The following is a 57,671-nucleotide window of genomic DNA, read 5'->3' on the forward strand; positions in this document are numbered from 1 at the left end:
CCCAGGCATTTGGAAGTGAACCTGAAACGAGCATCATACCAAGAACGATACCAACGGCTGGGTTACCACCGAATACACGGAAAGTTGACCAAACAACCAAACCTGGCAAGATGATGAAGGCTGTGTCAGTCAAGATTTGAGTGTAAGTTGTCACATCTTCTGGAAGTGTCATTCCAAGAGCATTCAAGAGTCCACGAACACCCATGAAGAGACCAGTTGCTACGATAACTGGAATAATTGGTACAAAAACATCACCGAAAGTACGGATGGCACGTTGGAACCAATTTCCTTGTTTAGCAGCTTCTGCCTTCATCTCATCCTTAGATGTCGTTGGCAAACCAAGAGCTACGACTTCATCGTACATCTTGTTAACTGTACCTGTACCAAAAATGATTTGGTATTGACCTGAGTTAAAGAAAGCACCTTGAACTTTTTCCAAGTTCTCAATAGCATCTTTGTTAATTTTCGCTTCATCTTTAACCATAACGCGAAGACGAGTCGCACAGTGAGCTACACTATTAACGTTCTCACGTCCACCTAAGGCTTCGATGACTTTTTTTGCAATTTCTGTATTCGTCATTTGCAAAAATCTCCTTATAAAAAATTTGTAAAACGTTTGAAAGCGATTTTATCCGCCCTACGAATATTATTCTATCACGTTTAAAAAATATGTCAAGCGTTTTGCAGAAAAAATTTTGCTAATTTTTATTTTTTGATTGTTTTTGCTATTTTTTTCATCAACACAGCAATAAATACCCTATAAACTCAAGGTTTTTACTTTTAAATTTTCAAAAACTTTCATATTTTCATTATTTTTCATAAAATAGTGCTTCTACATTCTGTCAAACGTTTGACATTTTTTTCGTTAATTTAGTGTAAAAGACTTGCTTTTTTATAAGGAAACGTTTACTATAAAGATAGTAGAATTTTATGGAGGAAATAGAAATGGAATGGACTACTGAACGTCGTTACAGACGTTACGAAGATTGGACACAAGAAGAAAGAAAAGAAATCCAAGAAAAGATGGCGCAATCCCCATGGCATGTCAGCTATCACATTGAACCAAAGGAAGGACTCCTTAACGACCCGAACGGTTTTTCTTATTTTGATGGTAAGTGGATTGTCTTTTATCAGAACTTCCCTTTCGGTGCAGCTCATGGCTTGAAATCTTGGGTTCAGCTTGAAAGTGACGACTTGGTTCACTTTACTGAAACAGGTGTAAAAATCTTACCTGATACCCCACTTGATAGCCACGGCGCTTACTCTGGATCTGCTATGCAGTTTGGCGATCAATTGTTCCTATTCTATACAGGAAATGTCCGTGATGAAAACTGGGTTCGCCACCCTTATCAGATTAGTGCCTTAATGGATAAGGACGGTAAGATTGAAAAAATTGATAAAGTCTTGATTGATCAACCAGCTGATGCAACTGACCACTTCCGTGATCCACAGATTTTCAACTTTAAAGGACAATACTACGCAATCGTTGGTGGTCAAGACTTGAAGAAAAAAGGGTTTGTCCGTCTCTACAAAGCTGTCGAAAATGATTATACAAACTGGCAAGAAGTTGGTGATCTTGACTTCAATAATGACCGCACTGCCTATATGATGGAGTGCCCAAACCTAGTCTTTGTCGGAGAACAGCCTGTCCTTCTTTACTGCCCACAAGGTTTGGATAAAAAGGTCCTTGAATACGACAATATCTATCCAAACATGTATAAAATCGGCACTTCCTTTGACCCAGAAAATGCTCGTATGGTAGATGTGTCTGAACTACACAACCTCGATTATGGTTTTGAAGCCTATGCTACTCAAGCCTTCAATACCCCTGATGGACGTGCACTTGCTGTTAGTTGGCTTGGTCTACCAGATGTGTCTTATCCATCTGACCGTTTTGATCACCAAGGAACTTTCTCATTGGTCAAGGAACTTACCATTAAAGATGGAAAACTCTATCAGTATCCTGTAGCTGCTATCAAAGAACTCCGTGCTTCAGAAGAGGAATTTTCAAATCGTTCTAAAACTAAAAACACCTACGAGCTTGAGCTTAACTTAGAAGCTGATAGTCAAAGTGAAATCGTTCTTCTTGCAGATAAAGACGGTAAGGGACTCTCCATCAATTTTGACCTTGTCAATGGTCAAGTTACTGTTGACCGCAGTCAAGCAGGTGAGCAATATGCTCAAGAATTTGGAACTACTCGCTCATGTTCAATCGACAACCAAGCTACTACTGTAAATATCTTCATCGATAATTCAGTCTTTGAAATTTTCATCAATAAAGGAGAAAAAGTATTTTCTGGTCGTGTCTTCCCACATGAAGATCAAAATGGAATCCTCATTAAATCTGGAAACCCAACTGGAACATACTACGAATTGGAATATGGTCGCAAAACTAACTGATGTCGCAAAATTGGCTGGCGTCAGCCCTACTACCGTTTCACGTGTTATCAATAAAAAAGGTTATCTATCTGAAAAAACTATTCAAAAGGTCAATGAAGCTATGCGGGAGTTGGGTTATAAACCCAACAACCTAGCTCGTAGCCTCCAAGGGAAATCAGCCAAGTTAATTGGGTTGATTTTCCCAAAAATCAGCCATGTTTTCTATGCTGAATTGATTGACAAATTGGAACACGAACTCTTCAAAAACGGCTATAAGACCATCATCTGTAACAGTGAGCACGATTCGGAAAAAGAACGTGAATATCTTGAAATGCTAGAAGCTAATCAAGTGGATGGCATTATCTCTGGTAGCCATAACTTAGGGATTGAGGACTACAATCGCGTCACAGCACCAATCATCTCTTTCGACCGAAACCTATCGCCAGACATTCCTGTCGTTTCTTCTGATAACTATGCTGGTGGAGTCCTAGCAGCTCAAACTTTAGAGAAAACTGGAGCTAAGTCTGTTATTATGATTACAGGTAATGACAACTCCAATTCACCAACTGGACTTCGCCATGCAGGCTTTGCTTCTATCTTCCCCAAAGCTCCCATTATCAATATTTCCAGTGACTTTTCACCCCTCCGCAAGGAAATGGAAATCAAAAGTATCCTGACCAAACAAAAACCAGATGCTATTTTCGCATCGGATGATTTGACAGCCATCTTGGTGATGAAGATTGCTCAGGAACTTGGTATTTCTGTTCCAGAACAACTTAAGGTTATTGGCTACGATGGAACTTATTTTATCGAGAATTTCTACCCTCACCTCACTACCATTAAACAACCCTTGGAAGAAATTGCTCGCCTGACAGTTGATTTACTCCTTCAAAAAATCGAAGGAAAAGAAGTTGCCACAACCGGTTATTTCTTACCAGTCAGCCTCTTACCAGGTAAAAGTATTTAATACTCTTCGAAAATCTCTTCAAACCACGTCAGCTTCCATCTACAACCTCAAAACAGTGTTTTGAGCAGCCTGCGGCTAGCTTCCTAGTTTGTTCTTTGATTTTCATTGAGTATAAACAAAAAAACTCAGACTAGATTCGTCTGAGTTTTTCTTATGATCTTAAATGTTTCAATAGCGTTTGCGCTTTTTCTAGATTAAAGGTTTTTTCAGCAATCAAGTTTTCTACTAACTTGGGTACTTCTGCCTCAGTCGCACCTGCTAAAAGCGCTAAAGATTTCGCTTGAAGCTTCATGTGTCCATGCTGAATCCCTGTACTGACCAAAGCCTTAAGGGCTGCAAAATTCTGTGCAAGACCAATCGAAACGATAATTTGGGCCAATTCTTTGGCAGATGGATGACCTAGCAACTCATGACTGAGTACGACTCGAGGATTGAGACCAATAGATCCACCCTTGGTGGCAACTGGCATCGGCATGGTCATCTCTCCAATAAGCTCTTCGTTTTCCAAATCTATAGTCCAACGACTAAGTCCTCGATAGGCGCCATCATGACTTGCATAGGCATGCGCTCCCGCTTCTATAGCACGCCAATCATTTCCAGTAGCAATCAAGAGAGCATCGATTCCGTTAAAGATTCCCTTGTTATGAGTCGCTGCTCGATAAGGATCTGCCTGAGCAAACTGACTGGCTAAAACCATTTTTTCCGCTAGTTCACGCGCTTCATCCTTCTGGCGACTCAAATAACGAAAGGCGATGCGACAAGTTGCAGTTACTAGAGAATCTGTGGCATAGTTGGATAGGATCCCCATTAAACTTTGCCCTTGACTGAGAGCCTCTAGACTTGGTTTTAAAGCTTCAAGCATGGTATTGAGCATATTAGCTCCCATGGCTTCCTGAGTATCGACATGGAGATAAACTACTAAAAAGTCAGCCTCACCAGAAATTTTTTCAACTGTTAGCTCTCTCGCTCCACCACCACGTTTGACAATAGAGGGATAGGCTTGATTTGCCAGTTCCATCAGTTCCGACTTTTGACTCAGAATAGCCTGACGAGCTTGGTCACTATCTGGGACTTGATAGAGAGCCACTTGACCGATCATTTGACGTTGGTGAACCTGAGCAGTAAAACCTCCAGCACGCTTGATAATTTTGCTGGCAAAACTAGCTGCAGCAACAACAGATGGTTCTTCGGTCACATAGGGAACGGTATACTCCTGACCATTTACCAGAACTTCTGGAACTACTGAGTAAGGAAGCGAGAAGGTCCCCACCACATTTTCACTCAATTGGTCCGCAACTGCTAGACTGAGATTTTCATTCTGCTCAAGACTTTCTTGGGATTCAATAGTAGTAAGAGCCTGAGACTTAACTAGCTCGAGGCGCTCTTGAATTGATTTTTTAGCAAATCCATTCCAATTTTTTTTCATTATTTTTCAACCTTGCTGTAGCGACGTTGGTGTTCTACAATCTCAACAAGGGCATAGTCTTGCCCTTCATAACCTGACATCGTTGCAGATCCAGACTCATCTAAGTTGGCTTCCTCAAAGAAGATTCGTTCATAGTCAGCAACACTCAAAGCTTGACGTTGGTCTAGCAAGTCTAAGCGATTATGCTGCAATTGTTTTTCATAGCCTTCAACCAATTCCACACTAAAGAACTCAGATACAGCACCACTACCATAGCTGTAGAGTGCAATCTTATCTCCAGCTTTCAGGCTATCAGAATTTTCAAGAAGAGACAAGAGACCTAGGAAGAGTGAACCTGTATAGATGTTCCCAACTTTTTGGCTATAAATAATAGATTCATCAAAGTGCTTTTGAAGCAAGTCCTTCTTCTCTTGAGGCAAGGATTTGTCTAGAATTTTTTTCATTCCCTTGAGAGCTAGTTTTGGATATGGCAAGTGGAAACATACAGCTTCAAAATCGTCCAAGTTACAGTCATAACGCTTTTGACACTCTTCCCAAGTCGTTTTTAAACTATCAAGATATTGTTGCGTTGAGTAAACCCCATTTACAAATGGTGTTGTCGAATAGTTTGGACGCCAAAAGTCCATAATATCACGAGTTTGTGCAACATTATCATTGTTGAAAATCATCACACGTGGATTTTGGCTAATCAACATAGCAACACATCCTGCACCTTGAGTTGGTTCTCCAGGAGTTTCAACACCATACCTTGCAATATCACTGGCTAGTACCAAAACCTTTGATTTAGGAGAATTTTCTACATGTAACTTAGCATAGTGAAGGGCCGCTGTTGCACCATAGCAAGCTTCCTTGATTTCAAAACTACGAGCAAATGGTTGAATCCCAAGCAAACCGTGTACAAAGACAGCTGCAGCTTTACTCTGGTCAACCCCAGACTCTGTCGCTACGATAACCATATCAATCTCTTGCTTATCTTCTTCAGTCAGGATAGAATTTCCTGCACTGGCAGCCAAGGTAACGATATCCTCTGTTAAAGGAGCGATACTCAATTCTTTTAAAAGGAGTCCTTTACTCAATTTTTCAGGATCAATTCCTCGGGTTTCTGCTAAATCTTGTAATTTCAAAACGTATTGACTGGTTGCAAAACCAATCTTATCAATACCGATTGTCATATTTACCTCTATTTTTATCATTCATTGTAAAAAATCGTTCACCTCTATTTTATCACAATTGAGGTCAAATGAGCGAAAAAAGACTTGATTCACCAAATCAAGTTCATTTTAAAAACCTTATCTAATTTTTAGACTAGTCCAACAAACAGAACTTTAGGGCTACAAAAAATCGAGTCTTAGCTAGCTCGATTCTTTTTGAGATAATGATACAATTTCAACAAAACTGTCCCACTGGCCATTCCAATGGAGATAACGAGGGCCAACATCATAACTAACATGGCACTAGAAATGGCATGACCGTAGTCACCTGTAACGAAGAAGGAAGTGGTTCGATAGGACAGATAACCTGGCACTAGTGGCGCCAATATTGCCAGAGCAAAAACAACTGCTGGTGTCTTATAGAGGATACTCATAATCTGGCTGACACAAGAACCAATCACAGCAGCAATAAAGGTTGCCAAAATGACGTTAGTCGGATCTTTGAGTATCAGATAGAGTAGCCAGATAGACATTCCCAAAACTCCACCAGGGATGAGCATGGAACGCTGGACATTTAAGACGATTAAAAAGGTGATAATGACAAGCAAACTTGCCAGAGCTTGCAATAAAAATGTTGTTAGTGTCATATTAGTTCATGAGTACGAGGGCGACTGATGTTCCAGCCCCTAAGGCAAGGGTAATCAGCAAGGATTCAAACATCTTGCTCATACCAGAGTTAATGTGATTGGTCATAATATCTCGAACAGCATTGGTCAAGGCAATTCCAGGTACAAAAGGCATGACCGCACCAGCAATGACCAAATCAGCTGTCGATGGTAAACCAGAATAGCGCGCCCAAAATTGTGCAATCAAACCAAAGACAAGAGCTCCTGCGAAAGCTGTCATAAAAGGAATACGAATAAACTTTTCTACATAGAGAGAGAAAGTAAAAGCAAACAAGGTCGCCACTCCTGCTCCGATGGCATCGTAGACATTCCCACCAAACATGATTGAAAAGAAAGGAGCACTGAAGGTCGCTGCAGCAGTTAGTTGAATATTGGTGTAGGGAGATGCCTTGGCATTCAATTCCTTTAGTTGGATAAAGGCTGTCTCCAAATCCAGCTGTCCCGATACGATCTGCCGTGAAATCTGGTTGACATCACATACCTTCTCAATATTATAAGCAGAGGAGGTCACTCGCTTCATACGAGAGATATTTGTATTTTCAATGGAGAAAAAAATGGCGGCAGGCATGGCTAAAACATTACAATCCATAATACCCTGTGAATGAGCAATCCGAATCATGGTATCTTCAACACGATAAATCTCAGATCCATTTCTCAGTAGAATCGTTCCAGCTAGCATGATGACATCAATTACTGCATTCAGTTTTTTTGATTCGTCCATGTTTCCCTCCTTTTTCAAACTCCATTTTATTTTATCATAATTTCGGAGGAAAAAAAATCTTTGCCACAAAAACTGTGACAAAGATTGATTAATTATCTGTGTTATGTTCGTCTGTTTGATTATGTGTTGACGAAGATGGAGTCGATTGACTTTGTGATGGCACTGTACTATCTACTCTGTTAGTGTTACGCTGGCTCGAAGACGGAACCGAAGAAGATGATGGTGGGGTTTTTGGTTTATAAATAGAAATCTTTATACGTGTCGTACTTAGATCAATTTTCTCACCTAGTTTTGGACTTTGATCCACAACAGTTCCTTCAGCAGTGCCCTCAGGAGCTGTCGAAACCTCTACGACTTCGATATTAGCTTCTTTGACACCAACAATTTGAATTAAGTTATTCTTTGTAAATTCAAGACTTGAGCCAATATAACTTGGCATGGTCACGGTTGTCACCTTTTTAGCAACAGTCAAAACGATAGAAGTTGCCTTGCTAAGATCATAAGTCGTACCTTCTGCTAAGCTCTGTTTTAAAACCACACCTGGTTCTGATTCACTGGACTCTTCTTCTTCAATCTTAATCAGATTTTCAGGAACTTTTTTCCCTTTCAGCTCAGCAATGACATCTGTAGATTTACGACCAACATAATTTCCAAGCTTAAAGGATTGTTGACCTGAAGAAATAATGAGATTAACCTTAGTTCCTTCTTTGCGAGCTGAGCCAGCATCTGGATCTGTTCGGATGACCCGACCTTCTTCTACGGTATCACTCGCTTCGGTCTTCTCCTCACCAATCTCAAAATTCGCTTTTTTCAAGTTTTCCTTAGCTTCAGCAACAGTTTGACCTGCAACTTTTGGAATCTCAACAGTAGCTGGTGTTCTGGATAAAATCCACACCAGAGAAGCGGCAACCAGTACGAAACTTGCTAGTAGAACTAGATAACGTGCTTTAAAACGACGTTTTTTCACTGGTTTTTCCACAGATTTTTTAGCACTTACTTCTGGGCTAGCTTTAGTTGCCTGATGGCTTTCTGTCTGTGGTTGAACCTTAGGAATAGAGGTCAAGGTTGTCTGAGAAACTTTTGGCAATGTCTTTGTGTCCGCCTTAGTAGCATCATCAAAAACAAGTTTAGGTTCATTTCTGCGGTTATAAGATAGACTGCTAGATAAATCAACATACATCTCTGAAACCGACTGGTATCGATCTGTAAGCTTTTTAGCAGTTGCTTTGATGACCACATTCTCCAAAGCTTGGGGAACAGATGGGTTTTCAGCTATGACCGAAGGAAGAGGTTTTTGAAAATGCTGGAGGGCTATAGTCACTGCACTATCGCCATCATAAGGGATATGCCCTGTCAGCATCTCATAGAAAATAATCCCCATGGCATAGATGTCACTCTGCACAGTTGCCTTAGAGCCACGAGCCTGCTCAGGTGACAAGTAGTGAACAGAACCCAGCATAGAGTTGGTCTGAGTCAGACTGGTCTCTGCAAAGGCTACAGCAATCCCAAAGTCCGTCACCTTGGCCGTTCCATCAGGAGTTAAAAGAATATTTTGAGGCTTTAAGTCACGGTGGACAATACCTTTAGTGTGCGCCAAGCGCATCGCTAAGAGAATCTGACCCATGATACGGACAGCTTCTTCATTTGAGAGGGGATAGTGTTCTTTGATATAGCGCTTGAGATCAAGACCAGCTACATACTCCATAGCTAGGTACTGTTGACCGTCCTCTTCGCCGATATCTGTTATCCGAACGATATGGGGATGATCTAAGTCAGCCATTGCACGCGCTTCACGTTGAAAACGCGCAACAGCAATCGGGTCAGTCTGGTAGTTAGTCCTCAAGACCTTAACAGCTACCTCTTCCCCGTCTAAAATCAAATCCTTGGCCAGGTAGACATCTGCCATACCTCCACGGCCAATTTGTTTGATAATCCGATACCGCCCGGCAAAAATCTTGCCGATTTGGATCATTCTGCCGCCTCCTCCTTAATCGAAACAAGGGCAACTGTAATATTATCAAGCCCTCCGGCATTGTTGGCAAAGCGTACCAAAGTGGCTGCCTTATCATCAAGCGAAATATCGCTTGTCACAATATCATAAATCTCACTGCCTGAAATCATATTGGTTAGACCGTCGCTATTCATGACCAGATAGTCACCTGCTTCCAAGCTGACAATTCCAAAATCAGGTTGAATTTCGTCTTTTTGTCCGATAGATTGGGTGATGATATTCTTTTGTGGATGTGCTTCAGCTTCTTCAGGTGTCAATTGACCTGCCTTAAGCAATTCATTGACCAAAGAATGATCACTGGTCAATTGATGGTATTCTTCACCACGAATCAGACCGATACGAGAATCTCCAATATGAGCATAAATAGCTTGATGATCAACGATTGCAAGGGCTTCTAGAGTTGTCCCCATTCCCTTGTAGGCTTCATCACGTCCCATTTGATAAATCTTTTGATTTTCAACTTCTAGATGGTGGGCAAACCATTCGCGAACTTCATTAACGGTGTCAATCTGCGTATCAACCCATGCAACACCTAAATCAGTTACTGCCATTTCGCTAGCAATATTACCTGCACGGTGTCCTCCCATCCCATCAGCCAAGATGATCATTGTACGACCGGCACGGTTGACAAAAAGATTGACATAGTCTTGATTATTTGTACGTTTCTGACCCACATCTGTTAATAATGAAATCTCCATTGTGTCAGTTCCTTCCTACTTGGATATCTTGCGAAATTGGCTGATAAAGAATCCATCACTTCCGTATAATTCCGGAGTAATGAGGATACAGCCATTTTTCACGATATCCTTACATTCGTGTTCTAGTTTAACCTGCTCGAACTCTGGATGACTTTCTAAAAATGCTTGAACAACTTGAAAGTTCTCTTCAGAGACAATAGTGCAGGTACTATAAGTTATTATACCACCTTTACGTAGCGTTTGACAAACACTACCTAATATTTCCAACTGAATTTCCTGTAATGACGCGAAATATGCTGTCTCTTTATTATATTTGATATCTGGTTTTCGACGCAATAGACCAATCCCTGAACAAGGGGCATCAACAAGAATCTTATCAAATTGATCCTTACCAAAAAATTCATGCACTTTTCGAGCATCCAGTTTTTGCGTTTGGACACGGTCCGCTACACCTAGTCGCTCTGCATTCTCTTGAATCAAAGTGAGTTTATGGTCGTAGAGATCTAGAGCCGTTACCTGACCTGTCGTCAGATAGGATGCCATATGGGCGGTTTTTCCACCAGGAGCTGCACAAGCATCTAAAACCTGCTCGTCACCTTGTAGCTCTAGTGTCGGTGCAACCAGTTGACTTGACTCATCCTGGATAGTAATAGACCCTTCAGCAAACAAATCATGGCCTGCAAAATGCCCCTGTTCCTTAACCAGACCAGCAAGAGATAAAAGAGAATCACTTGCACCAAGCAGAGCTTTGATTTCCTCTTTTCGGCTCAAATCTGTTACGCGAATACTGGCTTTATTCCGTTGCAATAGACTTTCAAAAATCGCTTGCGCTCTCTCTTCTCCATACTCTTCCTTGAGTTTCGAAATCAACCAAACTGGTAAAGAGTAGGCAATGGAATCACGCTTATTTTTACGTTTGATACTGGTAATATCTGGCAAACCTTCTCGCAAAATACGGCGAAGAACTGCATTGACCAGTTTTTCACTACCCTTCTTACGAGATTTTGCAATTTCCACTGCCTCATTGACCACTGCATGGTCAGGAAGCTTATTCAAGTATTGGAGTTGATAGACGCTCATGAGAAGCAGAACATAGAGCCAGCTATCTAGCTTATCTCTATCCTCAATAAAGTGAGAAATGTACCACTCTAGTGTGAGTTTTCGAGCTACAGTTCCATAGACCAGCTCTGTCACCAAACCTTTGTCTGCAGCTGACAGTTGACTTCCCTTGAGGTGTTTATTTAAGGCGATATTGGAGTAAGCTTGTTGGATAAAAACATCCTCCAATACCTCTAAGGCTAAACTTCTAGCCGTTTCTATTTTAGTCACCAAATCGTTCTCCTACTGCCAAAGTTCGTCCCATACCGTTGAGGAAGGAAGCAATATCCATCTTAGGTTTTCCTGCTGGCTGAATCTGTTTAAGAGACAAGGCTCCTTCCGCTGTTGCGACGATCAATTCCTTCTTACCGATAGAGAGTATCTCACCTGGATTTCCTTGACCTTCTACTGGCAGGGCTTCATAAATCTTAAAACGATCTCCCTTGAGGAAGGTATGAGCAACTGGCCATGGATTCATCCCACGGATTTGGTTAAAGAGTTGACGATTGGTCTTGTTCCAGTCCAATTTTTCTTCCTCAGGTTTGATATTTGGAGAAAATGTAACCTGGTTTGGATCTTGTGGTTCTGGCTGAATTTCACCAGCTATATAAGCAGGTAACGTATCCAAAAGCAGATCACGACCAACAACCGCCAATTTTTCAAACAAGGTTCCGACATTGTCCTCATCTGTAATGGGAATACTGCGACGGGAAATCATATCACCAGCATCCATTTCCTTGACCATTTCCATAATGGTTACTCCTGCCTCCTCATCACCCTGAATCAAGGCATAATGGATAGGAGCACCACCACGGTGTTTAGGAAGGAGCGAAGCATGAACATTGACTGCAAAATCCATGCTACCAAGGAGTTTACTTGGGAGGAATTGTCCAAAAGCTGCTGTTACAATCCCATCAGCTCCCAAATTCATGATGGCTTCCATTTCTGGACTACCTGATAATTTTTCAGGTTGGTAAATAGGAAGTCCTGCCTCTTTGGCTGCTTGTTTAACTGGGGTTTCTTGGATAACTTTTTTACGTCCGACAGCACGGTCTGGCTGAGTTACAACTGCTAGAATCTCATAGCGATCATCTGACAAAAGTCCCTTCAAAACGGTTGCTGAAAAATCGGGAGTCCCCATAAAGATTAATTTTGTCATATCTTCTCCTTCTTATAAAAACTGTTGCGGTTCGTGGTCAATACTGAGACGAAGTTCGCTATTTTCACGTTCTTGTGTCAAGGCCAAGACCTGGTTAAGGGTTGGACCAAGCTCATCTTCTAAACGGTATTTAATTAAAATCTGATAATGATAGAGGTTATGAGTGCGAGCGATAGGTTTAGGCGTTGGACCAAGGATGATACTAGCATCCGACAAACCTGACCGCAAAATCTCCATTACTTGATAAGCACGTCTCAGAACCTCTTCTTCTTTTTTATGAGACAAGGTAATTCCAATTGTGAAATAATAAGGTGGATAACCCAACTGACGTCTGATGCCCATTTCATAGGCATAGAAACCTTCATAATCCTGATCTTTGGCAAAACGAATGGCGTAGTGTTGAGGATTATAGGACTGAATCAAGACCTGACCTGCCTTTTCAGCACGACCTGCTCGTCCTGCCACCTGGGTCAAGAGTTGGAAGGTTCTCTCAGAAGAACGGAAATCAGGCAGATTCAAGGCTGTATCCGCATTAAGAACACCAACCAAGGTTACATTTGGAAAGTCCAAGCCCTTGGCAATCATCTGGGTTCCCAGAAGAATATCCGCTTCACCCTTGCCAAACTGCTCAAGAAGTGCTTGGTGACTGCCTTTTTTACGAGTTGTATCTACATCCATTCGCAGAATGCGAGCCTCTGGAAAGAGTTCAGCCAGCTCATCATAGGCCTTTTGAGTTCCTGTTCCATAGTAACGAATACTGCGACTCTGACAGTTTGGACAGACATGAGGAATTTCTTTGGAAAAACCACAATAATGACAGTTCATGGTCTTGGTATCCATGTGCAGCGTCAGAGAAATATCACAGTTGGGACAGGTGTCCACGGTCCCACATTCCCGACACATGACAAAGCTAGAATAGCCACGGCGATTGAGCATGAGAACAACCTGCTCTTTTTTATCTAATCGATCTTTAATGGCCTCAATCAGTGGTGGTGTAAAATTTGATGTTTCATTCTGCCCGATATAATCACGGAAGTCAATCAGTTGAACTTGAGGAATACTTGCTAAAGGATTGGCACGTTGGGTCAGACGTAAGTGTTGATAAACGCCCTTTCCAGCCCGCGCACGACTTTCTAGACTCGGTGTTGCAGAACCAAGGACTAATGCTGCTTGATTGTACTGAGCTCGTAAAAGAGCCACATCTCTAGCATGATAACGAGGATTGCTGTCTTGCTTGTAGCTGGCCTCGTGTTCTTCATCGATAATGATTACCCCTAGATTTTTCAAAGGTGCAAAAACGGCAGACCGAGCCCCAACGACTACCTGAGCATCTCCACGCTCCACCTTGCGCCATTCATCATACTTTTCACCATTGGACAAGCCAGAGTGGAGAATGGCTACTTTATCACCAAAACGAGCAATAAAACGCTCTGTCATTTGAGGTGTCAGAGAGATTTCTGGGACTAGAACAATCGCTGTTTTTCCCATATCCAAGGCCCCTTGGATAATCTGCAAGTAAACCTCAGTTTTCCCACTTCCAGTGATTCCTTGTAAAAGAAATGGAGGATGTTTTTTCCCAATCGCTCCAACAACCGCCTCACAGGCTTCTTTTTGTTCTGGATTTAACTCTAAAGATTGGCTAGATTCAATACCTTCAAAATAAGCCGCTGAACGTTGCACTTCTTTTTGCACTATGGTGATAGCACCATGTTCCACAAAGAAATTAACTTGTTCGCGTGAGTAATGTTCTAACAAATCAGCCAAAGGAACCGTTTCAGGATGTACTAATAAGTATTCTCGCAGTTCCAATTTCTTCTTGGCACGATTTGAGATTTCTAGCTTTTCTAATTTATCAAGATGAATTTCAACCCAAGACTGCGTCTTAACCTTCTTCTGATCCACAGCCTGGTACTCTAGTTTTAAAAGCCCTTTTCGAGTCAATCGCATCATCTCAGCCTGCTTTTCTAAGTCTAGAGATGAAAATGCTAGAGACTCCTGTGAACCAAATAAGCGTTCTCTTTCCTGCTGACTTAAGCCTTCCAGAGGATAGAGGATCTTATCATAGCTAGAGTTCAAAAATCCAGGGAGCATAGCTTTCAGAATAGAAATCTTGTATGAAAAAACTGACTTACGTAGTTCTTCAGCTAGCCAGAGTTGTTCCTCCGTTAAAACAGGAGAAAAGTCCAGCACTTCGGCAATCTCTTTCAAATCTTCGTCTGCCACATCTGCATCAGATTGAGTCTCCATTCCAAGAACAATTCCCTGAATCAAGCGATTGGCCTTCCCAAAAGGGACATGAACCCGCATGCCAACTTCCAGCATCCCCTCAAATTCCTCTGGAATCTTGTAGCTATAGGGCTGGTCTGTCTGCATCAAGGGAACATCCACAATGATTTTTGCAATAGCCATGTCCTCACCTCCTTCTCTTCTTAAATCGTTCAAATGATTGAGTATTCTTGCAATAGAAAAAATAAGATTGAGTCCCCCCAACCTTAAATTTTTTCACCTTCTTCTTTTTCTTTCGCGATTTGCTCTTTGATTTTCTTTTCTTCTTCTTCTTTCAATCGTCTTTCTTCTTCGATACGACGACGAACAGCTTCGCGTTTTCCTTCTGGATCTGGGTGGATGGTTACATTCCCTGATTCAATTTCTTCTAAAGCACGAAGAGTTGATTTTTCAGATTTAAATTCTTGAGTAGCAGGTGCTCCAGCTTCTAATTCGTGAGCACGCTTTGCTTCCAAGATGACAAGTGAATATTTTGATGGTACCTTATCAAGCAAGGTATCAATAGAGGGTTTTAGCATCATTTGTTTGTACCTGTTTTCTAAATTTTATCGAATAGTCGGAGACTTTGGTAGCATATCCTGATAATGACCAATCACGCGGTCTACACGGAAATGTTCTGCTTCAATCACACGTTTAACACGTTCTGCGGCAAGAGGAACATGGTCATTTACAATAGCGTAGTCATACTCACGCATCAAAGCAATTTCTTCCTTGGCTTTTTCGATACGCTGAGCAATTACTTCTGCGCTATCTGTACCTCGGCCTACGAGACGGTCTTGCAATTCTTCCAAATCTGGTGGTGTCAAAAAGATAAAGACAGCATCTGGAACTTTTTTCTTGACCTGAAGAGCTCCCTGCACTTCAATTTCAAGAAAGACATCGATTCCCTTATCAAGCGTTTCATTGACATAGGTCAGAGGAGTTCCGTAGTAGTTGCCTACATACTCTGCATACTCTAACATTTGCCCTTGACGGATCAATTCTTCAAATTCCTCCCTTGTACGGAAGAAATAATCAACACCATCTACTTCACCTGGACGTTGTGCCCGCGTTGTCATAGATACAGAATATTGAAATTGATTTTCAGAACTCTCAAAAATTTCTCGTCTAACCGTTCCTTTTCCAACTCCTGAAGGACCTGAAAAAACGATTAGTAAGCCTCGGTCTGCCATTATATCTCCTTTGGATAGTTTGTGAAATGACTTGAAAATTTCTGTAAGATTATATATCTAAAGCCATTTCTGCTCGCTACAATCTTTCTATCTAGTGTAACAAAAAAGCAGTAATTTTTCAACTGCTCTTTCTTATTTATTTTGCATAATCAACTGCACGAAGTTCACGAATCACGGTTACCTTGATATTTCCTGGGTAATCGAGATTGTTTTCGATTTTCTCACGAACTTTATGAGCCAAGATTGTGACCTTGTCATCTTTGATTTGACCTGGATTTACCATAATGCGGATTTCGCGACCAGCTTGAAGGGCAAAGCTATTTTGAACTCCTTCAAAGCTATTCGCAATTTCTTCAAGGTCATGGAGACGTTTGATGTAGCTTTCGAGTGACTCACTACGAGCTCCTGGACGGGCAGCACTCAATGCATCCGCCGCAGCAACGATGACTGCGATCACACTTTCAGGTTCTACATCTCCGTGGTGACTGGCAATGGTGTTAACCACAACTGGGTGTTCCTTGTACTTGCGAGCTAACTCGGTACCAATCTCAACGTGGCTACCTTCTACTTCACGGTCAATGGCTTTACCAATATCGTGAAGGAATCCCGCACGACGAGCAAGGGTAGCATTTTCACCAAGTTCGCTAGCCATGATACCAGCCAACTTAGCAACTTCAATCGAATGACGCAAGACATTTTGTCCGTATGAAGTACGGAACTGCAAGCGGCCCATGATCTTCATCAAGTCTGGGTGAAGGTTCGGTGCACCAATTTCATAGGCTGCGGCTTCACCATATTCACGAATCTTGTTATCAATCTCTTGACGATTTTTCTCAACCAACTCTTCGATACGAGCTGGGTGGATACGTCCATCCTTAAGCAAGGTTTCCATCGTCATACGGGCAATCTCGCGACGGATAGGATCAAAACCTGACAAGGTTACCACTTCTGGCGTATCATCAATGATAACATCAACCCCTGTCAAACTTTCAAAGGTACGAATATTACGCCCTTCACGACCAATGATACGACCTTTCATGGTATCATCAGGCAGATGAACTGTAGAGTTGGTAGACTCAGCCACATACTCACCAGCAATTCTCTGCATAGCTTGGGACAAGATATCCTTAGCCAATTTGTCTGAACGTTCCTTAACTTCTTGCTCAGCCTCACGAATGCGACTAGCAATTTCCTTAGTCAAGTTTTCCTCTGTCTGGGCCAAGATAATGTCTTTTGCTTCCGACTGAGTCAGAGTTCCAATACGCTCTAGTTCAGCTTGCTTTTGTTTCTCAATTTCTTCTAGTTGCTCTTCACGTACATCAAGGTTTTTTGCTCTATCAGAAATACTTTGTTCTTTTTGTTCAAGTGTTTTTTCTTTGTTCGTCAAATTGTCATCTTTACGATCAAGACTGCTAGCACGTTCGGTCAAACGACTTTCAATTTGCTTGAGTTCTTGACGTTCTGATTTAAATTCAGCGTCCACTTCTTCACGGTATTTTCTGGCTTCTTCTTTGGCCTCCAATAGTGCTTCTTTTTTAAGAGACTTGCTTTCGCTCTTAGCTTCATTGAGTAATAAATCCGCTTCGCGCTCCGCTTGTCCTCGTAAATTAGTTGCTTCTTGTTCAGCATTTAAAAGCATCAGCTCTGCAGCCTCTTGTGATGATTTCATCTTGACTGAGATGCTGACATATCCAATGACTAAACCAATGATGACGGCAAAAACAACGATAACAATCGCCATAATTTCCATGTTTTTACCTCAATTTATTTGTTTATCCGAATGATATGCATTCTTATACATTCTACCATAAAAAATCATTTTTAACAAACCTTAAATTGAAGTTGTTTTGGTCATTTCAAGTCTAAAAAACCTTATTTTCCCTAATAAAATAAGCTATTATCACTAATTAAATTTTTAAAGATTTTTTTAGAAAAAAATAAGTTAAAAAGCCTACCTCAAAGTAGACTTAATAATAATCTTTGAAAGACAAGAAAACCGCTCTTTCTCCATCAATCATATAGATTAAGCGATTTTCTGCGTCAATACGACGCGACCAAGCTCCTTGGTACTCATACTTGAGCGGTTCTGGTTTTCCTACGCCTGTGAAAGGATCGCGTTGAATATCCTTGATTAGTTTGTTGATTCTTTTTAGCGTTTTCTTGTCTTGAGTTTGCCAGTAGCAATAATCCGCCCAGGCATCTTCTGTAAACTTGAGTAGCATCCATCACTCCTCAATCACATGAACCTGAGTATGTCCTGCACGAACTTGGGACATTCCTCGCAAGACCTTGTCAGAAAGCTCCTTATTCTGAGCAATTCTCACGGTTTCTTGAATACTATCCCACTCACTCTTTGAAAGGACGACAATATCCTCGTCAGGATTTTTGTTGACCACTGTCAAAGGTTCAAACTCATCGTTTACCTTCTTCATATAGTCCTTTAAATGATTTCGGAATGTTGAGTAAAGAACTGCTTCCATAACCATACCTCGTTTTACCTCTTTTCCATTATTATACACGAAAAGAATAAAATTGTCAGGAACTTGTACAAGATTTTTCCTTTTCTATCTATTTATTTTATTCGAAAAAAACTAAAAAAGCCTACCTCAAAGTAGACTCAGTTTGATTCAATTTTAATTGGCACTCGACCAAAATTTTGTTCTGCGATACTTGGGTGTCCCAGTTGATAAATTTGGTCTGCCTTTTGGGTTATGGCATCCCAGGGTTCTTTGCCAATTCGGCTGACTAGACTAACCTGCCCTTTCAGAAACTTGAGGTGTTGCCTGCCTTTTTCAGTAAATCCAAGGACATGAATGGCTTCTGGCAGATTACTTTCTCTTGCCTGCACTAAGATATAGATCAAGAGGCGTCTGACACGTGCTTTGGTATAGCGTTTAGTGGCAACTGACTCTACCAATTCTTCCAAATTCTGTGACATCTTAATAGCCTCCTTGATGCGCACCGCCATTTCTTGATTGACCTGATAGATGGTTGTTAGATCTGGATTTGACAAGATTTGATAGCGAAGCAAAGGATAATAATCTTCCCAGTTTACCTTGCTAGCATTTTCAAAAAGAGCAACCGAAGGCATAAAACGTTCTAAGAAATTTTGATCATTTTGATGCTGACGAAGAGCTGTCGCTGAGGCAAAGTCAACATCCTTATCCACCGAATGGTAACCCGCTCCCTGACGTTGAATTGGATGAAGTTTGATGTTGCGCCCCGCGACTGCCTTGGCATAGGCAAGAGCAAGGACATGATTGGGCGTATCACCAGAAAAATCAAGACCTGCAAATTCCTTCCACATAGCTTGGGTTTTCTGGGGATAAGAAAGAGAATCAGGTAAATTATCCACAAATTTCTCCATCTCTTGACCACGTTCTGAGTATAGGTCAGCAATTTTCTGATAATCCAGAACTTCCTCTGTCCCAAAGGCTAAGGTATCAATTCCCAAACGAGCCAAGATAGCCACTGCACCTTGGCCGAAAAAATCCGCCGCCTGAACACTGACTAAAAAGGGCAATTCTACAACTAAATCTGCACCATTCTCTAGTGCCATTTGAGCCCGTGTCCACTTGTCCACAATAGCAGGTTCGCCACGTTGAACAAAATTCCCAGACATGGCCACAATTTTCAGGCCATCTGCCTGTTCCAGCAAGTATTTATGGCCATTATGAAAAGGATTGAACTCCGCGATAATACCTGTGATAGTCATGATGTTCTCCCTATCTAATGACGAAATCTACGATACCGCTCAGGCAATCTTCCTCTCCAGTTAAGCCATTGTTTTTCTCCTACTGGAAGGATTTCTGCCAGTTGTTCGTTGCTATAATTTTTTTGTAACTCAGGATAAGCTATCAACATTGTTGGTCTATGGCATCCAGCAACCGTCATTGGCCATGTTCCATACATCAGCATATGTCGGATATCATCCTCTGATTTTATTCCATTTACTAACATATCAAAAAGTTTCTTAGACATATCGTAAACGACTAACTCTGAAAACACGGTCCCTTCTTCCTGAACATAGAAGTACTGCCCATCTTTTTCCCAAAGCGTTCCATTTTGACGGATACGATTAAACTGCGAAACTTCTTCCCAAGAATATTTTGATCGAACCATATCCATCTCCTACTTCTGCACCACAAAAAACCAACGGGTACTGGTTTTTGTTGGCTCCTTGTCTTCAAAGTCTGCAAAGAGTTTAAAGGATTTAAAGCCAGCCTGTTCCAGCAGAATATCATAGGTTAAGACTTCATAAGTACGCTCTTCATGGACTTCATCATGACGGCTAAAGGAACCGTCTGTCTCCTTGACAAAGAAGGTCAGTTCATGCACGATAGAGTGAGGAGCATCGTCCTCATAGGTATCCCAAAGCATAGCGAAGTCTTCCGCATTTTCATGATAAGAATAACCAGGAAAGACATCATCTGTCTGGTAAGTCGAATGCACATCAAAGATAAAGACCCCGTCCTCATTGAGAGCATTATAGACTTCTTTAAATACATCCCCTACTTCCACCTCATCCTGCATGTAGCAGATAGAATCGGAATAGCAGGTCACAAAGTCGTATTTACCAGCCTTGGATAAATCCAGCATATTGCCTTCAATGAAATCAATCTTTTGCTTGGCTGAAGCCGCTCTCTTTTCGGCAATCTTCAACATATCCGCACTCAAATCAAGCCCAGTCACATCAAAGCCAGCTTGCGAAAAGCGAACGGACTGGATGCCTGTCCCACAAGCCAATTCCAAGAGTTTCTTTCTGTCCTTGGTTTTAGGCAAATGGCGTAGCGAAAAGTCCGTCCATTTGTCGTATAAACTATCATCCATAACTGCATCGTAAACAGCCGCAAAAGTTTCATAAGTCGCCATAATCATGATACCAAGAGCGTCCATGGCAAACACCACTCGCCCTTTACCTTTCAATCAATTTTTCTAAAATAAGCAAATAAAACCCAGTTGACTGCAACTGAGTTCAATTGTAACGCTATAGTCTTTTCGTTTGCTTTTAGTACTAGGCAACGAATTGCAGGCATAACTAGAGTTAGGCAAAATGAGTTAACGCCGTAATAAAAGATAAAGGAAAAGACTATAAAGTTTCTGAGAGATCTACAGAATTAGCCTCATGCCATAGCTTTTCTAGGTTATAGTGGGCACGCATTTCTTCTGAAAAGATATGCACAACGACACTGCCGAGGTCTAGCAAGACCCAGCCTCCAGCTGCATCACCTTCGACATGGCTGCCTTTAAAGCCTGCTTCCGCTACTTTTTCACGAATATTGTCAGCGATAGCATCCAACTGACGACTGTTCATTGAGCTAGTGATAACAAAGTAGTCTGTCACACTGGTTAATTCTTGTACATCAAGTGCAAGAATATCCTCAGCACGTTTCTCATCAGCCGCTTTCACGACTAGTTCTAGTAATTCTTTTTCGTTCATTTAATCCTCTTTCTAGAAAATATGTTTGTAATCTAGGACATCTGCAAAGCGCCCCTCCCAAATGCCCTCATAAAATTCATTTATCGTTTCTGCTGGAATGTCATCGCCATCAAACGTCGTGCAAGTTCCTTCTGGAATAATAAGCTGATAGCCATATTCAAAGGCAACCTTGACAGAGGTATCCACACAATATTCTGTCTGCATACCACATAAAACTAATTTTTCAATCCCCTGTTTATCCAAGTATTCTTTTAAACCAGTTTCTTTGAAAATACTGTTATACTTCTTCTGAAAGACCTTTTCATTAGGTTTTCGACTTAAAAACTCAGATAACTGCCAATCTTCTGATGTTTGGGCTTCAGGGCTCTCAATATGTTGAACATAGATAATTTCGATATTCTTGCTTCTAGCCTGGTTTTGTAAATAAGAAATTTTTTCCAATAGACTTTTTGTCTGAAACCCAGTTTCCACTAAAATATTCTGAACATCAATGATTATAAAAGCCGTCTTCATTTAGTCCTCTTTCAAATAGTGCACATAGGCGTTATAGGTTTCAAGGGTTTGGGGATAGATGGGAAATCCTTGGTGAGCTAAATGCTCTACTGTGTGGGCTGTCTCGTAGGCCACCGCCTTATTTAGCGATAGTTCAGCAATTTCACGCGCCTCATCTACTCCTGGAAAGGCACGATTATGTTCGATGTAGTCTGCAACATAGATAACTTTGTCAAAATCTGTCATCTGACTCGCTCCGACTGTATGAATTTCTATTGCACGCAGAATTTCAGAGTCTTGCAAGTTCAAATCTTCCTGAATTTTGTAGATACCGACCATACCATGCCAAACATTATTACCCCAGTTTTTGAGGTCTGGATCTAGTTGATATCGATCAATCAAGTCTAGAAACTCTTGATCTGATAGCTTTTTAGCATAGTCATGAAGAAGGCCTGCTAGACCAGCTTTCTCAACATCAATTCCAAATCGTTCTGCAAGCTCAATAGCTGCACGCTCCACACCCAGACAATGGGTTAGGCGTTTTTCAGGTAGAAGCTCCGCCATTTTTTCTAACAATTCTTCACGGGAACAGTTGATATAGTCCTGGTATGCCATCAATAAAGTCCTTCTTTCTCGATATAGTCTAGCACTGGCTTTGGCAAGAGAAAGTTAGGTGTGCGTCCTTGGGCGATGAAATCACGCACCATGCTGGATGAAATATCCATGAGGGGCACATCCACCCAGATAACTGGATAAGAAGTCCCTGCCTTGTAACGTGGACGCTGAACCCCCACAAACTGAACCAAATCGACCAATTCGTCAATTCTATACCACTTAGGCAGATAGTCTACCATATCTGCACCGATAATGAAATAATAATCTGTATCTGGATTCTTCTCTGTTAGAAGCTTCATGGTGTCGTATGTGTAAGAAATACCCTTACGTTCTAGCTCGATGGTTTCAATAGCTAGACCCTCGATTCCATCAATCGCTAACTCAAGCATTTTGAGACGGTGGTGTTCAGGAATGGTTTCCTTTTTATCTACGTGAGGTGGTTGATATTCGGGCATGAGCAAAACCTGGTCCAATCCCAACTGTTGGCGCACTTGGTCTGCCACGATCAGATGGGCATTATGAACGGGATTAAAATTTCCACCCAAAATACCTACTTGTTTGCGTTTTTTATCCTTGATTTCTGGCTCTAACTCCACTTTTGTAAAGGGAGTTAATAATTCAATTGCCATAGGTTAATCTCCTTTACTCTTCTGTAAAAACAGCTTTTGGGAGTATCGTTCTTAGATTTCTTTAACTTTTTTAGAAATCTTGCGATTTTCTTTCTTGCTTGATTGTTTATACAAAATCAAGATACGTCCGATTTTTTGGACTGTATCCACACCAATTTCTTCTTCCAAGATTTCAGCTACTTCGTGGATATTTTCATCTGTGTTTTGCAAGAGAGTAACCTTGATCAATTCACGAGCGTCAAGAGCCTGACGAACGCTGGTTTTGATTTGATCGTTGAGACCATTTTTCCCGATTTGGATGATGGGTTTGAGGGTGTGTGCCTGGCTGTTGAGGAAGGCACGTTGTTTTGATGTTAGTGACATATTCTTTCTTCCTTTTTTGATAGTTATTTTAGGTGATGAGGGACGGTCGGAACTAATTTTTCAATGATTTCATCTTTGAAAAATGGATTTCCTGACCTCACAATTGAGCCTAGGTCTCAATTGTGCCCCTTGCCAATCTAAAGATTGGCAATCACACCACGGCAATAACTATCTTTTTATGAGCTCACTTTGTTCGCTCGGTGATTTTATTTTAAATAATTGCTTTTCGTGTGACGACGGCGACGCCTTCTGGTGCCCAGACGGCGACTTTGGCGGTGCCTGTTACACGGATCCAACCTAGTCCTGAGATGACTAGGTCTGTCTTGTCCTTGATGTTAAATACATGTTGGACTAGTTTTGGAAAATCTTCTTTTTCCTTGTTATTTGGTGGTGTGAGGAGAGTTCCCAGGTGCTTGTCGTAAAAGGCACTAGCTCCCTCTAGCTTGGTACGATGAAGTTTGAGTTCATTGTCAAAGAAGGCTGTAAAACCTTGCTTTTCTCCTGCAATAAAGTCAAAGCGTCCCAATCCACCTAAAAATAGGGTTTGTTCAGGGTTTAGCTGATAGGTTTTTGGTTTGATTTCCTTTTTAGGGCTGACATACTTGAGGTTTTTAGCAGTCAAGTAGTGAGCCATCTGGTGACGGTGGATAATCCCCGGCGTATCATAGATATAAGAACCGTCATCAAGTGGAATCTCAATCTTATCTAGAGTTGTTCCTGGGAAGCGTGACGTTGTGATGACGTTCTGGTCACCCGTGATTTCCTGGATGATAGCGTTGATGAGGGTTGATTTCCCGACATTGGTCACACCAACTACGTAAACATCACGTCCCTTACGGTAGTGCTCAATCTTATCAATTACTTCTCTGATAGCATGCTTATTTTGGGCAGAAGTCAAGACGACATCGACTGGACGAAGTCCTTCTTCATGGGCACGCTCCATCAGCCACTGGCTAATCTTACCTGGTTTCACTGACTTAGGTAGGATATCTTTTTTGTTTCCAACCAAAAGCACATCATTACCTGACACAAAGCGTGGCAAACCTGGGATAACAGAGCCATTGAAGTCAAAAATATCAATGACATTGACCACCAAGGCATCGCTATCTCCAACCTCGTGCAAGAGTTTTAGGAAATCATCATCCGTCAACTGCACATCTGTGATTTCATTATAATGACGAAGACGGAAACAACGCTGGCAATAAACTTCTCCAGTTTCCAAACCTTTTTCAAGTGCTGACTGAGGTGTAAAACCTAAACCAGTCTTATCTTCCGTCTGAATGGTTGCTCCACAACCAATACAGAGAATTTCTTCCATAATTAGATTCCTTTTTTATAAGTGATAGGGCCGTACTTTTCAGCGATTTTTCTCATGACACGACGCTCACGCGCTCGGTTAATCTGAGTCTTAATAGAGTCGTGTTGAACCAAGGGTTTAACCAAAATCGAGCGAATGCCTGCTCGGTGGGCTGCTCGAATATCCGTCATCAGCTGGTCGCCTACCATGACCACTTCGTTCTTTTTATAGTGGAAATGTTTCATGGCACGGTTAATTCCTAAAGTAAAGGGCTTCAGTGCCCAGTAAACATAGTCAATATCAAATTTTTCAACTGCTCGTTTGACACGTTTGGGAGTATTGTTAGATACCACAATGATACGTATCCCAGCATCACGCAGATCATGCAACCATTGCTTCATCTCTACTGTTCCATCTGGATTATTCCAAGCAATCAGGGTATTGTCCAAATCCACCAAAACAGCTTTGATTCCCTGTTTTTGCAGGCTTTGAACTGTCAGATCATAAACTGCTTCCACAGCAAAATCTGGCATGTAATTTTCAATCGCCATTCTGGCTCCTTCTCTTTTATTTTCTAGTAATTTTCTTCAGCCATTGAGATAAGGCTGCCCATAAAATCAAGCTAGCTATTAAGATATAAATCCAAGCATTGGGCTCTTCTGTAAATGGTAGAGGAACATTCATTCCAAAAAAACCTGTAATAACCGCAAGGACTGCTAACAAGACTGAGATAATAGTCAAAATTGTCAAACTATCATTCAGGTTATTGTTTAGGATGTTGTTGTAAGAAGCTGAGAGTTGTTGCAAGACTTGAGAAATCAAATCTGTCATGGACACCAACTGATGGGCTTCAATCATGGCATCATCAAACTGCTCTCTCTCCACTTCGTTAAAGTTCCGATAAAGCGCGTGTCCTTGGATATGTTCCAAGAGGAGACGATTTTGTTTAGCCGCAGCTGTCAAGTAAACCATACCAGTTTCCAAGTCAGAGAGGGCAAAGAGATTTTTTTTAGTGGTTGTTTGACGTAACAAGGCACTGATTTCATCCTTGCTTTTATCCATCTGTTCAATGACAGGATAATAAGCATTGCTGATAAGCTCTAAACCGGCAAATAGAAACTTGTAGATTGAAATGATTTCATGATTTTCAAGATAGCCTAGCATCTGATCAATGACATAAGCATTCTTATGATTGCTGATGGTAATCATTCGTTGCTTTTCCACGATAAAGGTCATAGGAATGGCTTCATAGTATTCCTTGTCCCTTTCTAAGTCAAGAACGTTGTAGATAAAGGTCACTGTCCCATTTTCACGGTTATAATCCATGTGGGCCCGTTCGTTTCTATCCAGCGCATACTCGATGGTTTCTTTATCCAATCCATAGATTTCAGATAAATCTTCAAGATTTTTGATGATTTCCACATCTAGATTAATCCAGGTACAACCATTTCCTAACTGCTTATCTAAAAACATCGTTTCTCCTTTACCAAACTCTTTCTATTGTACCATAAATCAGGTAAAATTTCAGTCCTCGTCTTTTCTTGAAAAATTGCTAACCACAGTAATATTACGGTTAGGAACAAAGTGAAGGGCTTGGTCGTCACTTCTCAGTTGAGTCGTTCGAATTCCGACACTAACTACTTTTCCTGATACGGTAATAGGACCATTGGTCAAAATAACTTCATCTCCTACATCCAACTGACGTTCAAAGAGAATAAAGAAGCCGTTGATGACGTCTGATAGAAAACCTTGTGCCCCCATACCGATAGCCACACCAGCAATCCCCGCACCTGCAAGCAAGCTAGATACAGGTAAACCTAAAATAGACAAGATACAGTAAATCAAGAAGAAATAAAGCGTGTAGTTGAAAATATTTTCAAGCAAACGAGAAATAGTCTTTTGTCTACCTGCATCTCGATTTGAAAACTTAAGTGAAGGTTTAACAATCTTTCCTACAGCAACATGGAGGAACTTTTTAGCTATATAAAATAGAAGGATAAGAAGTAGAAGAGAAATCACCTTGGTCAAGAGATTTTCTAATACAGTTGTTAGATCTAATTTATCCAAATAACGTTGAAAAAATTCTTGCATATAAAACTCCTTTTCTATCCATTATACCATAAATCCTTCCCAGCCATCCTTTTCATAAATATTCATTAATTCCAATGAAACTTATAACTCACTTGCTTTTCAAGCATATTTATACTATAATCATAAACAATACACAAAAAAGGAGACCTCTATGAAAAGAATCATTCGTGCTTGGAACAAAACAAATTTGATCAAACGTATCGGAATCGGAATGGTCTTGGGAGCAATTCTAGGTCTACTCTTTCCTAATCTAACTGGCATTGGTTTATTGGGAGATTTATTTGTAGGAGGACTAAAAGCTATCGCTCCTATCCTGGTTTTTGCTTTAGTCGCTAACGCCCTTTCCCAACACCAAAAAGGCCAAGATAGCAATATGAAAAGAGTCATTTTCCTCTATTTGCTGGGGACTTTTGCTGCTGCTCTTGTAGCAGTTTTGGCTAGTTTTCTCTTCCCTGTTCAGATGGTCTTGAGTAGCGCTAGCACTGAAGTTTCTCCTCCAGACGGTATCGGACAGGTACTCAGTAATCTTCTGCTAAAAATAGTAGATAATCCTGTCAATGCCATCATCGAAGCTAACTATATCGGAATTTTGTCTTGGGCTATCGTCTTTGGGATTGCCATGCGAGAAGCTAGCAAAAATAGCAAGGAACTACTCAAAACAATGGCCAGTGTGACTTCAAAAATCGTCGAATGGATCATTAACCTTGCGCCATTTGGTATCCTCGGATTAGTCTTCGAAACCATCTCTGGCCAAGGTATTGCGAGTTTAGCAAATTACGGAATCTTACTCGGACTTTTGATTGCCACTATGGTTTTCGTTGCCCTAGTGATCAATCCTCTGATTGCTTTTCTCTTTATCAAGAAAAATCCTTATCCACTTGTTTGGAAATGCTTGCGTATCAGTGGCGTTACAGCCTTTTTCACCCGAAGTTCCGCTGCTAATATCCCTGTTAATATGAAACTCTGTGAGGATCTAGGTCTTAATCCAGATACCTATTCTGTCTCAATCCCCTTGGGATCAACCATCAATATGGCTGGAGCTGCTGTTACCATCAACATCTTAACCCTAGCAGCTGTCAATACTCTAGGCATCTCAGTTGATTTTGCAACAGCCTTTGTACTCAGTATCGTTGCAGCCATCTCTGCCTGCGGTGCTTCAGGAATTGCCGGAGGCTCACTCCTTCTCATCCCTGTTGCATGTAGTCTCTTTGGGATTACCAATGATATCGCTATGCAGGTTGTAGGTGTAGGTTTCGTCATCGGTGTTATCCAAGACTCTTGCGAAACAGCCCTCAACTCTTCAACAGATGTCCTCTTTACAGCAGTAGCCGAATTTTCCTCTGCTCGCAATAAATAATCAAGGCAAGCCTATTTAGGGCTTGTTTTGTCTGGTTTCTATCATTTATTATAGGAAATGTCTCATGTCTATCACCCAACGTACTTTTAAACTCGTTCTGGCAACCTGTTTGGCCTGTATTCTAGCCTACTTTCTGGATTTATCTTCAGCAGTGTCCGCTGGTATCATAGCCCTATTGAGCTTATCGGATACCCGTAGAAGCACCATTAAGCTGGCTCGCAATCGTTTATTTTCAACCCTTCTTGCTCTTTTTATTGGTGTCCTTTCCTTTCACCTGACTGGCTACCACATCTGGAGTTTTGGTCTCTATTTGGCCCTCTATGTTCCTCTGGCCTATAAACTGGGCTGGGAGATTGGCATTACCCCGAGTAGTGTCCTAGTCAGTCATCTCTTGGTTCAGAAGTCTACATCATCTGATCTGCTAGTGAATGAGCTCCTCCTATTTCTGATCGGTACGGGATTTGCCTTGACTGTCAATCTTTACATGCCTTCTCGGCAAGAAGAAATCCATCTCTATCATCTCAAGGTAGAAGAAAAACTCAAACATATTTTGCAACGTTTTGAATATTATCTTGGAAAGGGCGATGGTCGTAACCGTGCCCAACTCGTTGAAGAACTGGATCAGCTTCTTGAAGAAGCTCTCAAACTGGTCTATCTTGATCACTCTGACCACCTCTTTCATCAGACCGACTATCATATCCACTATTTCGAAATGAGACAGAGACAGAGTTGTATTCTTCGTAATATGGCCCAGCAAATCAACACCTGTAATCTAGCCGCAAGCGAAAGCCTAATCCTTGCCCAGCTATTCGCTAAAATTGCAGATCAACTCAGTCAGACCAATCCTGCCAACGATTTATTAAATGATATTGAAAGCTACCTGCAGGTATTTCGCAATCGTAACCTCCCTAAAACAAGGGAAGAATTTGAAACGCGCGCAACCTTACTTCAACTCCTGCGCGAATTGGAAAACTTTATTCAACTGAAAGTTGACTTCTATCAACGCTATTCTGAAGAAAAAAGCAATCTATCATCATAAACAAAACACCTTTTGAACTGCGAGAACTTGCAATTCAAAAGGTGTTTTTCTGTCTTGAGCTTAGCTAACTAGTGAATCTTACTGAGTAGCAAAATTGCTATGAACTCCTAATGATAGACTTATCTTTCCCTTAAGAAGTATAGATGGAATTTCTAAACTCATTTGATTCCTTGAGATATGCTTTGTATATAGCTTTTTTCAACTTCTGAACAGGAGTTTCAATGAAACGGTATTGTTTTTGACTGATATTTCCTGCTTTAATCTGAGCAAGTTCTTCTTTTACCGCTACTTCCATCAATTGCTTCATACGTTCAGGACTGGAAATTACTTCTTGCTTACCTTTGTAGTCAATGGTAATTGGTTTCAACTTACTGATATTCGCAATCCGTTCATTCATTTGTTCCTTCTTGAATTGGGCATAGGTCTTACCAGCTAAGATCTTTTCAAAGATGTATTGGTCTGACAAGGGACGATTCTCTTTTTCAGCATCTTGCTTGTACTGATTAGAGACATAAGGAACGAAACCTTCGTAATAGCCAAGACCTGCCATGAGTTCAAAGGCTTGTTTTCTAAAGCTGATATCACCACTCATTCCCTTATCATTTTCGTTGACACCATAAATCGTATCAAACATATCAACGGTATAATAACCATTGGCATCTACTTTCCCGGTAGCCGTGAATCCTTTAATGATATAGCGATTTACCACGATATGATTGTCAATCAAACTATGAACATCGCCTAGCTTGCTAGCATCTGCCTCGGTCAAGGCCTTGATTTCCTCGCTCTGGTGGGTTGGTTTGACTGATGGATTTGGATAAGGAACAGGAGTTCTTGAACCACTTGTCGCACTTGGCAAGAGTTGCTTGAAGTAGACTGCCTTATCCGCAGCTGACAATCCTCGACTTGCCTCAGCTTCTAGATAATCTAAAGTATAGAGAACATCGAAACTACCATGCATATATTCTTTCAAATCTGCGGCTGATTTAAAGCGCTCAGGTGTCTTGTTGTAGAAACTGTCTTTGTCACTCTCGTCATAGACAAAGTTCAAGTTAAAGTAGCTATCCATTTCCGGAGTGTAGGAATTTTCAAAGATTCCACGTGCATAGAATTCTGCCCCAGTACCATCTCGTCGACCATAATTGTTAAAGAGGACTGTGCGATCCAACAAGTGAGTCATTTCATGAGAATAGGTTGCTGACCCTCGATCGTCCAAGACCCTATCAATAAAGTAACGCACACCAGCACCATTTGCCTCAGCACCAACTGATTGGGACGGAGAATACATGCCTAACGGAGACATGAAGTCCTTGACTCCCTTATCCGCCTCTGAACCAAACTCCTTAGACCAGGTTTCCTTAATGCCTGCATTTTGCTTGCTAGTATACTTTTTCATAGTATCCACAATCAAACGGTTGGTTACTAGTTTTGATTGATTGTCTTTTTTAGTGATTCTATAAAGCGTATCAACATAAGTAGCCTGACGCTCAGCTGTCAATTCAACCAAAGCCTTCACTTTTTCCAATTCAGCCTTATATTGAGCAGGATTGCTCTGAGCCAGTGAGCTATCCATATAAGTTCCGATATTTCCGTAGGAAACAGTTGCCATATTAGTAATGGCATATATGCTCGGTTCCTTGATATTCACTAGGCCTAGAAGTGTAGCCATGTTAAACTGTTTGCGATTATCAATCTGTTGAGGTTCTGCCCCATACTTGGCAGGATCAGAGGTCAACTTCGTGTAGAGACTGACATTTTCATCTGTTTTTTCTTTAGATTTTTTCTCAACAACGATGGCTTTTGTAGCGTCCTTCAACCAAGTATCACCATCCATGTTTGTAAAGGTTGTTCGGTTATAATCTAGAAAGTCTAATAGGGTTGACTTATCGGTTACTTTTCCAAAGTATGTTTCAAATGTTCGAGGACTATTGACCAGTTTCATCTCATCATAACTCATTGAACCCAGAGATGTTAGCCATTCTAATGACGTCACCTTCTTGCCAAAGGAGCTTGGATTGTAGGCAAGAATATCACGGATGTTGGTCTTGCCAAAATCAATATTGTAGAAACGATTGATATAGGTTAAACCTAGGAGAATCTTTTCCTTATTAGATTCTAAATCTGCCTGAACCTTAGCTCTGCTTTCCGCTGTATTTCCGAGCACACTCAAGGTATGAGCTACAACTTTTTTAAGGTCTGTATCTAGGGTCTTTTTCGTTTCTTCAAGTGTGTCTTTAATAGATAATCTCTCTAGATATTCTTTGCGAAGGACTTCTTTAACCTCTTCATCTGTAATAGTAGGATTTGTCTTTTTGAGTTCAATCTTCTTACTAATTACATCCCGCCCCAGAATATTTGGTCTGAGAGCATTTGTCACGTAAGCATTGGAAAGTAAATCTACAGCCTTCATTCCTTGGCTAGCCGGTCTTACATCAATGGCATTTTCCAACTCCGTATTCACCGGAAGAAGATGAGGTTTGTTTTCTTTGCTTCCCACCAAGATGATCTTTGGCTTCATTGCTTTTGTCACAGCACTTGTTTCCGTGTGTGATAGCATTTCACCTGTTTGAGGATTCACTTCATAAACTCTGGTAGTGGTGGTCTCGCCAGGCTCGCCCTGGCTTTCTACTTTTTCAAGGTCCTTCTCAAGTGTTGGATCCTGACGGCGTTCCTCCTTGATTGGAATTGGGGTCACAATGGTTTGGACATTTCCGACCTTCACTACCTTATCAATCGGAGCTGTTACTTCTTTTTGGTGTTCTCTTTCTGTAACCTGACCTGTCTGAGCATCTACTTGATAGGTGGTAGTCGTTTTTTCGCTTCCTTCCTTACCAGGAACAGCAACTTTTTCTGTTTGATAAGGAAGTGTCGGGTCCGCTTCATATATCGTATTATTTGCGATGACCTTTGTTTCTACACTTGGTTTGGTCCCAACTAGAACAACCTCATCTACCTTTTCTACCAGAGTTTTTGATGTACTAGACTCTGTAATCTGACCACTGGTTTGATCTCTTGTATATCGGGTAGTGGTTTCTACTTGTCCATTGACCCCATGTGTTTTCGTTTTTCTAGAACCGACTTCTTGGCTGTCATCTGCTTGATAGATTGTTTTATATGGGATTGTTTGGGTTTCAATCTTAGGTTCTGGAACTGGGGCCGACTCTACCTTAGTGCCTACTGCGATAATTTCGGTAACTGGCTCCAAGGTTACAGTATTGGATTTGAGTTGGCGGACTTCCTTGCCATCTACAGTCCTCACCTCGGTTAAAATAGTGCGCTCGCCTGCGACGCCTGCCTGAATGACACGTGTTTGACCCTTAAGCAAGTCCGGATCTTCCTGATGAATAGTATCATAGGCAACGGCTTCTGTCGTGACCTCAAGTTCTAGCTTCACCTCGACCAAGCTTGGAGTTCCTTCACTTGGAATTGAGGTGGATTCTACCTTAGTGCCTACCGCGATGACTTCGGAAACTGGCTCTAAAGTTACAGTATTGGATTTGACCTGGCGGTCTTCCTTACCATCTACAGTCGTCACTTCCGTTAAGATCGTGCGCTCACCTGCAACGCCTGCTTGGATAAGGCGGGTTTGCCCCTTGAGTAAGTCTGGATTGTCCTGATGAATAGTATCATAGGCAACGGCTTCTGTCGTGACCTCTAGCTCTGGTTTCACCTCGACCAAGCTTGGTGTACCTTCACTTGGAGTTGAAGTGGATTCTACCTTAGTGCCTACTGCTATGATTTCGGAAATTGGATCCACAGTTACAGTGTTGGATTTGACTTGGCGGTCTTCCTTGCCATCTACAGTCGTCACTTCTGTTAAAATAGTGCGCTCGCCTGCTACACCTGCTCGGATAAGGCGGGTTTCACCCTTAAGCAAGTCTGGATCATCCTGATGAATAATATCATAAGCAATGGCTTCTGTCGTAACTTCAAGCTCTGGCTTAACCTCGACCAAGCTCGGAGTACCTTCACTTGGAATTGAAGTGGATTCTACCTTAGTGCCTACTGCGATAATTTCGGAAACTGGCTCAAAGGTTACAGTATTGGATTTGACTTGGCGGACCTCCTTGCCATCTACAGCCGTCACTTCCGTTAAGATCGTACGCTCACCTGCGACGCCTGCTTGAACAACACGAGTTTGACCCTTAAGCATGTCTGGATCGTCCTGATGAATAGTATCATAAGCAATGGCTTCTGTCGTTACTTCAAGCTCTGGCTTCACCTCTACCAAGCTTGGAGCACCTTCACTTGGAATTGAAGTGGATTCTACCTTAGTGCCTACTGCGATAATTTCGGAAACTGGCTCTAAGGTTACAGTATTGGATTTGACTTGGCGGACCTCCTTGCCATCTACAGCCGTCACTTCCGTTAAGATAGTACGCTCACCTGGAACGCCTGCTCGAACAACACGAGTTTCACCCTTAAGCAAGTCTGTATCGTCCTGATGAATACTGTCATAAGCAACGGCTTCTGTCGCAACTTCAAGCTCTGGTTTCACCTCGACCAAGCTTGGAGTACCTTCGCTTGGAATTGAGGTGGATTCTACCTTAGTGCCTACTGCTATGATTTCTGAAACTGGTTCTAAGGTTACAGTATTGGATTTGACTTGGCGGTCTTCCTTGCCATCTACAGTCGTGACTTCCGTTAAAATAGTGCGCTCGCCTGGAACGCCTGCTCGAATAAGGCGGGTTTGACCCTTAAGCAAGTCTGGATCATCCTGATAAATAGTATCATAAGCAACGGCTTCTGTCGTAACTTCAAGTTCTGGTTTCACCTCGACCAAGCTTGGAGTACCTTCGCTTGGAATAGAGGTGGATTCTACCTTAGTGCCTACTGCTATGATTTCAGTAACTGGTTCTAAGGTTACAGTGTTGGATTTAACTTGGCGGTCTTCCTTGCCATCTACAGTCGTCACTTCCGTTAAAATAGTGCGCTCGCCAGCTACTCCTGCTTGAATGACACGTGTTTGACCCTTAAGCAAGTCTGGATCATCCTGATAAATAGTATCATAAGCAATGGCTTCTGTCGTAACTTCAAGCTCTGGCTTCACTTGGATCAAGCTTGGAGTACCTTCGCTTGGAATTGAAGTGGATTCTACCTTAGTACCTACTGCGATGATTTCGGAAATTGGATCCAAGGTTACGGTGTTGGATTTAACTTGGCGGTCTTCCTTGCCATCTACAGTCGTGACTTCCGTTAAAATAGTGCGCTCGCCTGCAACGCCTGCTCGAATAAGGCGGGTTTGACCCTTAAGCAAGTCTGGATCGTCCTGATAAACAGTATCATAGGCAACGGCTTCTGTCGTGACCTCTAGCTCTGGCTTCACCTCTACCAAGCTCGGAGTACCTTCGTCTGGAATTGAGGTGGATTCTACCTTATCTACTTGTGGAGAATGAGGTTTTGTATTTTCATTTCTAGAAACTTCTCCATTTCCCCTTACAAAATAATAGCCTGTAAATTCATACCCCTCAATACTTTCTGGACTAGGCAAAAATTCTCCTGCAACTGTTTTGACAAGAGCTGGACGAAGCTCTACTAAGTTCTCCAAGGCAGAAACTGATAGTGCAGTCCCACCTACAGCCAAAACTGTCACTAGAAAGAGAGAGGCCACTTTTCTCTTTTTAATGAGAGTGAGCGAAACTAACAAGATACCTGTACCTAAGACAGGTAGGATAGCATTTGAAAACAAGCCAGTATCAGGTAACTTGGTAGCAGACTTACGGTAGACGAAGTAATAATCCTTACCTTCCTCCACTTTGATAGCATTTTCTTCAAACCAAAGTAGTTCAGCCTTCAAAGATTCAGGCAAGTCTTTATCCTCCACATAGTGTGACACTAGCTGGGGAATCCTCTCCTCTGCAAGTACAGCATTTCCACTTGTACCTACAAAAAACAAACTCGTTCCCAATAAGACGGAACAAGTTCCTACTGCATACTTTCTCAAAGAAAAGCGTTGTTTTGCTTTAAAATGATGTTTTTTCATGACAAACTCCAATTTCGTATCTATTCCTTTTCCCAGTATATCAAAAATAGTAAACGTCTACAAAGGATTTGAATAATAAAATTGCTATGGTTAGCTTCTTTATCCAATTTTTAAAGAAAAGTATCCTGATTCTTTGTAAACATTCACAGTAAGAACGTAATTTCCTCCCAGAAGTTCTTCTATTATCTGCTACTTAATAAAAATCTAGTGAATGAAAGTAGAAGGGCGATGAAGCTGAAAAAGCCTAAATTTCTAGATTCTACAAAGCAAAAACCACAAGTAAACTCAGTTTTACTGACTTCACTTGTGGTAGTTATGTTTTATCAAAATATTTACCGAATCCTAGTAGAACCCCAAAGCTACTTACCTATCTCTTTTTCACCGACATTAAGGATATATCTCGCAAACTAAAGTAAGTAAGGACCAGCATGGCTACTGTGATAAAGAATTCTGTTGGTAGCTGAAAGATTTGTAGGATGGACAACATGAGCAAAATCACGAGGGAAACGAGACCAAAAACAAGAATTACAATATTAACTGTTCCCTTGATACTTTGAGGTGTCGCAAATATGTAGAGTAAGAGTAATAAAATCCCTATGATTAAATAGACCATTTTCTGCTCTTTCTAGCTCTTATTCAGCTGATTTTTTCTTTTTGTTTGCTTTCTCACGCTCTGCCTTGTTAAGGATTTGTTTACGCAAACGAATAGATTCAGGCGTTACTTCCATGTATTCATCGTCGTTCAAGAACTCAAGTGATTCTTCAAGAGTCAAGATACGAGGAGTCTTGATAACCGCTGTTTGGTCCTTAGTTGCTGAACGAACGTTGGTCATTTGTTTCGCTTTCGTAATATTAACAGTCAAGTCATTTTCACGAGAGTTTTCACCGATGATCATTCCTTCGTAAACCTCAGTACCTGGGTTAACAAAGATTGTTCCACGTTCTTCGATAGACATGATAGAGTATGTTGTTGCCTTACCAGTATCGATAGAAACAAGTGCACCACGGTGACGTCCACCGATTTCACCTGGAATCAATGGCAAGTATTGGTCGAAGGTATGGTTCATGATACCGTAACCACGAGTCATTGACAAGAACTCAGTTGAGTATCCAATCAAACCACGCGCAGGAACAAGGAAAACCAAACGAGTTTGACCATTACCAGTTGAAATCATATCCAACATTTCACCTTTACGTTCAGAAAGACTTTGGATAACAGATCCTTGGTACTCTTCTGGTGTGTCGATTTGAACACGTTCAAATGGCTCACATTTAACACCATCGATTTCTTTTACGATAACTTCTGGACGAGATACTTGAAGCTCATAACCTTCACGACGCATGGTTTCGATAAGGATTGACAAGTGCAATTCTCCACGTCCTGAAACCGTCCATTTATCTGGTGAATCAGTTGGGTCTACACGAAGGGAAACGTCTGTTTGCAATTCTGCTTGAAGGCGCTCTTCAACCTTACGTGAAGTGACCCATTTACCTTCTTTACCAGCAAATGGTGAATTATTAACTAAGAAAGTCATTTGAAGAGTCGGCTCATCAATGTGTAGGATTGGAAGTGCTTCAACTGCGTCTGTAGGAGTAATGGTTTCTCCGACGAAGATATCTTCCATACCAGAAACCGCAATCAAATCTCCAGCTTTGGCTTCTTGGATTTCACGACGTTCCAAACCAAAGAAACCGAAGAGTTTTGTAACACGGAAGTTCTTCGTTGTTCCGTCAAGTTTAGAAAGGGTAACTTGGTCCCCAACCTTGACACTACCACGGAAGATACGTCCGATACCGATACGTCCTACGAAGTCATTGTAGTCAAGAAGAGACACTTGGAATTGAAGAGGCTCATCTGAGTTATCAACTGGAGCTGGGATGTGATCAATAATGGTGTCAAAGATTGGCGCCATGGTCTTTTCTTGATCCGCTGGATCATCTGACAATGAAGATGTTCCGTTGATCGCTGACGCATAAACGACTGGGAAGTCAAGTTGTTCATCATCCGCACCAAGCTCGATGAAAAGTTCCAAGACTTCATCCACTACTTCTGCTGGACGAGCTGATGGCTTATCAATTTTGTTAACCACAACGATTGGTACAAGGTCTTGTTCCAAGGCTTTTTTCAATACGAAACGAGTCTGTGGCATAGTTCCTTCGTAGGCATCTACAACCAAAACAACACCGTCAACCATTTTCATGATACGCTCAACTTCTCCACCGAAGTCCGCGTGTCCTGGTGTGTCCATGATGTTGATACGAGTTCCGTTGTAGGCAACTGCTGTATTTTTCGCAAGGATAGTGATTCCACGCTCTTTTTCAATATCGTTTGAGTCCATTGCACGCTCAGCTAATTCTGTACGCGCGTCAAGAGTTTCAGATTGTTTCAATAATTCGTCAACGAGGGTCGTTTTACCGTGGTCGACGTGGGCGATAATCGCGATATTACGGATATCTTCTCTTAATTTTGTCATGATTTCCTCTATTGTATTCAAAAATTTATTTTCTAACTGAACGATTATACCACAATTTTAAGCAAATGACTTAATTCAAGTAAGTGTAAATGTTTTCAAAAGAAAATTCATTCCTTCTCTTTTCTTTTCAAAAATCCCGACTTGTGATAAGATAGGCTGGTATGCGTTTAGATAAATTATTAGCCCAGGAAAAAATCAGCCGTAAGGCCATGAAACAAGCTCTTCTGAAAAAAGAAATCTTTGTAGATGGACACCTTGCTCGTTCCCTTGCTCAGAATGTTGATACAGGGTTGCAAGAGCTGATTTTCAAAGATAGAAAAATCCAAGGATATGAACACACCTACCTCATGCTACACAAGCAAAACGGAGTCGTAACTGCAAGCAAGGATAAAAAACTCCCAACTGTCATGGACCTTCTTCCTCAGCATCTCCAGTCTGACCAACTCTACGCCATCGGCCGTCTGGATCGGGATACGACGGGTCTCCTCCTCTTAACGGATAATGGTCCCCTAGGTTTTCAACTCCTCCATCCTCAGTATCATGTGGATAAAACTTACCAAGTAGAGGTCAATGGGCCACTAACTCCCGACCATATTCAAGAGTTTAAAGATGGAATTGTTTTTCTTGATGGAACTGTTTGTAAACCTGCTCAACTTGAGATTTTATCCTCAAGTCCTAGTCTCAGCCAAGCCACTATCACCATCTCTGAGGGGAAATTTCATCAGGTCAAAAAAATGTTCCTCTCAGTCGGTGTCAAGGTCACTGCTCTCAAACGAGTTCAATTTGGAGATTTTATATTGGACTCTGAACTAGCAGAAGGTGATTGCCGACTTCTAAACAAAGAAGAATTACAGGTTATTAAAAATTACTTAGAAAACAGTGGATAAAACAAAAAAAGCTTTAAACAAATAAAGCTTTTTAAAATCTAATTTAGCGTATAAATACCATGACACCTAAAATAAAGTGAAGTGCAGAAATTACAATCCCTAGGATGGACAGATTTTTCTCTCTCTTATAGTCTAGGCCAGATTCTTTTTGATGTGAGTTAGCTAAGACTAGACCAATAATACCCAAAATCAAACTTACCACTGGCGACAGCAGACCAAGAATGATAGACAAGATCCCTAAAACAAGTGACGCTTTTTTCTTTTCTTGCATATTCTAAAAACTCCTTAAACTCATACAAATGAATAATACTATAAAAATTAGTTTTAGCAATTGGATAAAACAAAAAAAGCTTTTAAAGATAAAGCTTTTTTTGTTAGAATCCTGATTAGTGCATCATTAAGATGAGCCCTGCAACCCAGTTAACTACAGAAATTACAATCCCTACGATATTAAGAATTCGTTCTGTTTTGTAATCTAATTCAGATTCTTTTTGATGTGAATTAGCCAAGACTAGACCAATAATCCCCAAAACGAGACCTACGATTGGAGATAGCAAACCAAGGACGATAGATAGGATACCTAAAACAAGTGATGGTTTTTTCTTTTCTTTCATCTTCAAAAAACTCCTTAAATTTTATACTAACAATTATACCATAAAAAGCCAAGACTTTATATTAAACATATGTGACAAGTTTTTTCACATTGTTAATTCGATTTCACCTTCCCTGTCCAAGAATCCAATCCGTAAGAGAGGATATAGATTTCTGAGAAACCTTGTTTTTTCAAGAAAAGTGCTGCATTTGTGACACGTTGCGCACGTTGGTTTTCATAGAGAAGGACAGGTTTATCCTTGCGAAGAGCTGCCAGACTTGTCTTCAATTGACTTGAAGGAATATTACGAGCTCCGAGGATATGTTTTCTGTGGAAGTCAGCTGGATCACGCAAATCAATCAACTGACCTGTACGAATCAAAGACTCAAACTCTGCATTGTCTACAATTTTTGCTGCACGACGAATACGAAGATAGTTATATCCCATCCAAGCCAACATCGCTATAATAAGTCCCCATAATACCCAAGTTACCATATTACCTAATCTCCATTTTTTTCTAAATAGTCTAATTCTAGTTTGTGCTCTCTGCGAAGAACAGCTTCTGCTTCAAGATAATCCAGCTTGTCCATCAAGCCTGCATCATAGATTCGAGATAGCTCGATCTTCATCAGTTCAATGTCATAGAGACGTTTTCCCATATAGACAATGATACCAAACTGTTTGAGAAATTGTTGCACATCGTAGAGTGTTTTCATAGCTTTCATTTTAGCAAATAATCAGAGTTTTTTCAATAGTTCCCTAATAGTTCGGGGTAGGTTTCCTTTTTCACTATTATCTGAATTTCTTTACACTATGACAAAGAAGAAATCCTAAAGTCATTCCAACGATATTTTGCATGAGATTTGGAATGATTTCTGGAATAGCTGCACCCCAACCATTCATCCAAGCTGATGCCAAGGCATAGCCAGCTACCATGAATAAAGTCGCTAAGACTAAGCCTAGCCATTGCCATTTCCCTTTAAAACCTGCGAAATAGCCTTGGAAACCATGGTTAATTAAGCTAAAAATCATCCACTGAGGGTAGCCTGAAATGAGGTCAATAAGAAATCCTGCTAAACCTCCAACAACGGCCCCTTCACGACTGCCAAAATAAAAGGCTGTGAAGAAGACTCCAACGTCCAAAAGTGTTAGAAACCCAGTTGGTGTCGGGATTTTTATAAAATACCCCAATACGACAGAACTAGCTGCCAAGATGGATACTAGGGCAATTTTAGTTGTTTTGGTTTGCTTCATACTGTCTCACTCCATATTGATCTGCTTGTGCAATGGCACGGTAAACAAAGGCTTTGGAACTTTCAATTGCTGGTAATAGTTCCTCTCCCTTAACTAGCTGGCTAGCAATACTTGATGCAAAGGTACATCCTGCACCAGCATTTTGTCCTTGGATAACTGGATTTTCAAGAATAGTGAAATTCTCCCCATCATAAAAGACATCCACAGCCTTATCCTGACTGAGGCGATTTCCACCCTTGATAATCACTGCTGGTGCACCCAAATCATGTAGTTTTTTGGCTACAGCCTTCATATCTTCTACGGTTTCAATCTTTTGGTCTGCAAGCAATTCCGCCTCAGGAAGATTCGGAGTAATCACAGATACATAAGGGAAAAAGCGAATCAACTCTTGACATAGCTCACTGACTGCAACGTCGTGCGTTTCCTTACAAACCAATACAGGGTCCAAGACTACTGGAACTCCTTCACGTTCCTTGATGAAATTCAAGGCTTTCTCAGCAACACCGACTGTCGGCAAGAGACCAATCTTAATCCCTCCGAAGTCTACACTCTTGAGGCTATCCAACTGTTGTTGGAAAATAGTTTCATCAGTTGGAAAGACTTCAAAGCCATTTTCTGTCAAAGCAGTCAAGCAGGTCATGGCTACAAATCCATGCAAGCCATTCAAGGTGTAGGTCGCAAGGTCTGCTGCCAATCCACCACCACTAAAAATATCATTTCCTGAAAGTGCTAAAATACGATTATTCTTCATAACGAATCTCCTTTAAATACAAACCATTAGGTGCTGCAGTTGGACCTGCCAACTGTCTGTCTTTTTTCTCCAAGATGAGGTCAATCTGTTCAACTGGCATACGGTTGTTGCCAATTTTCAGCAGGGTTCCGACCATATTTCGAATCTGCTTATAGAGGAAGCCATTGCCAGAGAAAGTAAAGGTCAAAAACTGCCCTGTTTCATCAACCCTAAGACTAGCTTCCGTGATCGTCCTAACCTTATCCTCTACACTAGTACCTGATGCCGTAAAACCAGTAAAGTCATGTGTTCCCTCTAGTTTTTTTACAGCAAGCTGCATCCGCTCCACATCTAGTGGATAAGGATAATGAGTCGCATAATGACGACGCATAGGATTTTTAGGACGTCCTCTATCTACGATAAACTCGTAGGTCTTGCTATGCTTGGCATAACGGCAATGAAAATCGTCAGCCACTATCTCAATCGAAATCACATCGATATCTTCAGGACTTTGAGTATCGAGAGCAAAGCGAAGCTTTTCCTCATCCATCTGATAGGGAAGATCAAAATGGATGACCTGGCCTAATGCATGAACACCACTATCTGTTCGCCCAGCGCCATGAATGGTAATAGCTTGTCCTTTATTTAATTTGGTTAAAGTTTTTTCAATTTCCTCTTGGACACTACGCGCGTGAGGTTGTCGCTGAAAACCAGCAAAAGCGTAGCCATCATAAGAAATTATAGCTTTATATCTAGTCATGTATCTATTTTATCAAGAAAATTTCTCTGCAACAAGTTTGAGAATTAAAAATTGTAAGGGGACAGTTTCTAGTGTAATTTAGTTCTTACCTAGATTTTCTCATTATGTATTTACGTTCTGGAACTTCAATGGTTTGAACGATTTCAAATCCCTCTTTTTGGTAGAGGTCTCTAGCTATTTGATTTGATTCAAAAACCGTTAGGGAAATACTCTCTATTTCTTTATTTTCAAACATTTCTTGAACGAAGTCTTGCAAAACTTTCCGACCTAATCCTTTCCCCTGCTTCTGTGGAGCTATGAGAAATCTTCCGATATGAAGATTTTTATCTTCTAGTTTGATTTGCTGGATGATGCCTACAAACTCTTCTCCAACAAAAATGGAAAAAATCCCTTCCATCTTTTGCAAGGATTGGGCAATCAAGGGATAAGAAATCTTTGGCCCCATCCATTGCTTCTGAAAACTTTCTCCCAAGGCATTAGACCACTGACAAATGAGTTGGGCATTTTCTAACTGAAGTCCTTTTTCAAAGTGAATTTTCATATTTGCTCCTAAAACTTCTCCTATATCCAACTATTATACTCTTTCTCTTATTTTTTCCGAATAAATAAGTATGATTCATCTTTACATTTTTCTTGTTGGAACGATTCTTGCTTCCTTTCTAGGATTGGTCATTGATCGTTTCCCTGAGCAATCCATTGTTTTCCCTGCTAGTCACTGTGATTCTTGTCAGACTCGCTTGAAATCACTGGATTTGATTCCGATTGTCTCTCAAGTAGTCCATGGCTTTCGCTGTCGCTATTGCAAGGCCCACTATCCTTTCTGGTATACCCTCTTTGAGTTATTCTTGGGGCTACTCTTTCTAACTTTTTCTTTGGGATTTCTAACTTTGAATCAAGTCATTTTGATCGCCGCTGGCTTGACCTTAGGCATCTACGACTTTCGTCATCAAGAATATCCCTTGCTAGTCTGGCTGACTTTTCACTTATTCCTCATAGTTTGCTGTGGTTGGAATCTAGTTATGATTTTCTTTCTTATCTTGGGAATTTTGGCTCACTTTATCGATATCCGCATAGGTGCTGGAGATTTTCTCTTTCTGGCTTCTTGTGCACTTATTTTTAGCCTAACTGAAATGCTGATTTTAATTCAATTTGCCTCCACGACTGGTATCCTAGCCTTTCTCCTACTAAAGAAAAAGGAAAGACTTCCTTTTGTGCCTTTCCTCTTGCTGGCCGCTTGTATGATTATTTTTGGTAAGCTAGTGCTTCTCGGATAAAGTCAGCGATTTCTGCTACTTGTCCTTCATGCAGAGCCTTAACAATCTTGGAACCGACGATAACGCCATCCGATACCTCATTGAAACGTTCTACATCAGCCTGTGTGGATACACCAAAACCTGTCAATACTGGAATATGTGCCACTTGATGAAGTTGAGCCAAGTGCTTGTCCAAATCATCTCGGTAGTTTCCTGATTTTCCTGTCACTCCGTTAATAGCAACAGCATAGACAAAACCTTCAGCTCCCTCAATGAGTTCTTTTTGACGCTCCATTCCTGTCGTTAAGCTTACAAGTGGAATCAAAGCAATGTCTGTATCTGCCAAGAAGGGCTCTACAAAATTAGCATGTTCATGAGGGAGGTCTGGAATAATCAAACCTTTGACCGCTGTATCAGCAAGATCTTTGACAAATTTCTCAACACCGTATTGAAAGAGAGGATTAAAGTAGGTCATGATGACAAGCGGGATTTCTGTTTCAATGGTTTTCAAGGTTTCGACTAGAGCCCGAGTAGAGGTCGCTTGGGCTAAGCTACGCAAACCAGCTTCTTCTATAACTGGACCATCTGCAACTGGGTCTGAAAAGGGAACTCCTATCTCAATGGCAGACACACCCAAGTCTTCTAAAAAGTGGATTGTTTCAGCGAGACCATCTAATCCTTTTTCGTGGTCTCCAGCCATGATATAGGGAACAAAAATTCCTTTTCCAGTTGCTTTGATAGCGTTCAATTTTTCTGTTAGAGTCTTAGGCATGAGCTTCTCCCTTCTTTGCTGCGTCTGCTTCCAATCTGTCTTTAACTTGAACTACATCCTTGTCCCCACGACCTGATAGACAGACAATCATAGACTTGTCTGGTCCAAGTTCTTTGGCCAATTTCACTGCGAAAGCGATAGCGTGACTAGACTCCAAGGCAGGGATAATTCCTTCCACACGAGACAAGAGTTGGAATCCTTCCAAGGCTTCCTCGTCTGTCACTGGTACATAGGTCGCACGTTTGATATCATGGTAATGAGAATGTTCTGGACCGATACCAGGATAGTCCAAACCTGCTGAGATTGAGAAAGCTTCTAGGATTTGACCATGAGCATCTTGAAGTACATCCATGAGAGAGCCGTGAAGAACACCTGGACGACCCTTGGTCAAGGTAGCTGCGTGGTGCTCTGTATCCACACCGAGTCCTGCTGCTTCAGCACCATACATAGCTACTGACTCATTTTCCACAAATGGATGGAAGAGCCCGATGGCATTCGAACCACCACCAACACAGGCTACTAGGGCATCTGGTAAATCTCGACCTGTCAAATCAAGGTACTGTTGCTTGGCTTCTCGACCGATAACACTTTGGAAGTCTCGAACAATTTTTGGGAAAGGATGGGGCCCTAAGGCTGAACCTAGGATATAGTGGGTATCATCGATATTTGCCACCCATGAACGAAGGGCTGCATTGACTGCATCCTTGAGCACGCGAGATCCGTCTGTCACAGCCTCTACCTTGGCACCCAAAAGTTCCATACGAAAGACATTGAGTGCCTGGCGCTTGACATCTTCCTCGCCCATGTAGATGGTACATTCCATGTTAAAGAGTGCTGCAGCTGTTGCAGTTGCCACACCATGTTGACCGGCACCTGTTTCAGCAATAATTTTCTTCTTGCCCATGCGTTTAGCGAGGAGAACTTGTCCTAAGGCATTGTTAATCTTGTGGGCGCCTGTATGGTTGAGGTCTTCACGTTTAAGGTAAATCTTGGCTCCGCCGATATGCTGGGTCAAGTTTTTTGCGTAGTAAAGGGGAGTTTCACGACCTACATACTGGTGCAAAAGTTGGTTTAACTCTTCTTGGAAACTTGGATCTGCCTGACTTTCACGATAAGCCTCTTCCAATTCCAATACTGCTGTCATCAATGTTTCTGGGACAAAACGTCCACCGAATTTTCCGTAAAATCCATCTTTATTTGGTTCTTGATATGCCATTCTTTACCCTCTCTATAAATCTTCTAATCTTTTCATGATCTTTTCGTCCGTCTGTTTCTACTCCGCTTGATACATCTACTGCAAAGGGAGAGAAATGCTGAATTGCTCTTGCTACATTGTCCTCATTTAGCCCGCCTGCGATGAAGAAAGGCTGGGCTAGTTCTGTCGTATCCAGTTGACCCCAGTCAAAGGTTTGTCCACTTCCTGCAACAGGAGCGTCAAAGAGTAGATAGTCTGCCTGAGAATTGGGTACATGCCCCCCTTCATCAACCTGAACAGCCTGAATGCTGCCACAAGGTAAATTTTCAAATAATTTATCTACTACCTGACCGTGAACTTGTACAAAGTCCAAACCAACTTTGTCTACCGCTTCTAACAGTTCTGCCCGACTGGGTGAAACAAATACTCCAACCTTTTTTACATCTGCAGGAATGAGCTTTGCTAGCTCAGCAGCCTGTTCCAAGGTCACCTGTCTTTTACTAGGAGCAAAGACAAAACCAATGTAGTCTGCTCCAGCCGACACAGCTGTTTTTACCGCTTCTTTTGTCGATAAGCCACAAATCTTAACCTTTGTCAATCTGCAACTCCTTGATTCTCTGGGCTACATCTTCTGCCTGCATGAGAGCTGTTCCTACTAAAATTCCGTTAAAGTATGGTGCAACACGTTTTGCATCCTCCTCTGTAAAAATAGCAGATTCGGAAATGTAGAAGCAATCATCCTTAAAGTATTGGGCCAAGTCTACGCTGGTCTGCAAGTCAACTTCAAAGGTTGTTAAATTACGATTATTGACACCGATAATTTGAGCTCCAAGTCTATGAGCAACTTCCAGTTCAGCAAGATTATGAGTTTCCACCAAAACTTCTAGACCAAGCTCTGTCGCATAGTCATACAGTTCCTTGAGGCGTTCTTCTGATAAAGCCGCTACGATGAGTAAGATAACTGTCGCACCTGCATTGCGAGCACGGATGATTTGCTTTTCATCGATGATAAAGTCCTTGTTCAGCGTCGGAATCTGTACCTGACTGGAAATATCACGAAGGTAATCCAAATGCCCCTTGAAGAAAACTTCATCTGTCAGAACAGAAATCATAACCGCACCATTAGCCTCGTAAGTCTGGGCCTGTTGAACGATATCTACATCCAGGTTGATATCACCCATACTTGGACTCGCCTTCTTGACCTCTGCAATAATTTGCAGACGTTCTTGATGGTTTTTCAAATATTCAGCCAAACGATAGCTTTCTCGCAAGGGCTGAAGTTCCTCTCGTTCCATCTTTTCAACTTCACGCGCCTTCTGCTCTAAGATACGTGACAAAAATTCCTGACTCATCTTTGATACTCCTGTAATAGTCTGAGTTTTTCAAGGGCCTTACCACTGGCAATCACTTGGCGTGCCATTTCAACTCCATCTTTGATACTATCTACCTTACCATTAGCATAGAAACCAAGACCAGCATTTAAGACTGTTGTTTCCAAGAATGGACTTGGTTCATTATTAAGAACGCTGACAAGGATGGCTGCATTCTCATGAGCATTTCCGCCACGAATGTCCTCAATGGCAATGCGTTCCATTCCCAAATCTTCTGGGGTAAAGGTTGACAAAGTGATTTCACCATTTTCAAGAAGGGCAATGCTGGTAGTACCATTCAAACCAGCTTCATCCAATCCTTCTGGACCAGCTACTACGATAGCACGTTTGCGACCCATGTTTTTCAAAACCTGAGCCGTACTTTCTAGAAGTTCTGGACGACTAATTCCTAGAAGCTGTGTTTCCAAGACCATTGGGTGAATCAGTGGACCTGTCAAATTCATGATGGTTGGAATTCCCAATTCCAAGCGTGCTGGCATGATATATTTCATAGCTGGGTGCATGTTTTTGGCAAAGAGAAAGACAATTCCTGTTTGATCAAATACCTTACCTAATTGTGCTGGCTTGAGGTCAATATTGATTCCCAAAGCTTGCAAGACATCTGCTGAACCAGATTTAGAGGAAATTGAACGATTACCATGTTTAGCCATATGGATTCCTCCACCTGCTAAGACAAAGGCTGCAGTTGTTGAAATGTTAAAGCTAAATGACTTATCTCCACCCGTACCGCAGTTATCCATAGCATCTTGAATATTGGTTGGAATGTGTTGAGCATGTCCTCTCATAACTTGAGCGAGGGCTGTTCTTTCCTCAGGTGTTTCTCCCTTCATCTTAAGGGCTAAAAGAAGTGAAGCGATTTGTGCTTCTGTCACTCGCCCTGTTACGATGCGTTCGATCACATCTGTCATTTCAACACTTGATAAATCTTCAAAGTTCGCTAATTTTTCAATAATTTCTTTCATTTTATTTCCCTCACTTTACAACTTTCTCGATAAAATTCTGAATAGAAGATAGGCCATCTGGTGTTCCAATACTTTCTGGATGATACTGCAAGCCATAAATCGGCAAGGTTTTGTGTTGAATCCCCATAATGGCTTGGTCATCTGTCGAACGAGCTGTCACTTCAAACTCTTCTGGCATCTCTTCAATTAAAATACTGTGGTAACGCATGACTGGACGATTGTCCTCGATTCCTTGATAGAGAACGGAAGGAGTCTCAAATCGAATCTGGCTTTGTTTGCCGTGCATAACTTTAGGAGCCAAACCCAACTTACCACCAAATACTTCTGCGATGGCCTGGTGCCCCAAACAAATCCCTAGAATCGGTTTCTTGCCTGCAAAATCACGAATCATTTCTTCCATCTTCCCAGCATCAGCTGGCCAACCTGGACCAGGAGAAAAGACCAGTCCATCTGCCTTTGTAGCTTCTTCATAAAGATTTGGATCATCATTTCTCAAAACCTGAACTTTTGCGAAATTCCCAATGTATTGAGCCAAGTTATAGGTAAATGAATCATAATTATCAATCAGTAAAATCATGGTCTTAGTTCTCCCATTCTAGTCATAGATTTAGCTTTATTAATGGTTTCTTGGTATTCGTTTTGGGCAATAGAATCATAAACAATTCCTGCACCAGCCTGTACGTAGGCTGTTTTATTTTTAAGAATCATGGTTCGAATTGCAATGGCAAAGTCCATGTCTCCAGTTGCTGATAGGTAACCGATAGCTCCTGCATAAACGCCTCGTTTCTCTGTTTCTAATTCATAAATGCGTTTCATAGCACGAATCTTAGGGGCCCCAGAAACTGTTCCAGCCGGAAGTGTCGCCTTCAAGGCATCCGTGGCAGTCAGTTCTGGTAACAAACGTCCTTTAACTACGCTGGTCAAATGCATGACATAGCGGAAAAGTTCTACTTCCATATACTTTGTAACTTGGACACTGGCTGTTTCAGCAATTCTACCGATATCATTGCGTCCTAGGTCCACTAGCATTCGGTGTTCTGCCGTTTCCTTTTCATCAGAAAGTAGATCACTTGCAAGTGCTGCATCTTCTTCATCATTGGCACCTCTAGGTCGTGTACCTGCAATTGGATTGGTTGTCACGATGCCATTCTTGACGGAAACCAAGCTCTCAGGACTTGCACCAATGATTTGATAATCTCCAAAGTCATAAAAGTAGAGGTAATTTGATGGATTGGTCACTCGGAGATTTCTGTAGAAGTCAAAAGGATTTCCAGTTACTTCTGCGGAGAAACGCTGACTGAGCACGCATTGGAACATATCTCCATTGCGAATCAAGTCGCGAGCTGTTTCTACCATCTCTTCAAATTTCTGAGGTGCAATATGTGGTCTAAACTGAAGTGGAGAAACGTCCAAATCTTCAAATTCATTTGGAGCAAGGATTTTTAACTCCTCTAAAACTTGATCCAAAGCCGCTTCTAGTTCTTCATTGCTTCGATCACTGTAGAGAGCATCCTCGATGATATGAATTTTTTCTTTCTTGTGGTCAAATACCATATAACTCTCGTAAACAAAGAAATGCATATCTGGCGTCCCAATCGTATCCTCAGGAAGCTGGCCAATTTCTTCATAGAGAGAAATCATATCATAGCCAACAAAGCCAATCGCTCCACCACCAAAAGGTAGGTCTGAATGGTGATGGCTTTTATGAGTCACTTCATAGAGGAAATCCAAGGGGTCACGATCAATGACTTGCCCATTTTGATAAAGAACTCCATTTTCAAACTTAATTTCAAAAACTGGATTATAGGCCAAGATAGAAAATCGAGCATTTCCCTTTTCTCTTGGGATACTTTCAAGTATGACCTTGTGTTGTCCATTTAAGCGCATATACGCCAAGATTGGTGATAAAACATCTCCGTGAATGATTCGTTCCATTGTAATTTCCCTTTCAGTCAATAATTTATAGACTTTTAGTCTTAATTTCTTACCTTTTTCTATTTCCCTTAAATAGTGCGGACGGGAGCAACTTTCTCCGAAATTTCATCCCTAATTTTTGAGCCTTAGGTCTCAAAAATTCCGTTCTAGAGAAGCATCTTTGCTTCTCTAGAATACCACAATGGCGGGAAATAGCGGTTCAATGCTCACTTCGCTCGCAAATATTTTATAGAAATCTATCTAGTGATGAAGCATAATTTAAAACTGATAGCCATATCTACGAAAAATATATAAAAATCCCCACGCAAAATAACTTGCGTGAGGACGAAATTCGCGGTGCCACCTCAATTATAGGATTTCTCCTATCTCTCATTCCTGTCTCAGATAGCTCCTGTAACAGGTTGTGCGATAAAGGGCACTCCCTTGAGAATTATGAATTCTTCTCTCGTTTGAGATGGACCCAATCTTACAGTTTTCTCTACTTGTTTTCAGCAACCACAAGCTCTCTGTGAGAGAAATCTCTGTATCTTTTCCATCTTTTATTTTTTAGCTTCAAGGTAGTCTGCAATGGCAGCTACGTCCTTGTCTCCACGACCAGAGACATTGATGATGATAATCTCATCTTTACTTAGTTTTGGTGCGCGTTTGACTGCTTCAGCGATAGCATGTGAGCTTTCAATTGCAGGGATGATTCCTTCTGTTTTGCTTAATAAAAGCAAGGCTTGGACAGCTTCTTCGTCTGTCGCTGCTACATATTCTACTCGACCAGAGTCTTTAAAGAAGGCATGTTCTGGACCAACCCCTGGATAGTCCAAACCTGCTGAGATAGAGTAAACTGGCGCGAGCTCTCCATCTTCCTTAAAGACTGCATAGGTCTTCATTCCATCGACAATTCCGACACTACCCTTGGTCATAGTTGCTGCGTGTTTGTCGGTATCTAAACCATGACCAGCAGCTTCTACCCCAACCAATTTGACTTCTTCATCAGCTACATACTGTGAAAAAGCACCGATGGCATTAGAACCACCGCCCACACAGGCAATAACGTAGTCTGGCAGACGTCCTTCTTTTTCCAAGATTTGACGACGTGATTCTTCACTGATTACTTTTTGGAATTCATGAACAATCGTTGGGTAAGGATGAGGTCCTACAGCAGATCCTAAAACGTAGAAAGCATCAAGGTCATTCATCCATGCTCCAAAGGCTGCATCAACCGCATCCTTCAGTGTACGAGTTCCCGTTTCAACTGAGTGAACAGTCGCTCCCATCATCTCCATACGGAAGACGTTGAGACGTTGACGTTCCACATCTTCTGCCCCCATATAGACATCACATGCCATACCAAATTTGGCTGCAGCTGCAGCTGTCGCAACACCGTGCTGACCAGCTCCTGTCTCTGCAATCACACGTTTTTTACCCATGCGTTTAGCAAGAAGGATTTGTCCAAGGACATTGTTAAGTTTGTGTGACCCAAGGTGGTTAAGATCTTCACGTTTGAGATAGATCTTAGCCCCACCTAGATAATCCGTCAAACTTTCTGCAAAATAGAGCGGAGTCTCACGACCTGAATAATCTTTCAAGTAATGACGATATTCTGCCAAAAATTCTGGATCGTCCTTGTATTTATCAAAAGTCACTTCCAACTCATCTAATAAAGCCTGAATTGGTTCTGGTACAAAACTACCACCAAACTGTCCAAAATAACCTTTAGTTGTCATAAATTTTTCCTCTTTTCCATTGTTCCAAAATATGAAAAAGCCCACACACGGAATCTACTTCCATGTGAGGGCGTTTGTAACGCGGTACCACCTCATTTGTAAAGAGAATATCCCCTTTACATCTCTGCCTTGTCTAACAACAAGTTGCACTGTAAGGTGTGCCTACCGAATTTTCATTGTTTCAAATTCACTTTTAAAATCAGCCCAATTTCACTAGTTCCAACCACCTGTTCACAGTAACCACAGGCTCCCTGAAGATTAAAAATAATTACTTTTCTGATTTATTGAGTTAATTATATGTTATTGTTTTTTCTTTGTCAACCGTTTTCACTAATTTTTTACTAATTTTTTTAATTATTTTTTTGAAGCACCTAGAACTTCATCAGAAATTTTGACAAAAGTCTCAATGATATAATCTACTTCTTCATCCGTTAATTTGGTGTGAAGCGGTAGTGTAATCTCATTTACAAAGTAGGCATAAGCCTTAGGATAGTTTGCCATATCAAAGCCAAGATTCTTATAAGCTGTCAAAAGTGGAAGCGGTTTGTAGTGAACGTTACTTGCGATTCCAGCTTTGGCCAATTCTTGGATGATTTGGTTGCGTTGCTCGAGACTAGCACCTTCTACATGGGTAACGTAAAGGTGACGACAAGATTCAACAGTATCTGTCTCATGCGCCAATGGGTGAATACGAGTTCCTGCAAATCCACGGTCATAGCGACTTACGATCTCTTTACGACGTTGAAGCAAGCTAGGATAACGGTCCAACTGAACCAGACCAAGTGAAGCCATGATATCTGTCATGTTGCACTTGTAGGCAGGTGTTACGATATCGTATTCCCATGAACCCAGTTGCATCTTAGCTAGCGCATCTTTTGTTTGACCATGAAGAGAAAGAATCTGGAATTCCTTGTACATTTCTTCATCATCAATAGCTGGATTAGCTTTCCAAGTCGCACTTCCTCCTTCAGCAGTTGTGAAGTTCTTAACCGCGTGGAAAGAGAATGATGTAAAGTCCGCAATGGAACCAGCTGGTTGCCCTTTGTAGGTTGAACCCAAAGCATGGGCGCTATCTGAGACAACAACGATACGGTTAAAGACTTTTTGCCACTTGCTAGTAGCTGTAAAGAGGTCACGTTTTTTCTCAACAACTTGGAACAAACGGTCATAGTCACAGATAATCCCTGCAAGTTCAACTGGGATGATAACCTTAGTCTTCTCAGTGATCGCTTGTTCAAGCTTGTCATAGTCCATTTCAAAGGTATCACCTTGGATATCAACCATTACTGGTGTAGCACCTACGTGAGTTATAACGCTACATGATGCTGTATAAGTCATAGCTGGAACGATAACTTCATCGCCAGGGCCCACTTCAAGAACGCGCAAAATCAATTCAAGGGCTGCTGTTGCAGAGTTGAGGCAGACTGTCTTAGGTGTTTGAGTATAGACGGACAGACGACGCTCCAATTCTTTTGTCTTAGGTCCTGTTGTGATCCAACCAGAACGGAGGGTATCTGCTACTTCCGCAATTTCTGCTTCGGTAATATCAGGTGGTGAAAATGGAATATTATACTTTGTCATTGTTTTACTCCTTTGATCGGTTTCAATCTTGCGACTACTTATTTTAAAACTTCAAATACAGTCTGGAACATGATCTTGATATCCCCGAAGAAATTAAAATCACGTAGGTAGGCTAGATTATAGTGCATCTTTTCTGGAAGGACTCTTTCGACATAAGCTTGGTCGACCGACATACCTTTTGCAGTCATTTGACTGATAATGGCATCCTCGTCCTTATAGTTAATGCTGGCAAGCGATGTAATCCCTGCTGGCAAGAGCAAGGTAGCCATCATTTCAGGGCTGTACTGCTCAGTATAGCGTGGTACTTCTGGACGAGTTCCCACAAAGGACATCTCTCCTTTGAGAACATTGACCAATTGTGGAAGTTCATCCAAACGAACACGGCGAATGAAATTTCCAACCTTGGTGATGCGACTATCATTTGCAGAAGTTACTAGACTTCCTTTTTTATCCGCATCGGTTACCATGGTCCGGAATTTCCAAATCTTGAAATGTCGGTTGTACTGGGTTACCCGCACTTGCTTGTAAATAACTGGACCCTTGCTATCTAACTTGATCCAGATGCTTAGAATCAGAAATAAGGGGGAGGTCAAGATTAACAAGACTACGGCTAGAAACAAATCTAGACAACGCTTGAAAATCAGTGAGCCTTTTCTTCTAGACACAAGCTGGTAGTATGGTTTTACCTCGCTCAATTGCATTTCTTGAGGTAGTTCATCCCATTTCAGCATGCACATTCTCCTCTGTTTTTTATATATAATCTTTATTAACATTCTACATTATACCACAAAATGAAAGAGGCAGTGCAAGAAATCTGTGTTTTAAAGGAATTCTTCCTTAGGAAAGAGCCCCTGCCTGCAATCTATACATCTTGTGATAGGTTCCACCCAATGCTAGGAGTTCCTCGTGGGTTCCACTCTCGATGATTCGTCCCTTATCAAGAACATAGATACAATTAGCATCTTGAATGGTAGAAAGGCGATGGGCGATGGCAATGGTTGTCCGACCTTGTCTCATCTTAGCTAGTGAATTTTGGACCAGAGCTTCTGTTTCAGAGTCGATATTGGCTGTTGCTTCATCCAAAATCAGAATTTTAGGTTGACTGGCAACAGTTCTAGCAAAGGCAAGAAGCTGACGTTGACCGGTTGAAAAACTCGAACCACGCTCAGATACAGGAGCATCATAACCTAAAGGAAGATCTTGAATGAAGGAATCTGCATCGACAAATTCTGCCGCAGCCTTGACTTGGTCATCGCTGATATCTTGGTACATGGCGATATTGGACTTAATGGTCCCATGATAGAGGAAGGGGTCCTGTAGAACCAAACCGATGTTTTTTCTCAACTCCTCTTGACTATACTCTCGAATATCCACACCATCTAGGAGAACCCGACCTGACTGAAATTCATAAAAACGCATGAGAACATTGATGATAGAAGATTTTCCCGATCCTGTATGTCCAACAAAGGCAATGGTTTCACCTTTATTGACGGTAAAGGAAATATCATCGAGAATTTGGTGTTTTCCATCATAGGAGAAGGACACATGTTCAAAACGGATATTTCCTTCTTGAATCTCGGCTTGTCCATTCTCTTGGATCGGTTCATAGTTTGTTTCATCGATAAGTGCAAAAACACGACCTGCTGAAACCATAGATGTCTGAAGGGTAGAAAAGTTTTGTGTTACTTCGATGAGGGGATCAAAGAGACGATTGATATATTGGATAAAGGCATACATGGTTCCTGCTGTTATGCCTAGATAGAGACCACGATAGCCAAAGTAAGCCATCAAAACTGCATAGCCCAACAACTTCAACAAACTCATGGCCGGACGTAAGAAGAGAGAGTCCAAAGCTACTGAACGATTGGCGTAGACCAGATGATCCTGGTTTATCTCATCAAACTCTTCTTGCAGGCGCTTTTCTTGGTTAAAGGCTTGAATAATACGAATCCCTTCGATATTTTCTGCCAGCTTACTGTTGATATCTGACAAGAGACTTCTGGTTTTTTCGATAACCTTGACCGATTTTTTACGGTAGAGATTGACCAAAAGGAAAATCAAGGGTAAAAAGAGTAGAACCAAAGCAGTCAGACGATAATCCAAAACGAGCATGGTATAAAGGGTTGTCACAAAGATAAAGACTGCTGAGACAAAGCTGGACAAAATCCCTGAAAACATATCACTAATAGTCTCAGTGTCATTGGTCAAACGCGAAACAATGGAACCTGCAGGTGTTTTATCAAAGTAGGACATGCCTAGCTTCTCCATATTGGCAAAAGCATCACGTCGAATGTCTCTAACGATGCTGTAGGACACACGCGCAAAGAGAAGGTTCCCCACATACTGGACAATGGTTTGAAGGATGTAAAGACCATAGTAGGCTAGCAAAACTGTAACAGCAAGCTGATTGAGATTGGTTAGATACTGATCGATAAAGTGCGAAGCTACCAAGGGGATGATACTCTTGATAACAGTCGTCGTAAGGAGAAAAGCTAAGGCTAAAAAGGTTAGGAGACCATAGGGCTTGAGATAGGACAACAAGCGTTTCAGTACAGCCCATTGTTCTTGTTTATTGCGCATCTTCTTCTCCTTTCATTCTTAACTGTTGTGACTGGTAGGTTTGTGCGTACCAACCATCCAAGGCTAGTAAGTCTTCATGTCTGCCTCGTTCAATGATGCGACCATTTTGCATGACCAAAATTAAATCTGCATGGACAACTGCACTGAGTCGATGGGCAGTGATAATGGTTGTCTTGTCCTTGCGAGTTTCTTTGAGATTATCGATAATAGCGAACTCTGTCTTGGCATCTACCGCCGATAAGGAATCATCTAAAATCAGGATATCAGGATTTAAAATCATAGCCCGACTCATAGCCAGACGTTGCTTTTGTCCACCAGATAGACTGACACCTTTTTCGCCGATAACCGTATCAAATCCCTGGGGCATGGCTTGAATGTCTTGATAGACTTGAGCCAGCTTAGTTGCTTCTTCTACTTCTGAGAAAGGGAGGTCAGGATTTCCAAAGCGGATATTATTTATGATGGAACTGGCAAAGAGAAATTGGTCCTGTGGGACGTATCCCATCAAACTACGCAAGTCAGCTAGTCGATAGTCACGAATGTCATGCCCATTTAGATAAATGGCTCCTTGATCAACGTCATACTCACGTAGGAGCAACTTAATCAAAGCTGTTTTCCCTGAACCAGTCTGCCCAACCAAGCCCAGAGTTTGCCCTTTTTCGAGGCTAAAATGAATATCTTTCAGTGTCTCTTCGTCTTCAAAGGCAAAACGATCAATGGCATAGTCTAAGCGCCCATTTTCAATCCCGTCAAGTGGAGATTCTGGATCTTTAACAGGTGACTCTTGGGACAAAAGGCTCTCAATTCGTTGATACGAAACCTTCCCTCTTTGAGTAATATTAAAGAGGAAACCAATGGCCATCAAGGGCCAGACCAACATATCCAAGTATGAGATAAAGGTGACCAGATTTCCGACAGTTACCTGTCCTGCTTGCACCATAAAGGCACCGACTAAGAGAGTTAAGGCATAAGAAGAACCAACAAAGAGCAAAACCATCGGGTCAAAGAGGCTATCATATTTCATGGTTTGCAGATTCTTTTGGAAGGTCAAATCATTAACTTCCTGGAAAGATGCCAATTCATCAGACTGATAGCCAAAGGACTTGGTTACCTTAATACCTGCTACAGATTCTTGAACCTTATTGTTGAGTTCAGAAAAGGCTGCTTGTGATTCGCCAAAAGCTTTGTGGGTCTTTCTCCCCAGGCGACTAGTTGCATATGCCATAAATGGCAAGGGTAGAATGGCAACCAAGGTCATCTGCCAAGAAATGCTAAAGAGCATAGTCAAGAGAGTCACCAAGGCTGTGATAGAGGCATCCACTGCCATCATGACACCACCACCTGCTAAACGAGTCAGAGCATTGATATCATTGGTTGCGTGAGCCATCAAATCCCCAGTCCGATAACTCTGATAAAAAGCGGGAGACATCCTTGTAAAATGTTCAAATAGTCTTGAACGCATGATTTGTCCAAGTCGGTAGGAAGTCCCTAGGATATACATACGCCAAACGTAACGCAGATAGTACATCCCGAAAGCTGCTAGCAGGAGATAAAAGAGATGAAGCAGGAGCTCATCCTGTGTTAATCGTCCCGAAGTGATGGCATCAATCACGCGCCCCATGACCATCGGTGGGATAAGGTTGAGCACAGAAACCAAAACCAAAGCTACAATTCCAACTAGGTAACGACGTTTTTCTAACTTAAAAAACCACCAGAGTTTTTGGATGATAGACATAAAATTCCTTTCTAATGACAAATGGAAACCTGAGGCATGAACCCCAGGTTTTTCTTATTCATAGGTGACGACGCTTAGTTGACCCTTGTCATACTCAGCGATAAAAATATTGGCCACATTATCATACCCTTGCTTATTCAGATGATCTAGGAGCCATTCTTCCGTTAAGCTGAGAGTATCGAGGACATCAGACTGAATGACACCATCTGTGATGACAGGATACTTAGGATTTTCATCTCCATTTTGTACTACAATCAGCTGACCGTTTTGCTCTCGTACAGCACGCTTGACTTCTTTAAGCTGGAAGATACCTTGGCTACGAAGTTTAAGGGCTACGTCAGAAGCTGATAAGCCGACAGAACGGCAGGCTTCTGGATCGATTTCTCCATTTTTGATGAGTAGGGTTGGTTTCCCGTCAATCATTTGTTTTACAAAGCCGACGTTATTCGTAAGCCACTTGAGAAGTAAAACCAAGATTGTCCACATAATCAAGATAACTGCATACTGAAGGATGGTAATAGAGCTATTATAGATTACCCCACCGATGATTCCCCCAAGAACATAGTTTTGGATTTGGTCAATTGCTGAGTTGGGCGCTAGATTTCCCTTCCCTGTCATGTTGATAACAAAGACAAGAGATACAAGACCTAAAGCCAGTTTAATCAGAATCTCGATATAGTTAAATGTCATTTGTTTGCCTCCACTAATTCAATGTCACTTGTTTGATACAAGTCAAGTTTTTCCAAGAGATACTTATCCGGTTCACTCCCACTCAAGGCACGGTAGAATTTG

The 57,671-nt window shown here is 41.5% G+C and carries 58 protein-coding genes and 2 other annotated features (2 of these 60 running past the window's edge); of the genes, 6 read left to right on the forward strand and 52 right to left on the reverse strand.

The window, feature by feature from the left end:
- A protein-coding gene (locus tag PCY08_RS03515; protein ID WP_301559444.1) for a sucrose-specific PTS transporter subunit IIBC crosses the window boundary here: on the reverse strand, positions 1-580 show its 5' end (the start). It extends 1,304 nt beyond the left edge of the window; only the first 580 of its 1,884 coding nucleotides appear in the window; it begins with the start codon at positions 578-580; its stop codon lies off the left edge, out of view.
- A 365-nt stretch (positions 581-945) separates the two neighbouring features.
- Between PCY08_RS03515 and PCY08_RS03520 the strand changes: the two genes are divergently transcribed.
- Together PCY08_RS03520 and PCY08_RS03525 are read left to right on the forward strand one after the other, a co-directional pair.
- Positions 946-2,400 (forward strand): sucrose-6-phosphate hydrolase, encoded by a 1,455-nt coding sequence (locus PCY08_RS03520; RefSeq protein ID WP_301559445.1) that lies wholly within the window; start codon positions 946-948, stop codon positions 2,398-2,400.
- Positions 2,381-3,346, forward strand: coding sequence for a LacI family DNA-binding transcriptional regulator (locus PCY08_RS03525; protein WP_301559446.1), 966 nt, complete (start codon positions 2,381-2,383; stop codon positions 3,344-3,346). The genes PCY08_RS03520 and PCY08_RS03525 overlap by 20 nt, the downstream gene beginning before the upstream one ends.
- A 151-nt stretch (positions 3,347-3,497) precedes the next feature.
- Here PCY08_RS03525 and PCY08_RS03530 read toward each other — a convergent pair whose 3' ends face one another.
- The 26 genes from PCY08_RS03530 to PCY08_RS03655 all read right to left on the reverse strand — a co-directional run bounded on the left by PCY08_RS03530 (position 3,498) and on the right by PCY08_RS03655 (position 26,681).
- The gene (locus tag PCY08_RS03530; RefSeq protein WP_301559447.1) at positions 3,498-4,772 is read right to left on the reverse strand and encodes a hydroxymethylglutaryl-CoA reductase, degradative; all 1,275 of its coding nucleotides are present in this window, start codon (positions 4,770-4,772) and stop codon (positions 3,498-3,500) included.
- Positions 4,772-5,944 (reverse strand): hydroxymethylglutaryl-CoA synthase, encoded by a 1,173-nt coding sequence (locus PCY08_RS03535; protein ID WP_301559448.1) that lies wholly within the window; start codon positions 5,942-5,944, stop codon positions 4,772-4,774. Before PCY08_RS03535 ends, PCY08_RS03530 begins: the two co-directional genes overlap by 1 nt.
- A 176-nt stretch (positions 5,945-6,120) precedes the next feature.
- The gene (locus PCY08_RS03540; protein ID WP_301559449.1) at positions 6,121-6,570 is read right to left on the reverse strand and encodes a threonine/serine exporter family protein; all 450 of its coding nucleotides are present in this window, start codon (positions 6,568-6,570) and stop codon (positions 6,121-6,123) included.
- Position 6,571: 1 nt separating this feature from the next.
- Positions 6,572-7,330, reverse strand: coding sequence for a threonine/serine exporter family protein (locus PCY08_RS03545; RefSeq protein WP_301559450.1), 759 nt, complete (start codon positions 7,328-7,330; stop codon positions 6,572-6,574).
- 88 nt (positions 7,331-7,418) lie between these two features.
- On the reverse strand, positions 7,419-9,302 hold the full coding sequence (pknB, locus tag PCY08_RS03550) for a Stk1 family PASTA domain-containing Ser/Thr kinase (RefSeq protein ID WP_301559451.1): 1,884 nt from the start codon (positions 9,300-9,302) through the stop codon (positions 7,419-7,421).
- On the reverse strand, positions 9,299-10,039 hold the full coding sequence (locus tag PCY08_RS03555; RefSeq protein ID WP_301559452.1) for a Stp1/IreP family PP2C-type Ser/Thr phosphatase: 741 nt from the start codon (positions 10,037-10,039) through the stop codon (positions 9,299-9,301). Before PCY08_RS03555 ends, pknB begins: the two co-directional genes overlap by 4 nt.
- Positions 10,040-10,054: 15 nt before the next feature.
- Positions 10,055-11,368, reverse strand: coding sequence for a 16S rRNA (cytosine(967)-C(5))-methyltransferase RsmB (gene rsmB / locus PCY08_RS03560; protein WP_301559453.1), 1,314 nt, complete (start codon positions 11,366-11,368; stop codon positions 10,055-10,057).
- Complete coding sequence (gene fmt, locus PCY08_RS03565; RefSeq protein ID WP_301559454.1) at positions 11,361-12,296, reverse strand: methionyl-tRNA formyltransferase; 936 nt, start codon at positions 12,294-12,296, stop codon at positions 11,361-11,363. The genes rsmB and fmt overlap by 8 nt, the downstream gene beginning before the upstream one ends.
- Before the next feature lie 12 nt (positions 12,297-12,308).
- The gene (locus PCY08_RS03570; RefSeq protein WP_301559455.1) at positions 12,309-14,705 is read right to left on the reverse strand and encodes a primosomal protein N'; all 2,397 of its coding nucleotides are present in this window, start codon (positions 14,703-14,705) and stop codon (positions 12,309-12,311) included.
- 83 nt (positions 14,706-14,788) lie between these two features.
- Positions 14,789-15,103, reverse strand: a complete 315-nt coding sequence (rpoZ, locus tag PCY08_RS03575; RefSeq protein WP_006146546.1) for a DNA-directed RNA polymerase subunit omega — start codon at positions 15,101-15,103, stop codon at positions 14,789-14,791.
- 24 nt (positions 15,104-15,127) lie between these two features.
- Complete coding sequence (gmk, locus tag PCY08_RS03580; RefSeq protein ID WP_000775049.1) at positions 15,128-15,754, reverse strand: guanylate kinase; 627 nt, start codon at positions 15,752-15,754, stop codon at positions 15,128-15,130.
- A gap of 136 nt (positions 15,755-15,890) precedes the next feature.
- Entirely contained in the window at positions 15,891-17,504 is a 1,614-nt protein-coding gene (locus PCY08_RS03585; RefSeq protein WP_070461168.1) for a ribonuclease Y, read from the reverse strand.
- A 217-nt stretch (positions 17,505-17,721) separates the two neighbouring features.
- Positions 17,722-17,976: a Txe/YoeB family addiction module toxin gene (locus PCY08_RS03590; RefSeq protein ID WP_301559456.1), complete on the reverse strand. Its 255-nt coding sequence runs from the start codon at positions 17,974-17,976 to the stop codon at positions 17,722-17,724.
- A 3-nt stretch (positions 17,977-17,979) separates the two neighbouring features.
- On the reverse strand, positions 17,980-18,234 hold the full coding sequence (locus PCY08_RS03595; RefSeq protein ID WP_198921493.1) for a type II toxin-antitoxin system Phd/YefM family antitoxin: 255 nt from the start codon (positions 18,232-18,234) through the stop codon (positions 17,980-17,982).
- A gap of 137 nt (positions 18,235-18,371) precedes the next feature.
- Positions 18,372-19,469 (reverse strand): nucleotidyltransferase, encoded by a 1,098-nt coding sequence (locus PCY08_RS03600; protein WP_301559457.1) that lies wholly within the window; start codon positions 19,467-19,469, stop codon positions 18,372-18,374.
- Positions 19,470-19,483: 14 nt separating this feature from the next.
- On the reverse strand, positions 19,484-19,876 hold the full coding sequence (locus PCY08_RS03605; RefSeq protein WP_006153606.1) for a hypothetical protein: 393 nt from the start codon (positions 19,874-19,876) through the stop codon (positions 19,484-19,486).
- A 9-nt stretch (positions 19,877-19,885) separates the two neighbouring features.
- Positions 19,886-20,626 carry a class I SAM-dependent methyltransferase gene (locus PCY08_RS03610; protein ID WP_301559480.1) on the reverse strand — a complete coding sequence of 247 codons (741 nt, stop codon included), beginning with the start codon at positions 20,624-20,626 and terminating at the stop codon, positions 19,886-19,888.
- A 217-nt stretch (positions 20,627-20,843) separates the two neighbouring features.
- Positions 20,844-21,194 (reverse strand): ribosome silencing factor, encoded by a 351-nt coding sequence (rsfS, locus tag PCY08_RS03615; RefSeq protein WP_045763167.1) that lies wholly within the window; start codon positions 21,192-21,194, stop codon positions 20,844-20,846.
- Between the two features lie 12 nt (positions 21,195-21,206).
- Positions 21,207-21,707: a cysteine hydrolase family protein gene (locus PCY08_RS03620; RefSeq protein ID WP_045763166.1), complete on the reverse strand. Its 501-nt coding sequence runs from the start codon at positions 21,705-21,707 to the stop codon at positions 21,207-21,209.
- Positions 21,708-22,301 carry a bis(5'-nucleosyl)-tetraphosphatase (symmetrical) YqeK gene (gene yqeK / locus PCY08_RS03625; protein ID WP_045763165.1) on the reverse strand — a complete coding sequence of 198 codons (594 nt, stop codon included), beginning with the start codon at positions 22,299-22,301 and terminating at the stop codon, positions 21,708-21,710. It abuts the gene before it with no gap.
- Entirely contained in the window at positions 22,301-22,930 is a 630-nt protein-coding gene (locus PCY08_RS03630; protein WP_045763164.1) for a nicotinate-nucleotide adenylyltransferase, read from the reverse strand. Before PCY08_RS03630 ends, yqeK begins: the two co-directional genes overlap by 1 nt.
- A gap of 51 nt (positions 22,931-22,981) precedes the next feature.
- Positions 22,982-23,293: a ribosome assembly RNA-binding protein YhbY gene (yhbY, locus tag PCY08_RS03635; protein WP_000060171.1), complete on the reverse strand. Its 312-nt coding sequence runs from the start codon at positions 23,291-23,293 to the stop codon at positions 22,982-22,984.
- A gap of 211 nt (positions 23,294-23,504) precedes the next feature.
- Positions 23,505-24,611 (reverse strand): ribosome biogenesis GTPase YqeH, encoded by a 1,107-nt coding sequence (gene yqeH / locus PCY08_RS03640; RefSeq protein ID WP_045763163.1) that lies wholly within the window; start codon positions 24,609-24,611, stop codon positions 23,505-23,507.
- A gap of 2 nt (positions 24,612-24,613) precedes the next feature.
- Positions 24,614-25,141, reverse strand: a complete 528-nt coding sequence (locus tag PCY08_RS03645) for a YqeG family HAD IIIA-type phosphatase (RefSeq protein ID WP_045763162.1) — start codon at positions 25,139-25,141, stop codon at positions 24,614-24,616.
- A 16-nt stretch (positions 25,142-25,157) separates the two neighbouring features.
- The gene (locus PCY08_RS03650) at positions 25,158-26,063 is read right to left on the reverse strand and encodes a magnesium transporter CorA family protein (RefSeq protein ID WP_045763161.1); all 906 of its coding nucleotides are present in this window, start codon (positions 26,061-26,063) and stop codon (positions 25,158-25,160) included.
- A gap of 51 nt (positions 26,064-26,114) precedes the next feature.
- Positions 26,115-26,681 (reverse strand): mechanosensitive ion channel family protein, encoded by a 567-nt coding sequence (locus PCY08_RS03655; protein WP_301559458.1) that lies wholly within the window; start codon positions 26,679-26,681, stop codon positions 26,115-26,117.
- Positions 26,682-26,832: 151 nt separating this feature from the next.
- Between PCY08_RS03655 and sstT the strand changes: the two genes are divergently transcribed.
- Together sstT and PCY08_RS03665 are read left to right on the forward strand one after the other, a co-directional pair.
- Positions 26,833-28,038 (forward strand): serine/threonine transporter SstT, encoded by a 1,206-nt coding sequence (sstT, locus tag PCY08_RS03660; protein ID WP_301559459.1) that lies wholly within the window; start codon positions 26,833-26,835, stop codon positions 28,036-28,038.
- A gap of 64 nt (positions 28,039-28,102) precedes the next feature.
- On the forward strand, positions 28,103-29,077 hold the full coding sequence (locus tag PCY08_RS03665) for an aromatic acid exporter family protein (protein ID WP_301559460.1): 975 nt from the start codon (positions 28,103-28,105) through the stop codon (positions 29,075-29,077).
- 130 nt (positions 29,078-29,207) lie between these two features.
- Here PCY08_RS03665 and PCY08_RS03670 read toward each other — a convergent pair whose 3' ends face one another.
- The 3 genes from PCY08_RS03670 to typA form a co-directional block, all read right to left on the reverse strand.
- Complete coding sequence (locus tag PCY08_RS03670) at positions 29,208-35,060, reverse strand: G5 domain-containing protein (RefSeq protein WP_301559461.1); 5,853 nt, start codon at positions 35,058-35,060, stop codon at positions 29,208-29,210.
- Between the two features lie 367 nt (positions 35,061-35,427).
- Positions 35,428-35,673, reverse strand: coding sequence for a DUF3165 family protein (locus PCY08_RS03675; RefSeq protein WP_045763157.1), 246 nt, complete (start codon positions 35,671-35,673; stop codon positions 35,428-35,430).
- Between the two features lie 19 nt (positions 35,674-35,692).
- Complete coding sequence (gene typA, locus PCY08_RS03680; protein ID WP_301559462.1) at positions 35,693-37,534, reverse strand: translational GTPase TypA; 1,842 nt, start codon at positions 37,532-37,534, stop codon at positions 35,693-35,695.
- Positions 37,535-37,695: 161 nt separating this feature from the next.
- On the opposite strand from typA, the gene PCY08_RS03685 reads away from it, so the two are divergent.
- Positions 37,696-38,421, forward strand: coding sequence for a pseudouridine synthase (locus tag PCY08_RS03685; RefSeq protein WP_045763156.1), 726 nt, complete (start codon positions 37,696-37,698; stop codon positions 38,419-38,421).
- A 43-nt stretch (positions 38,422-38,464) separates the two neighbouring features.
- On the opposite strand, the gene PCY08_RS03690 is transcribed toward PCY08_RS03685, so the two are convergent.
- The 8 genes from PCY08_RS03690 to PCY08_RS03725 form a co-directional block, all read right to left on the reverse strand.
- The gene (locus PCY08_RS03690; RefSeq protein WP_001156564.1) at positions 38,465-38,692 is read right to left on the reverse strand and encodes a hypothetical protein; all 228 of its coding nucleotides are present in this window, start codon (positions 38,690-38,692) and stop codon (positions 38,465-38,467) included.
- A 115-nt stretch (positions 38,693-38,807) separates the two neighbouring features.
- Positions 38,808-39,035, reverse strand: a complete 228-nt coding sequence (locus tag PCY08_RS03695; RefSeq protein ID WP_301559463.1) for a DUF4190 domain-containing protein — start codon at positions 39,033-39,035, stop codon at positions 38,808-38,810.
- 92 nt (positions 39,036-39,127) lie between these two features.
- Positions 39,128-39,508 carry a rhodanese-like domain-containing protein gene (locus PCY08_RS03700; protein WP_045763154.1) on the reverse strand — a complete coding sequence of 127 codons (381 nt, stop codon included), beginning with the start codon at positions 39,506-39,508 and terminating at the stop codon, positions 39,128-39,130.
- A 5-nt stretch (positions 39,509-39,513) separates the two neighbouring features.
- Entirely contained in the window at positions 39,514-39,738 is a 225-nt protein-coding gene (locus tag PCY08_RS03705) for a YqgQ family protein (protein WP_000646475.1), read from the reverse strand.
- A gap of 67 nt (positions 39,739-39,805) precedes the next feature.
- On the reverse strand, positions 39,806-40,267 hold the full coding sequence (locus PCY08_RS03710) for an ECF transporter S component (RefSeq protein WP_000814958.1): 462 nt from the start codon (positions 40,265-40,267) through the stop codon (positions 39,806-39,808).
- Positions 40,245-41,018 carry a bifunctional hydroxymethylpyrimidine kinase/phosphomethylpyrimidine kinase gene (locus PCY08_RS03715; protein WP_045763153.1) on the reverse strand — a complete coding sequence of 258 codons (774 nt, stop codon included), beginning with the start codon at positions 41,016-41,018 and terminating at the stop codon, positions 40,245-40,247. Before PCY08_RS03715 ends, PCY08_RS03710 begins: the two co-directional genes overlap by 23 nt.
- Positions 41,008-41,757, reverse strand: a complete 750-nt coding sequence (gene truA / locus PCY08_RS03720) for a tRNA pseudouridine(38-40) synthase TruA (protein ID WP_045763152.1) — start codon at positions 41,755-41,757, stop codon at positions 41,008-41,010. Before truA ends, PCY08_RS03715 begins: the two co-directional genes overlap by 11 nt.
- A gap of 85 nt (positions 41,758-41,842) precedes the next feature.
- Entirely contained in the window at positions 41,843-42,298 is a 456-nt protein-coding gene (locus tag PCY08_RS03725; RefSeq protein ID WP_301559464.1) for an N-acetyltransferase, read from the reverse strand.
- A gap of 70 nt (positions 42,299-42,368) precedes the next feature.
- On the opposite strand from PCY08_RS03725, the gene PCY08_RS03730 reads away from it, so the two are divergent.
- A complete protein-coding gene (locus tag PCY08_RS03730) occupies positions 42,369-43,031 on the forward strand; it encodes an A24 family peptidase (RefSeq protein ID WP_301559465.1) in 663 nt (220 codons plus the stop codon).
- Here the strand turns inward: PCY08_RS03730 and trpA are convergent.
- The 14 genes from trpA to PCY08_RS03800 all read right to left on the reverse strand — a co-directional run.
- A complete protein-coding gene (gene trpA / locus PCY08_RS03735; RefSeq protein WP_301559466.1) occupies positions 43,000-43,782 on the reverse strand; it encodes a tryptophan synthase subunit alpha in 783 nt (260 codons plus the stop codon). The two genes, PCY08_RS03730 and trpA, sit on opposite strands and share 32 nt — an antisense overlap.
- Positions 43,775-44,998 (reverse strand): tryptophan synthase subunit beta, encoded by a 1,224-nt coding sequence (trpB, locus tag PCY08_RS03740; RefSeq protein WP_301559467.1) that lies wholly within the window; start codon positions 44,996-44,998, stop codon positions 43,775-43,777. Before trpB (PCY08_RS03740) ends, trpA begins: the two co-directional genes overlap by 8 nt.
- On the reverse strand, positions 44,976-45,575 hold the full coding sequence (locus tag PCY08_RS03745) for a phosphoribosylanthranilate isomerase (protein WP_301559468.1): 600 nt from the start codon (positions 45,573-45,575) through the stop codon (positions 44,976-44,978). The genes trpB (PCY08_RS03740) and PCY08_RS03745 overlap by 23 nt, the downstream gene beginning before the upstream one ends.
- The gene (trpC, locus tag PCY08_RS03750; protein ID WP_301559469.1) at positions 45,562-46,329 is read right to left on the reverse strand and encodes an indole-3-glycerol phosphate synthase TrpC; all 768 of its coding nucleotides are present in this window, start codon (positions 46,327-46,329) and stop codon (positions 45,562-45,564) included. Before trpC ends, PCY08_RS03745 begins: the two co-directional genes overlap by 14 nt.
- Positions 46,326-47,330 (reverse strand): anthranilate phosphoribosyltransferase, encoded by a 1,005-nt coding sequence (trpD, locus tag PCY08_RS03755; protein ID WP_045763145.1) that lies wholly within the window; start codon positions 47,328-47,330, stop codon positions 46,326-46,328. The genes trpC and trpD overlap by 4 nt, the downstream gene beginning before the upstream one ends.
- Before the next feature lie 10 nt (positions 47,331-47,340).
- Positions 47,341-47,907, reverse strand: coding sequence for an aminodeoxychorismate/anthranilate synthase component II (locus tag PCY08_RS03760; RefSeq protein ID WP_045763144.1), 567 nt, complete (start codon positions 47,905-47,907; stop codon positions 47,341-47,343).
- Positions 47,904-49,265 carry an anthranilate synthase component I gene (trpE, locus tag PCY08_RS03765; protein ID WP_045763143.1) on the reverse strand — a complete coding sequence of 454 codons (1,362 nt, stop codon included), beginning with the start codon at positions 49,263-49,265 and terminating at the stop codon, positions 47,904-47,906. Before trpE ends, PCY08_RS03760 begins: the two co-directional genes overlap by 4 nt.
- Positions 49,266-49,582: 317 nt before the next feature.
- Positions 49,583-49,808 (reverse strand) — a binding site (T-box leader).
- Complete coding sequence (trpB, locus tag PCY08_RS03770) at positions 49,805-50,983, reverse strand: tryptophan synthase subunit beta (protein WP_075231479.1); 1,179 nt, start codon at positions 50,981-50,983, stop codon at positions 49,805-49,807. It overlaps the preceding feature by 4 nt.
- A 63-nt stretch (positions 50,984-51,046) precedes the next feature.
- Positions 51,047-51,277 (reverse strand) — a binding site (T-box leader).
- 60 nt (positions 51,278-51,337) lie between these two features.
- Positions 51,338-52,564 (reverse strand): DegT/DnrJ/EryC1/StrS aminotransferase family protein, encoded by a 1,227-nt coding sequence (locus PCY08_RS03775; protein WP_301559470.1) that lies wholly within the window; start codon positions 52,562-52,564, stop codon positions 51,338-51,340.
- 38 nt (positions 52,565-52,602) lie between these two features.
- Complete coding sequence (locus PCY08_RS03780) at positions 52,603-53,295, reverse strand: sugar transferase (protein ID WP_301559471.1); 693 nt, start codon at positions 53,293-53,295, stop codon at positions 52,603-52,605.
- 106 nt (positions 53,296-53,401) lie between these two features.
- On the reverse strand, positions 53,402-55,144 hold the full coding sequence (locus tag PCY08_RS03785; RefSeq protein WP_301559472.1) for an ABC transporter ATP-binding protein: 1,743 nt from the start codon (positions 55,142-55,144) through the stop codon (positions 53,402-53,404).
- On the reverse strand, positions 55,134-56,879 hold the full coding sequence (locus PCY08_RS03790; RefSeq protein WP_301559473.1) for an ABC transporter transmembrane domain-containing protein: 1,746 nt from the start codon (positions 56,877-56,879) through the stop codon (positions 55,134-55,136). The genes PCY08_RS03785 and PCY08_RS03790 overlap by 11 nt, the downstream gene beginning before the upstream one ends.
- A 54-nt stretch (positions 56,880-56,933) precedes the next feature.
- Complete coding sequence (locus PCY08_RS03795; RefSeq protein ID WP_301559474.1) at positions 56,934-57,569, reverse strand: DUF421 domain-containing protein; 636 nt, start codon at positions 57,567-57,569, stop codon at positions 56,934-56,936.
- Positions 57,566-57,671, reverse strand: the 3' portion of a protein-coding gene (locus tag PCY08_RS03800) for a DUF3290 family protein (RefSeq protein WP_000675345.1). The gene runs 350 nt beyond the window's last position; only the last 106 of its 456 coding nucleotides appear in the window; its start codon lies off the right edge, out of view; its stop codon occupies positions 57,566-57,568. The genes PCY08_RS03795 and PCY08_RS03800 overlap by 4 nt, the downstream gene beginning before the upstream one ends.

Source organism: Streptococcus sp. SO4 (assembly GCF_030440055.1).
Taxonomy (GTDB): Bacteria; Bacillota; Bacilli; order Lactobacillales; family Streptococcaceae; genus Streptococcus; species Streptococcus nidrosiense.

Excerpts from the sequence above, each read along its gene's own strand:
- PCY08_RS03675 (WP_045763157.1), bottom strand. The coding sequence starts at position 35,673 with ATGGTCTATTTAATCATAGGGATTTTATTACTCTTACTCTACATATTT.
- trpB (WP_075231479.1), bottom strand. The coding sequence starts at position 50,983 with ATGACAACTAAAGGTTATTTTGGACAGTTTGGTGGTAGTTTTGTACCA.
- PCY08_RS03555 (WP_301559452.1), bottom strand. The coding sequence starts at position 10,039 with ATGGAGATTTCATTATTAACAGATGTGGGTCAGAAACGTACAAATAAT.
- PCY08_RS03715 (WP_045763153.1), bottom strand. The coding sequence starts at position 41,018 with ATGAAGAATAATCGTATTTTAGCACTTTCAGGAAATGATATTTTTAGT.
- PCY08_RS03695 (WP_301559463.1), bottom strand. The coding sequence starts at position 39,035 with ATGAAAGAAAAGAAAAAACCATCACTTGTTTTAGGTATCCTATCTATC.
- PCY08_RS03605 (WP_006153606.1), bottom strand. The coding sequence starts at position 19,876 with ATGGTTCGATCAAAATATTCTTGGGAAGAAGTTTCGCAGTTTAATCGT.
- yhbY (WP_000060171.1), bottom strand. The coding sequence starts at position 23,293 with ATGTCACTAACATCAAAACAACGTGCCTTCCTCAACAGCCAGGCACAC.
- PCY08_RS03710 (WP_000814958.1), bottom strand. The coding sequence starts at position 40,267 with ATGAAGCAAACCAAAACAACTAAAATTGCCCTAGTATCCATCTTGGCA.
- PCY08_RS03525 (WP_301559446.1), top strand. The coding sequence starts at position 2,381 with ATGGTCGCAAAACTAACTGATGTCGCAAAATTGGCTGGCGTCAGCCCT.
- PCY08_RS03590 (WP_301559456.1), bottom strand. The coding sequence starts at position 17,976 with ATGCTACTCAAGTTTACAGAAGATGCCTGGGCGGATTATTGCTACTGG.
- gmk (WP_000775049.1), bottom strand. The coding sequence starts at position 15,754 with ATGGCAGACCGAGGCTTACTAATCGTTTTTTCAGGTCCTTCAGGAGTT.
- PCY08_RS03620 (WP_045763166.1), bottom strand. The coding sequence starts at position 21,707 with ATGAAGACGGCTTTTATAATCATTGATGTTCAGAATATTTTAGTGGAA.
- trpB (WP_301559467.1), bottom strand. The coding sequence starts at position 44,998 with ATGGCATATCAAGAACCAAATAAAGATGGATTTTACGGAAAATTCGGT.
- PCY08_RS03530 (WP_301559447.1), bottom strand. The coding sequence starts at position 4,772 with ATGAAAAAAAATTGGAATGGATTTGCTAAAAAATCAATTCAAGAGCGC.
- PCY08_RS03780 (WP_301559471.1), bottom strand. The coding sequence starts at position 53,295 with ATGCTGAAATGGGATGAACTACCTCAAGAAATGCAATTGAGCGAGGTA.
- PCY08_RS03670 (WP_301559461.1), bottom strand. The coding sequence starts at position 35,060 with ATGAAAAAACATCATTTTAAAGCAAAACAACGCTTTTCTTTGAGAAAG.
- PCY08_RS03570 (WP_301559455.1), bottom strand. The coding sequence starts at position 14,705 with ATGGCTATTGCAAAAATCATTGTGGATGTTCCCTTGATGCAGACAGAC.
- PCY08_RS03585 (WP_070461168.1), bottom strand. The coding sequence starts at position 17,504 with ATGGAAATTATGGCGATTGTTATCGTTGTTTTTGCCGTCATCATTGGT.
- PCY08_RS03645 (WP_045763162.1), bottom strand. The coding sequence starts at position 25,141 with ATGGCGATTGAAAATTACATGCCAGATTTTGCTGTGGAAGCAGTTTAT.
- PCY08_RS03665 (WP_301559460.1), top strand. The coding sequence starts at position 28,103 with ATGTCTATCACCCAACGTACTTTTAAACTCGTTCTGGCAACCTGTTTG.
- PCY08_RS03650 (WP_045763161.1), bottom strand. The coding sequence starts at position 26,063 with ATGTTTTTAGATAAGCAGTTAGGAAATGGTTGTACCTGGATTAATCTA.
- PCY08_RS03705 (WP_000646475.1), bottom strand. The coding sequence starts at position 39,738 with ATGAAAGCTATGAAAACACTCTACGATGTGCAACAATTTCTCAAACAG.
- PCY08_RS03685 (WP_045763156.1), top strand. The coding sequence starts at position 37,696 with ATGCGTTTAGATAAATTATTAGCCCAGGAAAAAATCAGCCGTAAGGCC.
- trpA (WP_301559466.1), bottom strand. The coding sequence starts at position 43,782 with ATGCCTAAGACTCTAACAGAAAAATTGAACGCTATCAAAGCAACTGGA.
- PCY08_RS03790 (WP_301559473.1), bottom strand. The coding sequence starts at position 56,879 with ATGTCTATCATCCAAAAACTCTGGTGGTTTTTTAAGTTAGAAAAACGT.
- PCY08_RS03520 (WP_301559445.1), top strand. The coding sequence starts at position 946 with ATGGAATGGACTACTGAACGTCGTTACAGACGTTACGAAGATTGGACA.
- trpD (WP_045763145.1), bottom strand. The coding sequence starts at position 47,330 with ATGAAAGAAATTATTGAAAAATTAGCGAACTTTGAAGATTTATCAAGT.
- PCY08_RS03655 (WP_301559458.1), bottom strand. The coding sequence starts at position 26,681 with ATGCAAGAATTTTTTCAACGTTATTTGGATAAATTAGATCTAACAACT.
- yqeK (WP_045763165.1), bottom strand. The coding sequence starts at position 22,301 with ATGGCATACCAGGACTATATCAACTGTTCCCGTGAAGAATTGTTAGAA.
- PCY08_RS03630 (WP_045763164.1), bottom strand. The coding sequence starts at position 22,930 with ATGGCAATTGAATTATTAACTCCCTTTACAAAAGTGGAGTTAGAGCCA.
- PCY08_RS03785 (WP_301559472.1), bottom strand. The coding sequence starts at position 55,144 with ATGCGCAATAAACAAGAACAATGGGCTGTACTGAAACGCTTGTTGTCC.
- rpoZ (WP_006146546.1), bottom strand. The coding sequence starts at position 15,103 with ATGATGCTAAAACCCTCTATTGATACCTTGCTTGATAAGGTACCATCA.
- PCY08_RS03775 (WP_301559470.1), bottom strand. The coding sequence starts at position 52,564 with ATGACAAAGTATAATATTCCATTTTCACCACCTGATATTACCGAAGCA.
- truA (WP_045763152.1), bottom strand. The coding sequence starts at position 41,757 with ATGACTAGATATAAAGCTATAATTTCTTATGATGGCTACGCTTTTGCT.
- rsfS (WP_045763167.1), bottom strand. The coding sequence starts at position 21,194 with ATGAACGAAAAAGAATTACTAGAACTAGTCGTGAAAGCGGCTGATGAG.
- PCY08_RS03690 (WP_001156564.1), bottom strand. The coding sequence starts at position 38,692 with ATGCAAGAAAAGAAAAAAGCGTCACTTGTTTTAGGGATCTTGTCTATC.
- yqeH (WP_045763163.1), bottom strand. The coding sequence starts at position 24,611 with ATGGAAGAAATTCTCTGTATTGGTTGTGGAGCAACCATTCAGACGGAA.
- typA (WP_301559462.1), bottom strand. The coding sequence starts at position 37,534 with ATGACAAAATTAAGAGAAGATATCCGTAATATCGCGATTATCGCCCAC.
- PCY08_RS03545 (WP_301559450.1), bottom strand. The coding sequence starts at position 7,330 with ATGGACGAATCAAAAAAACTGAATGCAGTAATTGATGTCATCATGCTA.
- PCY08_RS03725 (WP_301559464.1), bottom strand. The coding sequence starts at position 42,298 with ATGAAAATTCACTTTGAAAAAGGACTTCAGTTAGAAAATGCCCAACTC.
- PCY08_RS03760 (WP_045763144.1), bottom strand. The coding sequence starts at position 47,907 with ATGATTTTACTGATTGATAATTATGATTCATTTACCTATAACTTGGCT.
- PCY08_RS03700 (WP_045763154.1), bottom strand. The coding sequence starts at position 39,508 with ATGGTAACTTGGGTATTATGGGGACTTATTATAGCGATGTTGGCTTGG.
- PCY08_RS03730 (WP_301559465.1), top strand. The coding sequence starts at position 42,369 with ATGATTCATCTTTACATTTTTCTTGTTGGAACGATTCTTGCTTCCTTT.
- PCY08_RS03535 (WP_301559448.1), bottom strand. The coding sequence starts at position 5,944 with ATGACAATCGGTATTGATAAGATTGGTTTTGCAACCAGTCAATACGTT.
- fmt (WP_301559454.1), bottom strand. The coding sequence starts at position 12,296 with ATGACAAAATTAATCTTTATGGGGACTCCCGATTTTTCAGCAACCGTT.
- pknB (WP_301559451.1), bottom strand. The coding sequence starts at position 9,302 with ATGATCCAAATCGGCAAGATTTTTGCCGGGCGGTATCGGATTATCAAA.
- PCY08_RS03540 (WP_301559449.1), bottom strand. The coding sequence starts at position 6,570 with ATGACACTAACAACATTTTTATTGCAAGCTCTGGCAAGTTTGCTTGTC.
- PCY08_RS03795 (WP_301559474.1), bottom strand. The coding sequence starts at position 57,569 with ATGACATTTAACTATATCGAGATTCTGATTAAACTGGCTTTAGGTCTT.
- PCY08_RS03595 (WP_198921493.1), bottom strand. The coding sequence starts at position 18,234 with ATGGAAGCAGTTCTTTACTCAACATTCCGAAATCATTTAAAGGACTAT.
- PCY08_RS03600 (WP_301559457.1), bottom strand. The coding sequence starts at position 19,469 with ATGACTATCACAGGTATTATCGCGGAGTTCAATCCTTTTCATAATGGC.
- PCY08_RS03610 (WP_301559480.1), bottom strand. The coding sequence starts at position 20,626 with ATGGCGACTTATGAAACTTTTGCGGCTGTTTACGATGCAGTTATGGAT.
- trpE (WP_045763143.1), bottom strand. The coding sequence starts at position 49,265 with ATGGAACGAATCATTCACGGAGATGTTTTATCACCAATCTTGGCGTAT.
- sstT (WP_301559459.1), top strand. The coding sequence starts at position 26,833 with ATGAAAAGAATCATTCGTGCTTGGAACAAAACAAATTTGATCAAACGT.
- trpC (WP_301559469.1), bottom strand. The coding sequence starts at position 46,329 with ATGAGTCAGGAATTTTTGTCACGTATCTTAGAGCAGAAGGCGCGTGAA.